This window comes from Bacillus sp. SD088, from assembly GCF_017355205.1.
Taxonomy (GTDB): domain Bacteria; phylum Bacillota; class Bacilli; order Bacillales; family Bacillaceae_C; genus Lederbergia.
The window spans coordinates 1-57,671 of the sequence record NZ_JADIJK010000020.1; the positions used below are offsets into that span (position 1 = coordinate 1).

Consider the following 57,671-nt stretch of genomic DNA (forward strand, 5'->3'; position numbering starts at 1 on the left):
TTCTTCCATGAGTTATGGGTTTCTTCCATGAGTTATGGGTTTCTTCCATGAGTTATGGGTTTCGATCGGTCAGTCCCCTCCGATCGAAACCTACTTAACTATCAAATTACTGCAATAACTGCAGTATTCCTTGTGGAAGTTGATTCGCCTGTGCCAACATCGCTTGTCCTGCTTGGTTTAAGATATTATTACGGGTAAAGTTGGTCATTTCAAGCGCCATGTCCAGGTCACGGATCCGTGATTCGGCTGCTGTTAAGTTTTCGTTGGCTGTTTGTAGGTTGGTGACTGTGTGCTCTAGGCGGTTTTGGTATGCACCGAGTTTAGCTCGCTGTTCAGATACTTTTCCTATAGCTTTATCAAGTGTTGAAATAGCTTCCTCAGCCTGTTCAGAGGTAGAAATATTAAGATTTCCCACACCTATTTCACTAGCAGTCATACTGTCTAATGTTATGTCTAATGTATCCTCCTGATTAGGACCAATTTGGAATTGGAAATCATTTTTCCCATTAAGTAATGGCATACCATTAAACTCTGTTTTTTGTGCGATTCTCTCAATCTCAGCTGTTAATTCCTTTATCTCTAGTTGAACTGATTCTCGATCCTTATCATCCAATGTCCCACTCGCCGCTTGTACGCTCAACTCTCGCATTCTCTGTAAAATCGAATGTGTTTCGTTTAAGGCGCCTTCTGCGGTTTGGATTAAAGAAACGGCGTCCAGCGCATTCCGTTCTGCCATGCCGAGGCCACGGATTTGTGAGCGCATTTTTTCAGAAATGGCTAGTCCAGCAGCGTCATCGGCTGCACGGTTGATGCGTAGTCCTGATGATAGTTTTTCTAGGCTTTTGGATGTGCTTCCCATTGTTTGTGATAGGTTGCGATAAGCGTTTAAGGCTTGGATATTATGATTAATTCTCATTGTTTTTCCCCTTCCATTTTGTTATTCCCCTTGTTGGATCACTCTGACGTTTTTCTCGTAGGCGTTGGTTTGCTTATAGCGTTCACGCTGGCCAGTTTTGATTTCCGAGTTCATGGCTTCTGTCCAGGCTGCACTCAGGTGCTCCATGATCGCCAATACTTCTTGAAGTATTTGGATATCTTTTTTCAAGTTGCCTGTGACAAGTTGATTGGCCATATAGTTATATAAGGTATCGAGCTGATTCGCGATCGTGCCTGCTTCATAGTTCAGACCAGCTCCGAGTCTTTCAATAATATCATTGACTTTTTGTAATTTCTGATTGGCTTCAGCCCATTGTTTGTTCTCGATACAGGCAATGGCTTTTTGCAATTGCTGAATGCCAGCTTCATAGAGGAAGGCTGTCAGTTGTTGTGGTGATTTTTGATAAAGCAATTCTTTTGATAGAAAGTCCAAGTGCTTAGCCTCCATTCATATAGATTATCGGATTACTTCCCGTATTATTTAGTGATTCGATCGATTTCTTCAATCATTAATAAAATTTCTGCAATCACAGAATAGAGCTGTGGTGGAACATTGTTGCCAAGATCAATGTCCATTAGCTGTCCTACCAGACTCGCATCCTCTTGCATATGGATTCCGTGTTCTTTCGCCATGTCCATCAATTTGACAGCCATCGCTCCTTTCCCTTGTGCAACAACTTGTGGAGTCTGATGGCTTTCTGACTCATCATAACGTAACACTGCCGCAGACGGACCGTTTTTTATGCGGCGCATTTTTTGATTGTAATAGTGTGGCATGATCGCACACTCACTTTCTATTAAAAATTAGACAGAATAATCATAACCATGATCGGAATAAGTTGGTCGACCTTTAACAGACGTATCCTCTTTTGCTTCTTCTGTTTTCAATGGAGAGAAGTGAATTTGTCCAACTTGGTAGCCAATCTCCTGAAGGCGTTCCTTTGTTGTTTCTACTAAGGGACTCATTTTTCGTTCAAAATCGGCTGAGTCATTTTTTAATGTCACAGATAACACGCGATCCGTTGCATTCAAGAGGATTCCGACATCCCCCACCTGCTTCGTTTCTAATAGGAAGTAGAGACTACAATTCTCCCAATCCATTTTTTGCCCAGATTGCTTTGATTGGAGGAAAACTTTTACGTTTTCTACTTGTTCCCGCAAGATAAGCGGAAGGGTAAACATCATTGTTTGCAATCCAGATGCATCAGGCTTACTTAACAATTGTTGACCCGTGACATTTTGCAAGGCTTGTTCAGCCTTCTGACCTGTCCCATGGCTCTCTGCAAGTTTCATCAACACTTGCTTAAGTGTAGAATCTACCTCACCTGATTTTCCATTTAACAAGTCAGCTTCCCGTGTTATCCCTAGTTGGCGCAGGTATTCAAGTGCATGTCTAGCCGTTGGTTCTTGCCGTAAAGCTTGCTGTGGATCTTCAATTGTACGCCAAAGTTGCCTGTCTAACGGCTCTTCCTGTAAACCAGCCCATTGCTTTGCCACAAAATGCTTGACCTTTTGATCAGATGGCTGAAAAATAATCTTATCCACGGTTGCCCTTACTTGTTGAACAATCTCACTAGCCTTCTCTCTATCGCCTTTGGCTAACCATTTCTTCGCCTCATGCAGTTGGGAACTTGCCTGCAATAACGTTTTTTCGGTCGTCATATCCGTATAGAGCATGAAATCACTTTTTAAAATTGCATTATCAAGCTGTTTGATCGCTGTTTCTATAGATGGCCTGGCAAGTACCGGAGATTGCTGCACCATTTTCTCAGCAGTATAGAGTGCATTCGAAATATCCCGTTGTACGGCTTTAAAATCAATAGCAGCTTGTGACATCTTCTTCGTGATTGTCGTGACAATCAAATCTCGTGACGAAGCAGGTATGGCCGCTACAAATTCCTCACTTAATTGATAAGCAGGATTCGTCCCGACACTCCCATGCTGATGTTCCCCGGTTTCAAAAGCTGTTAATCCTTCAGCAAGTGCCTGGCGTGCTGCTAATTCTTTTCCCGCTACCAATAGTTGCTCTGCTTTTCCAATCGTCTCTTCTAAAGCCTGTTGCTGTTGGGCTGGTAAAATATCCATTTCCTTCTGCAACGTCGCAAGAAGCTTCTCCAGTTGAGGTTGCTTTTTCACCTGAGAAAGCGCGTGTTCAACGAATTCCTGTTGCGGTGAAATCGTCGACAGCTCTTGTCCGCCCCCAGCATGTGAAATAATCACGGATGGAAAAGCTGTCTGCAATTGCGCAACCACTTTCGCCAGCTCAGGATTCGCCTTTAACTCTGTCGCAAATTCTGCTTCAATCATTTTTAGGGCCTGACTCTCACTCCCACCTGTTTGTAAAAAACGGATGATTTCTTGCGCAAAGCGCGCCTTATCTGAGGAAGCTTGTTGTTGCACACTTTTTAATACATCGACTAACCGGGCTACATCTCGTTGCACTCCACTAGTTTCGGTTGCTTTCGAGGCAAGTCCATTCAACACTTCTCCCAGTTTGGAACCATGTAAGGTTTCATGTACGGCTTTTAACTGACTTGAAGTAAAGTCCAAATTTTTATTCGCCAGCTGCTGGATGGTAGCCAACTTCTGATCGGTCGTCCCATCTCCTTTTTCCATAAATTGCTGGATCGTTTGCAGCATCTCGCGCGTGATTGGGATTTGCTGTTGATTTAGTATTTGGATTGCTTGCCTCGTGCTCTCTGGAAGAGTAGCAGTCTTTGCTGGGATTGCTTGTGGTTGATCCGGAACAACTTTCACTGTCGGAGGTTCTGTTTTCAGATCTGTCACCTGTAGTCGCACACTCCCAGAGTCTGGAAGCTTCCCCTCATATTGCACCCTCATTTCCCGGCCTTTCACCTGAACAAGGGCTCCCTTCTCTGGTAGCTTCTCTTTCACATTGCCAGAATAAATTCCGCCTTCCTTAACCGAGGCTGCTGAATCAGCTTGTGGCAAAATGGCTGTTTGGCTATCATTTTGTACTTGCATTTTTTGCACTCCTATTCCTTTCGCTGGCTAGAATGTTAAATGAACGCTATATGTAATGGTTTGTATTTTTTCAATAAAAAAGAGAATTCGCCTCATTCCGCGGATTGCGGAAATATCCATTTGACTGGTGCAAATTCCCTAACCTCTGGATGATGGCATAGTGATGCAAAGGGATACACAGAAGAACAACGATCTCCATCCTCTATATAAATCCCATTGCTATTGCTCTTCCTTGAGCCATCTTCGAATCCGTTCGGTAATTTTTATTCAACTATTTTTGGCAATTTAGTATTCAATCCCCATCCTAGAGATCAAAAAACTTAGCCATGCTTTTTGCAACTTCTTGAGGATCGACTTCATAATTTCCAGCTTGCACTTGTTTTTTCAATTCAGCAACACGCAATTCTCCTTCCTTCACAATCGATGGAGTATTTTGCATTTTTTGGGCCTCGGAGGAAATTTCAACTTTATCTGTCTTTTGGCCAGATTCTGATCCTTCTTTTTTATGGACTTGTCTTTGATATGGATTATTTTCGACATGTCTGAAAGGATTAATTTTCATTTCATCCCCTCCTTCATTTCTTCGTCTGTATCATTAATATCGGTAAACTGCCTGATTTATTTAGTTTCTTTTGATAGGTGAAATTCACCATTTTTCCCTGTTACTTTTTTCGCTGATCTTGTGAATAATAAACAGCCTTATTTAGTTCTTCATGCCGGGTTTTTTCTTTCTCAAATAAAGAGAGATCCTCCTTAAGTCCTGTTGAACAAGTTTCACATAACTTTCCTTCTTTGATCAGTTTACCACACCGGTCACAAGGATAACCAAGATTCGGAAATTGCGCAGCATGTAAACGCCCTTTCCTTACCCATTTATACAATAAGTTTTCCTCAACACCTGTCGTTTGGGCGATCGTCTCAATGGTGGCTGCACGGTTTTCTCGCTTTCGTAAGAAACGATAGACTTGGTCATAATCAGCTTCCTCTTTTCGATAACACTCATCACACACATCTCGCACGGAATGATTCAGATAGATCTTCCCACAAGTTGGACAATTTAATAAGTCCATGAAAATCCCCCGCTCTAATAAATTGATCTATTGTTTATATCGGCATAATGGAAGAGTTGTTAACATAATTTAAGGAAGTTCTCAAGCATATCCCATCGGAGGGAATGATCTTTTATCCTACATATTTATTTTATCAAAATTGAAGGTTCATGAATATGTAAGAGTTGATCATCTCTGTTTATCCCCTAGCCATCGTGATCGCTTGAATATCTTTCGCCCCTGCCGCTTTCAACACCTTCGCCGCCTGTCTTAACGTCGTCCCCGTCGTGTAAATATCGTCGAGCAATACAATGTTTCTTTCTTTGATCTCTTCACGATTTCCTTGAAACTGGAAAATTTGTTTTTGTCTTAGTCTTTCTCCACGTGATTTTTTTGATTGTTTTTCTGAATGGATTCTTTTTAAGCAATCCTTCGTTTCCTGCCCAGCCATTTGGGCAAGTGCTTCCGTCTGATTAAACCCCCTCTCCTGTAAACGTTCTGTACTCAAGGGGATCGTCACCACCCAATCGAATTGGAGCTTTTTCAACTCCTTTGCTAGGGTTTGAGCAAATATTTCAGCTATCTGATAATCTCCACGAAATTTCAATAGAGCCATAACGTCTTTTAAAAATTCATTATAATGATACATAGAGATATTTTGTTTAAGTGTATTAGCCCACTGGGGATCTTGTTCCCAACGAACACAATCCATACACACATCATTTTTTATGAACGTTTTATTTAATGTATCTAGAGAGCGGGAACATATTCGACAGCGTTCCCCTGTAATCAGTTGGAGTTTCGCTTTGCATGAGGTGCATATCGGAGAGTGTATAGTTGGAAAGATAAGGGTTGTCCATGTCAAATCCCGCTTTAAATGGGAATCACAGACCAAACAATAATTATTCATGAATCAATCAACCCCTTTCTTCTCGCTTCTTGATTCATTTGATCGATATGAGAAAGGGCCTGAATCATCGCTTTTGTCCGTCCATAATGAAAAAATGTGATATTTCCTTTTGGGAAATCAGTACTTCTTCCTACACGACCAGAAATTTGTACAAGTGCAGCCTCTGTAAACGTATCATTCTCCGAACCGAGTACAGCGACATCAATATTTGGAAATGTAACGCCTCTTTCTAAAATCGTGGTCGTTAAAAGTAGGGGAATTTCTTGATTCCTCATCTTTTCAACCTTTTGCTTACGATTAGGATCTTCAGCATGAACAGCGGCTATTTTTGGATCTAAACGTTGAAATAAGGGCAATGCTTTTTCCATTAAGTGAATATCGGGTAAGAAAACAAGGGCCTGCTTATTTCCTTCCAGTCTTGTTTCGACCCATGTTTTCACATTCGGCGGAATTTTCCCTTTGGCAAATGCTTTTGACCAATTTCCACACCACTTGAATATAGGAATGGGAAGAGAGTGACGGTGATAGCGAGCAGGTATTTTGATATAGGAGCGCTTTCCTCGTTTACACTCGCGCTGCCATTTTTCCGAGGGTGTTGCTGTTAAAAAGATGCGGGAAGATTGTGGCTTGGCTGCTTTTTGCATAGCTGCTTGCAAGCTATGATCATAAGAGAACGGAAATGCATCCACTTCATCAACAATGATGACATCAAATGCCTCTTCGAAACGATATAACTGATGAGTGGTCGAGATCGTCAAAGGGGCAAATAAATGGCGATCTTCACTACCACCATATAGTGCCGCAACACGAAGATTCGGAAAAACTTTTTGAAACCGTGGTGCTAATTCAAGGACAACATCTGTCCTTGGTGTCGCCACACATACTCTTTGCTTCCTTTTTATTGCCTCATCAATCCCTGTAAATAAAACTTCAGTTTTTCCAGCTCCACAAACCGCCCAACAAAGAAACTCGGAATGGGAGCGAACCGCTTCTACGACGGCTAATGAAGCTTCCTGTTGTCCTACAGATAAGACGCCATTCCAGTCTAGGCAGCTTTGTCCATCTTCATTTTCTAAAGCTGGTAGCAAATTCGCCCAATGTACAGGGGGACCACTCCACCTATAAAGTGAAGTACATGTAGATACCCGTCCCATCTTAATACAATTTCGGCAATAATGGCTTTCTTTCCCACAACAAGCACAGGGGAATGCCGAAAATAAATGTTGCTTGCGATTGTGACAACGTTGGCACAGAAAAGCGCCATTCTTACCAGTGATCCCTTGAGTTCTTTTCACGAATCCATGTTGGAGATGTTCTTGCATGATGTGTTTTGAGAAGGGGATTTCTTGGCGTAATAACGAGCGGCCGGAGAGGAATTGTTGGAGAGCTGGAGAATAATTTTTCAATCTATCACCTCAGAAATGTATGTTCTTGGAGACGATTTGTTGCCATATCGCCCCCTCCCTATCATTCTAGCGAAGAATGAAGATTTTTGAAAGCCCTTCTCAGAGATGCTTTTTGGAAAAAATTATTTTATCGTCCAACAAAGTCCCATTGAACCTTCCCCTAGGTGAGTGCCAATCACAGGACCAAAATAGCTAATGTTAAATTCAACTTGAGGATATTGCTTGGCTAATTCCTCTTTCCAGTCAAGGGCTTCATCCAAACGGTTCGCATGAATAATGGTAGCTTGCAGATTCTTCCCTTTTTTCACATCTTCATCTAGTAAATCGACGATCCGTTTTAATGCTTTTTTACGTGTACGAATTTTTTCAAATGGAACAATCACTTTGTCTTGGAAGTGTAGGAGTGGTTTAATACTGAGCAGACTTCCTATCATTGCTTGGGCACTGGACAATCTTCCGCCACGCTGAAGATGAGTAAGATTATCCACCATGAAATAAGCACGCATATTTTCTTTCATTTCATCTAATACAGGAAGAATTTCTTGAGGACCCTTTCCTTCCTTAGCCATCGTTGCGGCTTTAATCGCATAAAAGCCTTGCGCCATACAGCTAAGCTCAGAATCATAAGCATAAACCTTTGCACCAGCAATTAGATTACCTGCCGTAACAGCCCCTTGATACGTTCCACTTATACCACTGGAAAGATGAACACTAATAATTGCGTCAAAATCTTTCGCAAGCTCAGTAAATAATGCTTCAAATTCCCCGATCGGTGGTTGGGTTGTTGTTGGAAGCTTGTCCCCGTATCTCACCTCGTCATAGAAATCTTTCACAGTGATATCGATCTCTTCTCGGTAAGATTCTCCCTTGATTACCACACTCAGTGGGATCATATGAATATCCAATGTTTCTCGAACCTGTTTTGGTATATATGAAGTACTATCTGTCACAATAGCTGTCTTCATTTCTATCAACCTCATTTTTTTATCCCGCATTAACGGGGCAGTAATTCCCCCACCTTAAGACTCTAGAGAATACGGAGAAGCGTAGGTGGGGATACACTGTCCGAAAAAGCCCGAATCAGTAGGAGATTGAAGACCTCCGCACTGATTGAAGTTTCACTTTATGTTACTTTCGCTTTCATCATTCTATCGGATAAACATCACTTTGAAAAGTCTAAATTAATAGGAACAACTACCTCAGTACATGAAAATGGTGAATAAGGTTTTAAAATGACCCCTATTTAGAAAAATTCCTTTGATGTGGATACCTATTTTAGCTGGCAGATACCCATTCTTTAATGGAGAAACCCATTTAAGAGGATTGGTGCCCATTCTTCGGCGAAGATCCCCATTTCAGATAAATGATGCCCATTCTCGGACAGAGAAACCCATTCAAGAGGAATGATCCACATTCTCGGACAGAGAAACCCATTCAAAGGGAATGATGCCCATTCTTTAACAGAGAAACCCATTTTAATAGGGAGCTGAATCAAGCCAAAAAAAGGAATCTGTTAAAAATTCAACAGATTCCTTTTTCCGTTAACGAACTTCTACCCAGCCATTTTTAATTGCTGTAACAACAGCTTGAGTACGGTCGTTTACATTCATTTTTTGCAGGATATTACTAACATGATTTTTAACCGTCTTTTCACTTATGTAAAGTGTTTCTCCGATTGCACGGTTACTTTTTCCATCTGCAAGTAGTTGCAATACTTCACATTCTCTGCTTGTCAGCAAATGAAGTGGTATTTGTACTTCTGGTTGTTGATAACCTTGACCATCATTTTGTTGGTTCGCAAGTCTGCGGTATTCGTTGACAAGCTTATGAGTGATTTTTGGATGGATATAGGATCCTCCATCCGCTACTACTTTCACAGCCTCAATCAATTCGTCTGAATCCATTTCCTTCAGCATATAACCAGCTGCTCCAGTTTTTAGTGCATGTGTCACATAAGCTTCATCATCATGAATCGACAAAATCATCGCTTTTGTATCAGGATAGGATTCAATTAATTGACGGGTAGCTTCAATACCATTTGTATCCTTCATATTAATGTCTAGTAGAACGACATCTGGATGGTGTTCCTCTACCAAGCCAATTACATCAGATCCATCATCCCCTTCCGCTACAACTGAAAAGGATTTTTCAAATTCTAAGATTCGTTTAACTCCTTCACGAAACAATTGATGATCATCGATAATAATAATCTTTGTGGTCATTTTTTCTCCCCCTACATATCTATCGGCAATATTTCTCAACTTTTTATTCCAATACGGGAACCTTTATATGGATCATTGTCCCTTTATCTGGAGCGGATTCAATCTTTAGCTCTCCATCTAGAATGGTAACACGCTCCTTCATTCCAATTAAACCAAATGATCCATCTTTATTAATAGCAGGATCAAAGCCTTTTCCATTATCCTTTATAACGGCAGATACTTGATCATTGCAAACTTGTAATTTCACTTTAATTTCTTTTGCTTCAGCATGTTTAAGTGCATTATTAAGGGATTCTTGAATCAATCGAAACAAAGCTACCTCATACTTGGAGGGCAATCGTTTATCTTCTCCCAAATTAATAAATTGGATATAAACGGATGGATGATACTCACCCATTGACGAAATATATTTTTCAAGTGTAGGAATTAATCCTAAATCATCCAAAGCCATCGGACGTAGATCATAGATAATCCTCCGCACTTCATAAATGGCATCCCGAATCATTTCTTTCAAGCTCCGAATTTCTTTAAATGCCTCATCAGGTCCTTGTTCAATATGTACTTTTTCTGCCAAATCAGACCGGATTAATACATTCGCTAATAGCTGTGCGGGCCCGTCATGGATCTCACGTGATATTCGCTTTCGTTCTTCCTCTTGTGCTTCAATAATTCGCAACCCAAAATCTTGCTTCATTTTTGCATCTTCTAAAGCGATCCCAATATCTTTGATATCGCTAATAAGGTAATTAGAAATAACCGTAATCTGCGATACAAGTAATTCTGAACGATCAATGGTTTCCTGTAATCCTAGTAATCTTCTTTCCAAATCATCTCGTCGCTGTCTTAGTTGCTTTTCTAATTGTTCGTTAACAATATACTGGGTCTGCAAATTATTAGCAAATTCATATACCTTTCGGACCTGTTCTTCTGAATATGTTTTGAAATTGCGGCTTACCTCTGAAAGACGTTTCCTCGCAAATCTCGACTTTTCTTCAAGTTCATCACTTTCAGTAATCACTTGTCCGACTTTGGTTTTGATTTCTTTCAGTTCCGTAATAAGGGAATCATGTTCCTTTCGACACTGTTCGCCGATTCGGAATATTTCATTTTTACTTTTGTCAACTGTGTCTATCATTTGTTCTACAATAAAATCCAGTGCTTTTACATCAAGTTTTCTTAGTGGCATCTTCCCGCTGAAGGATACCCTCCTTTCTGGATAAAATTTATTTTACATGATTACGTAAATTCCAACTATTTTTAGAACGTAAATTTGCATAAAATCCATCTTAAAGGCTAATAAACGGTCACCCATTTCACGCCAAAAGACCTACATTAAAATGCTATAGACCTATAGATCAAGACATTAATTCTATCTATTTTTATTTGTAAATGGCGTCATCACTATTTCATTATTATAGCATGGAAATTTGATGTGAATATTAAGTTTAGCTTACAATTATTTCACTAAAGTGAGTACCATTGCTTCTGGCCTAGTTTATTCTACGAACAAGAAAGCGTAATTCAAAAGTCAAGAGCTTGTACCAAAGCCCCATGTTATCCTCAGTTTAACATGAAACTTGGCTAAAAAGACTGAGTGATTAGCATTGGTCATAATTGGCATAAGAAAAGCGCAAGCGCCTTGCTCAGCCCCGACAAGCAAATGTTCTGAGACAAGAAAAGTCCGGTTTTGACTTTTATTGGCTCAGGTTATTTGACCTCGAGGGGCTAGGCGCTGGAGCTAGATCAAAACACTAGCCAAAATTTTATACTTTCTTATCTTTTAAGAAAAGCGCAAGCGCCTTGGTATAGGAAGAAAGGCTAAATTCGCGACGTCCTGGCGCTTCGTCTGCATTGGTACATCCTGTACATCGCAACACTGTTCTGCCCAACATCCTATTGCCCTCCGACAAGCAAATGTTCCAAGTCAAGAAAAGTCCGGTTTTGAGTTTTATTGGCTCAGGTTATTTAGTGGAACATCGTCCTGAGGCAACGCCGATGGACTCGCATCCTGCGAGCCTCTCGGGGCTAGGCGCTGGAGCTAGATCCAAACACTAGTCAAAATCTCTTTCTAATCTTTTAAAAAGAGGCACCAGGTCCTTATGACCTGGTGCCATTATATCTATTAATCCTTCACCGCTCCCGCTGCGATCCCAGAAATAAACTGCCGGCTGACAAATAAAAACATAATGATTAATGGAAGCGTCGCTAAAAGTGTACCAGCCATCACCATTCCATAATCAGTATCATAAATTCCGTTTAATTGTGATAAGGTCACTTGTAAAGTATATTTCACGGGATCATTCAGCACAATAAGCGGCCAGAGGTAATCATTCCATACGCCAATAAAAGAGAAGATACCTAGGAAAGCTAAGGCAGGCCTTAATATCGGTAAAGCAATATTCCAGTATAGTCTGAAATAATTGCAACCATCTAATCTGCCAGCATCAAGGAGACTATCATGAATGGATTCTTGCGAAAATTGTCTGATCCAGAAAATCCCAAAAGCATTGGCAATTCCAGGTACAATGAGGGCTTTATAAGTCCCTATCCAACCGATCTTTGAAATCAAAATGTAAGATGGAATAAAAGATAATTGAGAAGGTATCATAAGAGTGATAAGTAGGAGGCCGAACAGCCAATTCTTTCCTGGAAAATCAAATTTCGCAAAAGTGAAGCCTGCTAGTGAGCAAAAGAAAAGAACACATAAGGCAGAGATCACAGTTACAAAGAGGGTGTTCAAAAAGGCTTGAAAAAAATTTACATTGTCTAGAACATTTCGTATATTTGTGATTAATTCTACTCCAAACACTAGTCTTGGTGGAAACCGTAAAATATCACTCGTTTGATTCGTTGCCATCACAGTCAACCAATAAAACGGAAAGATTGAAACGAAAACACCAATCATGAGTAAAAAGTGCAAACCCAGCGTTTTCAGGAGATTTTGCGTTTTATTCACGTCGGCACTCCTTTCTTATTTCACTTCGCTCCCGTTTTTTGAACGACCTGCCAATTAATCAGTGAAAATAAAGCAATAATGATAAACAAAGCCCAGGATACGACGGAAGCATAGCCGAATTGATGATCGACAAACCCTTGCTTATACATATATAACGTAATGGTAAGACCTGCGCCGCCAACTCCTCCAGAATTTCCAAGTAAAACCTGTGGCTCTGTAAATAATTGCATGGAACCAATCGTCGTCATTAAAACCGTAAATAAAATAATTGGTCGTAATAACGGAACCGTAATATAGAAAAATTGTTGAAAAATACTGGCTCCATCGATCTTAGCTGCTTCATAGAGATCATTTGGGATCGCTTGTAATCCCGCTAAATAAATAATGGCATTATATCCCGTCCACCTCCAGACGACCATAGATGCAATTACAAGCTTAATTAAGAAACTAGAATCCAGCCAGTTAACTGGTTCAAACCCAATTGTTGTGATTAAATAATTTAGTAAACCATAATGATTTCCAAATACCGATTTAAAAATAATCGTGACAGCCACGATAGAGGTTACATTGGTGACAAAATAGGCTGCACGATAAAAACCTTTCATTTTTATAAACGAAGCATTTAATAAAAAGGAGATCACTAATGCACCAAAAAGCATCGGGATGGTCGAAATAAACCAAATAAGGAACGTATTAGTAACCGCCTGCCAAAAAAGATGATCGGTTATCAGGTATTTGAATTGCTGTAGTCCAACAAATTGCATTTCGCCAATACCATCCCATTTTTGAAAGGATAGATATAAAGAGAATAAGATGGGAAATAGACCAAAAATAAGAAACAGTAGATAAAAAGGAGAAATGAATAAATAAAGCACCTTTTTCTCATATATTTCTGCCCAAACACTTTTCTTAGATGTTTTTTCCATGTTCTGTTCAAGGCAATCCATTTCAGCGCCTCCCTTATTCGTTAGCATAATAGCTAATGAGACAGAAGAGACGAGAACCTCATTCCCGTCTCTCATTCTTCCAAGTTAGCGAGAAAGCTCTTTTTCCACCTGATCAAGAACCTCTTGCCATGCTTTATCAGGAACTTTCCCCTGTTTGGCAATATCGGTTAACGCATCACTAAAGAGCGTATTGACACGCGAATAGTCAACCCCGAAATACATCGGTTTTACATGTTTAGCCGATTCTGAGAAAATTTGAGTGGTTTCTTGCCCTCCAAAGAATTCCTCGGTAGAAGTCATTCTTTCGTCTTCAAAAACACTTGGGGTGGAAGGGAATAAATCCATTTTCACATACGACTCTAATTGATTTTCAGGATTCATCATCCATTCAATTACCTTATAAGCCTCCTCTGGATGCTTAGAACTTTTAAGTATGCCAATAAAGGAGCCGCCTTGGTTTCCATCCCCACCAGGAGCTCTGGCTATTCTCCATTTACCAGCAGTATCAGGAGCCGCGTCTTTTAAAATATTTTTCACCCAAACTCCACCGATAAAAGAGGCTACTTGCCCATTATTCATGCTGGCGTTCCATTCTGGACCATCCACTTCTGTATTGGCACTCAAGCCTTTCTCGTTAATGCTAACCGCACGGTCCCACGCTTCCTTGATGGTTCCAGTATCACCAATAAATTGATCATTTTCATCAAAATAACTGGTATCACTTTGACTAATTGATTGTGTGAACACACGGTTAATCGTATCGAACATTTTCACACCCGTTGCCGCTTCTAACTTCTCCCCTGCGGCAATATAATCATCCCATGTAGCAATTTCAGCGGAAACCTCCTCAGGATCGGTCGGTAAACCAGCCTCTGCAAAAAGATCCTCTCGGTAATATAAGGCAGTAGGTGCTGTATCCATCGGTAAAGCAATTAGATTTTCGCCATCAGGGGTTAACGCATAATTCCATTTCCATTCCAAGTAATCGCCCTGCACTTTATCCGCATCATAGTCTAATAGGTTGACGAACTTATCATGATTCGGAAGAAACTCGGTTACCCAGTCATTCAGAGCAACGATATCGGGTGCACCTGTACTAGTAGTTAAAGAGGTTTGCAATTTCGTCTTGTATTCTCCACCATCAATTTTTTGCGCATTAATTTTTATATCGGGAAATTCCTCACTCACTCTTTTGATCAAATCATCATCAATGGAACGATTCCAATACCATACGTTTAAGGTCACTTTCTCATCCTTATCACCACCGCTGCAGCCAACCAGCATGAAGACAAATAGTCCCAATAAGATTAATAAAAATGATCCCCTTTTCATCCCATTCACCTCTTTTGTTATTTGAATTTATCCACTAGCTGCATTTCATAAATAACAGGATGCCTAACTGTGAGAGAGATTGCTTTCACTTCGAAAGTAGATCTATTTTAGAATATTGTATGAGTTTTCATTCAGAATATGTCAAAACTTGTCCATTGTTCTTGATTCAAATAAAGATAGCAAATTTTGTAGATTTTTAATCCATTAAGACATAACAAATAGAGAACTAGAAAGAGAAAACCAGCCCAATCCTCTTGCGAATCGGGCTGGTTTCTCTCATTTTATTTCGAGGCTGCTGGACGTTCCTTCGCTTTATCTGCTTCCCCTGCATTTTTATTTGCTGCTTCTCGGTCTTGTGCCATTTCCTCTACCGACTTGACTTTGATCCGAGCTGCACCCTTGTAGTCTGGATTGGTGGGTAGTAATTCCTCTGTAGCAAGGCGGTGCTTCGCGTTTGCAATCGCCTCTTTATATTGTGGCAACCATTTTTCTTGAGCTACTAGCATTTCATCGACCATTTGCCAAATTTCCTGCGGATTACAAACTGCTCCCGTAAGAGGGTCCATCATCATCGCTTGACAAAGAAGAGCATCATCCCCATGAACCGCAGCTTCTACCGCCAATCTTTGCACCGAAATGCTTACATTACAAACAGCCGCACAACCTAATGGTAAATCGCCGACTTGCGGCATATTGATGCCATTTCGATCGACATATCCCGGTGCTTCAATAATTGCATCATCTGGTAGATTGGCAATCACTCCATTATTCACAACATTAAAATGCCCTCTATACACCCGTCCTGTCTCAAGACCTTCAATAATATAAGACCCATGCTCTTCACTGCGATTTTCTTGGGTGTACTCCATTGGTTTTTCTTTTAACCAGTTCGGGAAGTCTGTTTCAAACCAATTTCTTCCTTCTGTGCAGACACGTAAGTAACCGCCTGTCTCCCCGTTAATCCAAGAACCTAAGTCAATCCACTCTTGAATCTCCTCTGGACGTTTGCGATACCATGGGACATACTCACTTAAATGACCATTTGATTCCGTGCTATAATAACCAAATCGACGTAACATATCAATTCGGACTTTTTCCGTATTTTTAAAATCAGGATGTTGTTCAAAGGCTTCCAATAATTTCCCTGTTAAATCCTTGCCTTTATGTTTGATACTGATATACCAAGTTTGGTGGTTTATTCCTGCACAAATAATGTCTACTTCTTTTTTCGGGAAACCAAAAGCCTCAGCAATCTGTGAGTGCCCACCTTGGACACCATGACAGAGACCAATCGTTCGTACTCCACCATAATGGTTACAAGCCCAAGTCATCATGGCCATTGGATTGGCGTAATTAAGCAGTAGGCAGTCCGCGGCAGCGGTTTCACGAATATCCTTACAAATATCAAGAATTTCGGCAATGCCTCGCTGTCCATACATAATCCCGCCTGCACATAATGTATCCCCAACACATTGATCGATCCCATATTTTAAAGGAATATCGATATCCGTTTGGAAAGCTTCAAGTCCACCAATTCTTACAACAGAAAAGATGTATTTCGCATCCTTAAATGCCTCGCGTCGATCAGTCGTTGGCTTGATTTTGATGTTTAAGCCGTTTGCATCGATATCGCGTTGACAAAGCTGTGTGACCATTTCTAAATTACGTTCATTAATATCGGTAAAAGCAATATCAATATCCTGAAATTCTGGTACCGCTAATAAATCGCGCAATAGCCCTCTTGTAAACCCAATACTCCCCGCTCCAATAAAAGCTACTTTAAATGACATTCAACCACTCCCTTTAAAATATCTGTCAATAAAAGTGTAACAAGCTTTATGTTTGAATGATTGTATCTTCATCACTTTATACGAAGTTTGATGTTTAAAATCCTAACTTTTATTCCACTTCTCGATTGTGCGTACTGAAGAACGCCGGTAGTCAACAGGGGTTTTACCTGTATACTTTTTAAACACCTGGCTAAAATATTGGCTGCTGTTCATCCCAACATATTGGGAAATTTCGATAATCGGAATGTCTGTATCAGCTAATAACATTTTCGCCTTTTCCATTCGAAAAGAATTGACATATTCCATGAGAGAGCTCTGCACTAATTTTTTAAAAATACGATGTAAATATCCGGGATGGAGATTTACCGCATCTGCAATATCCTTCACTTGAATATCTTGGTCATAGTGTTGATGAATATATTCCAAAGCATGATGAATATAAAGATTGGCCTGTGGGTCCTCTTCTTTACTTTTTATCGCCATTCTTGCCAGCTGTATCAAAAGCTGGGTCAAAAGAAGATGAACCATTAAGTCTTGTTTTTTATCACTCTCTAGGACGATGTTTTTAAGCGTATAGTAGATTTGGGCAGAATCCTTTAGGATCAAGTAGCCTTCATTCAAGCTTAAAAAGCGGGAGAATACCTCATTTTCGCTCACAAGATCTTGGACGCTTGGTACGCGGTCCATTTTCAGCCTAAAAGTAAACTCAATATTTAGCATTCTACACGGAGTGCCTGATCCAACAATTAAACGATGTGGCACATGCGCATCCAGTAAAATAAAGTCTCCTTTTTTTAATGAGAAAGCTTCTTTTACAAGCTCAACAGTGCATCTTCCATCTATTACATACATGATTTCCACTTCTTTATGGGCGTGAAAATCCATTTCATAACCATCCCATTGTTTAAAATAATAAGCGTTTATTTTTGGCACAAAATCTCCTTTTCTCAATTTAGGATCAAATAGACTTGTCATCTATAGCATCGCCTCCTAGTCTTAGGCTTTCATTGATATCTATGATATATTGAATATAATAAGTATCGTTTCAACTATCCTATTATTATACTTTATCATAAACTCGGAGGCTCGTATGAAAACAATTCCATCTTATTTTACAGTCAAACAGCGCGGCGAACATGAAATCGTCATTCAAAAATCAAGATTTATTGCCCATCTTGCCCGAGTAGAAACGGAGGAAGAGGCACAAAATTTTATTCAAGAAATTAAAAAGCAACATTGGAGTGCAACCCATAATTGTTCCGCCTATCTGATTGGGGAGCAAGACCAGATTCAAAAAGCGAATGATGACGGGGAACCAAGCGGAACAGCAGGCGTCCCGATGCTAGAAGTATTAAAAAAGCGAGAATTAAAAGATATCGTTGTGGTTGTAACAAGATATTTCGGTGGGATCAAACTTGGAGCAGGTGGCCTTATCCGTGCTTATGGTGGTGCTACTTCTGAAGGATTAAACGCAGTCGGCGTCGTTGAAAGAATACGAACAACACTCATGCATGTGAAGGCAGATTACACCTGGCTCGGAAAGCTGGAAAATGAATTACGGGGCTCCACCTATCCCCTAAAAGACATTCACTATACCGACTCCGTAATCTTAGACGTCTATGTGCAAGATGCAGATATCCCGGCATTTACCGACTGGATCACCGATATGACCAGCGCACAAGTCGACATTTCGGAAGGGGAAAAAGTCTATTTAGAAACGGATATTCCCCCACGATAAAGAGGAACTCCATTTATAGAATGGGGTTCTTTGCTTTCTGAATGACTTTTCCTAATCAAAATATAGTGTTCTCTTCCCTTTAGAGTCAGTTGCTTCGGCTCGGGATTTGGGTTCTCATCTGAGAAATGGGGGTCTTCTATGAGTTATGTGGTTCTCGGCACAAGAATGGGTTTCTCAAGTTATAAATGGGGGTCTTACTTCAACTATGGGGTTTTTCTTCAAGATATGAGCTTCTCCTACGAGATATGGGCTTCTTCTCCAAAATATGGGCTTCCTTGATCAAGATTGGGCTTTTTTTCATTTATGGGGTTCTCGGCACAACTATGGGTTCCTCAAGTTATAAATGGGGGTTTTATCTCATCTATGGGTTTTTCTTCTTAAGTATGGGCTTCTCCTTCAAGATATGGGCTTCTTTTCCAAGTTATGGGCCTCTTCTCCAAAATATGAGCTTCTCCTCTTAGGTATGGGTTTCTCCATCCCACCTCAATATGATTTTCTCATTTCAAAGCAAAAAAGGGATAGAACTTTAAATTCTATCCCTTTTCTATCGGGTGCAATCGTCCAAATGAGGATAACCCCGATCAGTGGGAATGAAGAACACCTAACTAATGGCAGAGTCTCGGTTTATTTTTCAATAGCTCGTTTAGCGAGCATGAGTGCACCGGTGATGCCGGCGTTATCGCCAAGTGCAGGTGGAACGATATATTCATCGATATGTTCTAAGATTTGCGGAACAGCGACATATCCATTTAGTAATTCTTGAACTTTCTTCTGAATGAGTGGGAATAATTGCTTTTGTTTCATGACCCCACCACCCATGATGATTTTCTTCGGTGAGACGATTAGGATGAATTGCATGAGGGCTTGAGCTAAATAATAAGCTTCTAGTTCCCAGACCTCTTGCTGATCTTGAAGTTCGACTCCCTTTTTGCCCCAGCGTTGCTCAATGGCTGGTCCTGCTGCCATTCCCTCTAGACAATCGCCATGATAGGGGCAGAAGCCTTCATATGTATCATCCGGATGCCTTCTCACTAAAATATGGCCCATTTCTGGATGAGAGAGTCCTTGCAATAGTTCACCTTGTATAACTGCACCAACACCCACGCCTGTACCAACCGTTATGTACATACAGCTATCCACATCTTGAGCAGCCCCTAGCATCACTTCCCCTAGAGCAGCTGCATTCACATCTGTATTAAACTCCATTGGTACTTGCAAAGCGTTCTTTAGTTCCTGGAGAAAGGGATAATTTCTCCATTTTAGTTTCGGAGTCGACGTGATATTCCCATATGTTTTACTCTTTTTATCTATATCAATTGGCCCAAAGGATCCAATCCCTAATGCATCAATTTCATGTTTTTTAAAAAACTCAATAACATGAGGAATGGTATTTTCCGGAGTCAATGTATCAAGTTGAATCCGTTCAATTAGAGTACCGTCCTCTTTCCCCACTGCACAAACAAATTTTGTACCCCCTGCTTCAATAGCTCCAAGCATATGCTAACACTCCGTCTCAATAATTTTTATATGATACGCCTATTTTACCATAAATATAGCGTTAAAGAGTTAACCCGCTACAAATTATAATCCATTATTCATTTTTTGAAAATGATAGAGAGCACCGATTAACCCAGCTTTGTTCTTTTGCTTACATTCTTCAATGTCCATTTTTGCGGCGATAGCGGTCGGTACTTTGGCAATCTGCTTTTTCACATAAGGAATTAATTCAGGGCGACTACTAATGCCTCCGCCAATCACGATCTTTTCAGGAGCAAAAATATGCATCAAATTGATGATTCCAATGGAAAGCCGATCATAAAAGGAATGAATGATCTCCATCACCACAGCGTTCTGTTGGTCATATAATTCAAACCATTCTTCTCCGGTTCTTTCTTCACCAAAATGTTTATTTAATCGGTCCACCATATTCCATGTGGAGGAATAGCGACTGAAGTTTCGTTGATCTAATAACTCAGGGATATTTGCATGTGTATCCAGCATCATTAAGCCGAATTCTCCTGCCATCCCTTCTACTCCATGGATAATTTCATTTCGGCTAAAAATTGCCCCGCCGATCCCTGTTCCAATCGTTACACAAAGGAAGTTATGACAATCTTGTGCATTCCCCTTCCACTTTTCTGCCAAGGCAGCACAATTCGCATCATTTTCAACTTCCATTGGAACCCCGAGATCAGCTAACTCCTCTTTCATTTTCACGCCAATAATATCCATCACGGAACCCGCATAGGAAACATAGCCGCTTTCAACCTCCACTGCCCCAGGAATACTCAAAGCAACCCCCGCAATATCAGGATAAAGCTCTTTTTGCTGATGGAAAATCTCTCGAATCACCCGGAAAATGCCTCCATCACCAGAGGCAGGAGTCGCCACTCTCTCCTCCGCTAAAATTTCTGCGTCTTCCTTCATCACAGCTACCTTAATAAACGTCCCACCAACATCCATAACTAAAAACTTCTTCATCATACTACACCTCATTCTTGATGCCCGGCACTACCCGAATTTTGTCGAAAAGCGCCTGGCACCGCCCGGGTTTTGTCGAATTGCTTAATCTTCAAATCCACCTTGTTCAGATACGGAGCGATACCATTCGCCGCTTTTTTTGATGGTGCGTTTGAAGTTGTTGTCAAGGTCAAGGGAGACGAGGCCATAGCGGTTTTTATAAGCATTTAGCCATGACCAGTTATCAATAAAGGTCCAGACATGATAGCCTTTGACATTGGTCCCTTCTTCAAGGGCTTTATGAACCCATTTTAAATGGCTCTTGTAAAAGTCAATCCGGTAATCATCTTGAATTTGGCCGTTTTCATCAACAAAACGCCCCTCGTCTTCCACACCCATACCATTTTCGGAAATAAAGCAGGGGATATTGCCATAATTTTCTCGTACATTCACTAAAATATCGTAAATGCCTTTTTCATAGATTTCCCAGCCACGATATTTATTGATTTTCCGACCATGCATTTCATTGAAATAATCAAAAAACCGTTCAGGAACAAATGGAGCCTTTAAGTTTGGCATATTTTCTTTTGCTTTAATGCGTCGTGGTTGGTAATAATTAATCCCTAATAGATCTACGGTGTTATCGGCAATAATCTCCAAATCACCATCCATCACTTCTGGCATAAATCCTTCCTCACGCAAAAGCTCAACAAAATCGGCAGGAAATTCACCTTTTACAAATGGGTCAAGGAAAGAACGGTTGAAGAACAAATCTGCAATATGAGCAGCCTTCAAATCTTCCGGATGTTGACTGCGTGGATAAGATGGAGTGAGATTCAAAATCACACCAATCTCTCCTTCATGCCCACCTGCACGGAAAGCTTGTACCGCTTTTGCCCCAGCTAAAATAGAATGAAAACCAGCTTGTACACCTTTTTTGAAATCAAGTTCCCCAGGATAATGGAAACCATACAAATACTGGCCTTCTATTGTTACAACAGGCTCGTTATGTGTAAACCATTTTGTGACAAGATCGCCAAATTGATCAAAACAAGTCTTTGCATAACGGACATAGGCTTCTACCACTTCACGATTAGTCCAGCCACCTTTTTCTTGCATCGCAATCGGCATGTCGAAATGATATAAATTGACGAACGGCTCAATTCCATTTTCGCGCATTGTTTGGAAAACATCGCGATAAAAGCGAACAGCCTCTTGATTCACTTCTCCATCGCCGGTTGGAATCAAACGTGACCAAGAAATCGACGGACGGAAACTATTATGTCCCGTTTCTTTCAATAATTGAATATCTTCTTTATATTGATGGTAGAAATCTGACGTATTCTCTGGTCCTACTCCATTGAAGAAGCGATTTGGTTCCTCTTGATACCAGCGATCCCAAATATTTTCTCCTCTTCCACCTTCATGAGCGCCCCCTTCCATCTGTGTTGCAGAGGAAGCAGACCCCCACCAAAAATCCTTTGGAAATTGATAAAATTGTTTTGTCATTGTACTCCATCCTTTCTTCAATTTTACTAAACGGCCGTTCCCATTATATAGTAAGCCCCTAGATATTTCTCCACTCTGTTGGTGTTGTGCCGATATGTTTTTTAAATTGTTTATAAAAATAAGCGGTGTCTGAATAGCCAACCTTCTTGCCAATTTCACCAGCGCGAAGATGAGTAGTTTTCAATAATTCCTTTGCCTTCTCTAACCGAAAATGGTTAATGTATTCCGAAAAAACAACACCGATTTCCTTTTGGAATAGTTGGCCCAGATAAATGGGATTAATATGAAAGCGTTGGCTCAATGTTTTCAAGGATAATTCCTCATTATAATGAGCATGCATATAATCTAAGACATTTTGGATGATCGGGCTTCTGGAATCTTGCTGGTGATCAATCGCTGATAGTAATTCCTGACAGTAATCCATTAAGATATGTTTGATCTGTTTTAAGTTTGTTGCATATACTAACTTTTCAATAGCGGCTGTATGATTATAATGTTTCACATCTTGAATCGAGTGGTGTATATACGCGATTAAATCAATTGCATATTTTCTTGCAACAGCTGGTGCTAGAAACTCTGTGTGCTTCGTTAAAGTTTGAAAAAATAATCCGATTCCTTCTTCTACCTTTTCATCAGCATCAAGAATTCTTTTTACTAGATCTGCTTTATAGGTTTGCTGATTCTTTAATAAGGTTTGACGATCCACATGCACTTGACTAGAGATCACTGTATTGGGCTCTAAACAGATTTGGTAAAGTGAATATTCTCGTGCTTGGAAATAACTTTCCTCTATCCTTTCCATTGAATCGACTGGGTCTCCCATCGATAAATAGAAGGAACCCATTTCAGGACAATTTGTATGCAAATATTGAGCTAACTGCTGATTTATTTGATAAAGATCTGAAGGATCTGTTCCATCCAGAATAATTAATAATTCTTGGTCAGGGCTCAACAAGCAATGCGCGGAAAATTGGCTTTCAATTATCTTTCGTAATTCTATATATATTTCCCGATTGCCCACATTGGAAAATTCTAAAGCTGAGACATTATAAAATGGCCGTAAACTACTCATTCCATATAAAGACAATCTTTGTTCCCATTCATTCTTATTGATGTCACCATTTAATAAACGCCATAATGTATTATCTTTTAAAGTGTGGAAGGCAGTAGCTTCTGCCTCTTCATGGGCAGCTGTTAACTTTTCACTTACTGCCTGTACAGTTTTTAACAGCTCATCTTCATCGACCGGCTTGACTAAGTAGTTTTCAATCCCTAATACCATGCCTTTTTTCACATAATCAAACTCTTCATAGCCTGATAATACAATACATTTTAATTGCGGACGTACTTTCTTTGCTTCCTCAAACAGCTCCAGTCCCGTACGTTTTGGCATAATAATATCTGTTACTAAGAGATCAATCGGATTTTCTTGAATATAGGCAAGAGCTTCCTCGCCATCCTCCGAAATATGCATGATCTCGAAACCATAATCCTCCCAATCAATAAGTGCTCCTAATCCTCGCGTAATAAGCGGTTCATCATCTGCTAACAAAACTTTATACATGGTCATCCCCTCCGACTGGGATATTAAAGGTAATACTCGTCCCCTGATTTTCTTTACTTTCAACTGTTAAGCCATACTCTTTACCATGCTTCAATTTTAAGCGCTGATGAACATTTTTCATACCAATTGAATGCAAGTTCTCACCTTCTTCATCATTAATATGTTCAAGGATTGTGTTCAACCTTTCTTCTTGGATCCCTTTTCCATTGTCCTTAATCAATAGTCGAATATGATTCTTTTCCTGATTTGCGATGATTTCTAGCCGGTTGTCGTTTCGATCCTTTTGAAAACCATGGACTATATAGTTCTCCACGATCGGTTGGAGCAGTAATTTTTGCACCGGTGTTTTCTCAATTTCTCTCGGGATCTCCAAATGAACCGTCAATTTATCGGGATGCTGTAGCTGAACAAGCTGTAAATACTGTTGAATATTTTCTACTTCCGCTTGTAATGGAACCATTTCTTTCGATTCAAGCGAATAACGTAATAATCTAGATAGGTGGTAGATCATTTTACTTGATGTTTTCGCTCCATCTACAACTGCTGTCATCCGAATAACCTCAAGCGTATTAAATAAAAAATGCGGGTTAATTTGCGATTGTAAGGCCTTTAATTCTGCCTGATTTTGTTTCAAGCTTAGAACATAGACCTGCTCGATATATTCATTTAATTCGTCTAACATCGCATTAAAGCTGAACGCAATCGTCGCCAATTCATCCTCGTTTTTCGATTCTGGAATACGAATTGATAAATTGCCTTTTTGCACTTCTCGAATAGAGGCGTCAATCGTTTTAATTCTTGCTGAATACTTCCGCATAAATGTATACGTTAGGCTAAGTGCAACGATTAAGACAGCAAAAATCAAAATCCACATTGTTCCTCGTACAAACGTTAATTTATTCAATTCCTCTTGGGGAGTGACAGTATAAGCACTAAATTCTCCGATATCGGTAATCGCATTGACAAAATACGTTTTATCTCCCCATTTGACTTCATTTTCATTACTTTCATCTGAAAGCTTTTGAACCATTGCCTTTGGAATCCCTTGATTATTTGAATAGACAACTTGTTCTTCTTTCCCTATTAGGAAAAAGGAAGATTTAACGTCAGCATTTTCTCTTTGAACAATATTTTGTAAGCCCTCGGTTGAATAATAAATTCGCAAATCTCCCATTTTTTTTAATGTCGTTGGATTATTGATCAAGATTGTCTTTATAAATGTATTCTCTGGTGTTTTTGCAGGGATGCCCCCTTCAAGTAATGGATTATCTGAAGAAGATGGGTTCATATTTTGATTCCAGCGACCATGGTTATAAATGAAGAGATAATAAATCTCTGGATATTCAGATGATTCTAACGTAATCGCATTGACATCAGGATCTTGACTGAAATACCCATAAAAATACGTATCCATATTACTAGGCATAAAAGAAGATTGTCCCGTGAATTTATCCAATCTATACTTTAAATAATCATTATATTCATTATGAAGGGCCACAGAAAGATCATCAATAATTTCCTCTTTTTCATAAAGGTTTCGAATCAACCCATTCCAATCGGCTTCCTTATTAACAAAGTAATCCTCGACTCTCTCTAATGTTCTTATATTTAAATCCATTTCTCTTTGAACAATCACATCGGAGTAATAATTGGTAATTAAAACGATCAAAAAAATAACGGTTATAATAATGGTTAGAGATGAAGTTAAAAGAATTCGCTTAAATACTTGATGCTTTAAACGTTTTATTGCCATGTATTCAGATCTCCTGTCTATCAATGAGATTCGCATCTAAGTAGAAATGAACGCTTATGTAATTGTAAAAAACATATGTATAAAAAAGCAAGCTGGAACTAGGGCAATGGATCGTTTTATGAGTGATTATTCATAAACTAGTTTTCGACATGCTAAAAATCAAGCTGGAGGATGATCCAGCTTGATTCTTTTATCGGTCAGATTCCTTTATTTTTGCTCGGCTTTCCATTCTTCAAACTGTGTTTGAATTTCATCCAACACTTTGTCGATACCCGCAGCTTTTAGTTTTTGATTAAACTTAGGCAGATATTCTTCAGGATTAACAGATCCTGTTGCTAAAGCTGGATAAAATTCTTTTGATACATTGGAAATCGAAGCAATTTCAGTTCTTACTGGATCACTGTTAAAGTGGAATCCAAGTGTTGGTGCTGGTTCTGCAGAATCATTAAATTCTTTGAATTTATCCCATTTATCGGAAGGATCATTTTCGTATAGATCCAAAATAAAGTGGTTCCCTAATGAGTAGGTTGGCATATTGTATTTTTCGATACGAGCCGGTAGATCTTTAATTTTCCCATCATCATTTTTTTCGTAATGAACCCCTTCAATTCCTTTGTCCACAAGGTTACGAAGATATGGATCAGTATTTAATAGGTTTAAGAATTCCATCGCTTTTTCAGGGTTTTGCGATGTAGATGAAATCGCCTGAATCGCTCCAGTTACAGAATTATTGAACGTAACAGGATCCTCCATTGGTACGGAAACAACCTCATATTTTGCAGAACGGCTCCAAAGCAAATCTGAATATGGCTGCGAATCCTCTTTACGTACAAACCAGTTTTCTACATCCATTGGCCAACTATCTTTACTGGTGGCTGCATCTGATTTAAGATAACCTGCTTTGAAATATTTATGCATTGTTTTAAATGTGTCCATCGCAATATCAGATTCGAATGGATTCACAACATGATCACGGTCACCTTCAAGAGCAAAGCCAAACGGCATTTCTTCTCCAAGGATATAGTCAAAAGGTAGATAAGCTTTAATCGTTGCCATCGGTGTAACATTTGGCTCATTTTCTTTTATCTCTTTTAACATTGGTTCAAGATCTTCTAAGTTTCTTACTTTCGATAGATCAAAATCATATTTATCCACTAAGCGTTTATTAAATGTATAAACACTTTGTCTAGCGGTTTCTTTATTGGAAGGTATACCATAAAGCTCGCCATCTACTCTAGCCCCTTCCAAAAGTGCAGGCTCTAGAATTTCTTTCAAGTCTTTTCCTTGTTCGTCTAGTAAATCATCTAGTGGAAGGAAAGCCCCTTTTTGGGCATCTTGAACATATGTGCCACCCTCAGTGAAACCAATGTCAAATGGCTCGCCTGAAGAGATGACTACTTGCATTTTTTGATCATAGTCGCCCCAATCAATTTGTGTCAATTTAACAGTGGCATTGATCTTTTCTTCCGTATATTTGTTTACTTCTTCAAATACCTTCTCAGTATCTTTTTGCGGAGTACCAATCGTATACCATTTAATTTCGTATGGTTTTTCGCCCTCTCCGCCTCGGCTTTCATTTTTAGAAGAGCCACAAGCTGCAAGCACTGTTCCTACGCTTAGAAGCAAAACTAACAATAACACTAGCTTCTTTTTCATTGTAAAACTCACCTTTTCATTTTATTCTTGGGTAATCAGAAAATAGTATGGATTTTTTTGAATGCCGCAAAATGGGATATGCTCCCTTCCGCGGGCGGCTTAATGAGCCTCCTAGTGCTACGTCTATCGAGGCCTTTACGACGTGTCGGCGTTGGTCATAGGACGTAACCGTCACTAGCCGACATCCCGCAGGACTCTCGCATATATTCTTATTTCCACACGATAATCTGAATAGCCTTATTCTTTAACGCCACCAATTGTCAATCCACTAATAAAGTATTTTTGGAAAAATGGATAAGAGACGGCAATTGGCAATGTGGCAATAACGACCATAGCCATTTTAGCTGCATCAGCTGGAATCGTATTGAACAAGCTAGACTGCTGAGAACTGATGTCAATGTTCTGCCGCATAAACTCTAGATTCGCTTCAATTTTCATTAGTAGAGATTGCAAAGGAACTAAATTAGGCTGATCTATATACAACAGGGCGTTAAACCAGTCATTCCAATATCCAAGTGTACTAAATAAAGCAATCGTGGCAATCCCTGGTAAAGACAATGGGAACACAATTTGGAAAAACGATCTCCATTCATTTGCTCCATCTATTCTTGCTGATTCCAGAATCGCTTCTGGAACAGATCTTATAAAGAAGGTTCTCATAATAATAATGTAAAATGCATTCATCGCGAGTGGTAAGATCAATGCCCATATCGTATTTTTAATGCCCAAAAATTGCGTTGCTACGATATATGTTGGAACCATTCCACCACTAAATAGCATCGTGAAAAAAGCAAAGAAAGTAAAGAACTTACGATATTTAAATTGCGGTCTAGAAATCGCATAGGAATAGAAGGTAATCATCGCCACACTGATGATCGTCCCTAAAATCGTGACAACAATCGTGATCCAATAGGATTGAAGTAATTGGTCTTTCGTCTGCCACAAATATTTATAGGCATCTAGACTCCATGTTTCTGGTATTAGTTGGAAACCATTTCGCACGATACTCTCTTCACTTGTGAAAGAAATGACAATGACATAGGCAAATGGGAATAAACAAGCAATCGTAAATATCCCTAGCAGTACTGTCATAATGCCATTCGTGACTGGGTGAAATTGATGGTAATCGCGAGCTTTCTTTCTCTTTTTATTGATAATGCCATTTGGCGTTTCGTTACCTTTTGGTTGAGAAGATTGCTCAACATTATTGTTTTTACTCATAATATCAGTCGCAGGGCGACCTTCCTCCTCTCTGTAAAGGGTAAGCTTTAGAACAAAGCACTATCCTCATCAATTTTTCTCACAATATAGTTCGTAATCATAACGAGGACAAATCCAACAGCAGATTGGTAAAGACCAGCAGCAGTACTCATTCCAATATCACCAAGCGACATCAATCCTCTATATACAAAGGTATCAATGGTGTTTGTCACGGAATAAAGGGCACCTGCATCCCTCGGTACCTGGAAGAATAACCCAAAGTCTGAGTTGAAAATTTTCCCAACATCCATAATTAAAAGAATAATAATAAGTGGCTTAAGCATTGGCAATGTTACATGTTTAACCTGTTGCCATTTTGTCGCACCATCAATCATAGCTGCTTCATAATAGGTTTTATCAATCCCAACAATAGATGCTAGATACACAATACTGCCGTATCCAATTCCCTTCCACATGCTCATAAACACAAGGAGGAACGGCCAATATTTTGGTTCACTATACCATGCGATAGCATCAACATTGAACCACCCTAAAATGTTGTTCAATAAACCACGATCTGGGCTTAAAAAGGTAAAGACGAAATAACTCACTATAACCCAGGAAAGGAAATGTGGAAATAACATCCCTGTTTGGAAAAACTTCGCTAATTTTTTATTCGCTAATTCACTGAGTAGGATAGCTGTGGTAACCGCTGTTACCATCCCTAACACAATAAAAATCAGATTATACCCAATTGTATTTCTTGTAATAATATAGGCACTGTCTGTACTAAATAGGTATTTAAAGTTATCCCAACCAATCCACTCACTGTTGATAATACTGGCGAAAAAACCACCTGGATCGATTCGGAACTTTTTAAAGGCGATTACGTTTCCCGCCATTGGCAAATAAGCAAAAAGTAGAAACCAAATGGTTCCTGGCAAAACCATCAAAAGCCATATACGGTTTTTATAAATATCTTTAAAAAACTTCATTCTGCACTATCCTCCCTTACCATGGCCTGAAACCACTTTCATGTATTTATTATAAAATTTACTATAGTAGAATAGTAGTTAAGAAATTTGAGATTCACTAGATAAATTAAATAATCATGTAAAGACTTTCATTTTAATTTGTACAGGGTGTATTGACTTCCATGTTGGGCTGAAAATCGCCCGCCGCAAGCATTGCTTCAGCCTCCTCACTTCGCTTCGGGGTCTTCAGCTGATGCTATTCCTGCAGGCGTGTCGCCGTTTTGGGCGATTTTCTTTGCGTTTGAAAAAGCAGAGGCTGAGCGTTAATCTCCAAGGACGGAAAATACATTTCCGTAGCGGGGTTTGTGAACCCTAGTTGTTCGTTTTTTTGGTAAAAATATTTATGCCCTAGCTTTTTTGCTCGTCTCCGAGGATTCTTTGTACAGCCTCGATTTTAGCGGGAGCCCATTTATCTCGCAGTATCATTTTTACCAGACTTTTTAAACTTCCTCTTAAAGTAAAACATCAATCAGCCAGAAATTTTCATTCCTACTGATTGATGTTTAATAGCTTATTTTTGTTCCGCCTTCCATGCGTCAAATTGTGTTTGAATTTCATCTAACACTTTGTCGATACCAGCATCTTTTAGTTTTTGGTTAAACTTAGGTAGATATTCTTCAGGATCAACAGAGCCTGTTGATAAAGCTGGATAGAATTCTTTTGACACATTGGAAATCGAAGCAATTTCGGTTCTCACTGGATCACTGTTAAAATGAAATCCAAGTGTTGGTGATGGTTGTGCAGATTCATTAAATTCTTTGAATTTATCCCATTTATCAGAAGGATCATCTTCGTATAGATCTAAGATAAAGTGGTTTCCTAGAGAGTAAGTTGGCATATTATAATCTTCGATACGTGCTGGAAGATCTGTAATTTTTCCATCATCATTCTTTTCATAATGAACCCCTTCAATTCCTTTGTCCACAAGGTTACGAAGATATGGATCCGTATTTAAGAGATTCAAGAATTCCATTGCTTTTTCAGGGTTTTGTGATGTAGATGAAATCGCCTGAATCGCTCCCGTAACCGATGTATTAAAGGTAGTTGGCTCTTCTGCTGGGACAGAGACTACTTCATACTTTGCTGAACGAGACCAAAGTAGGTCTGCATATGGTTGAGAATCTCCCATACGAACAAACCAGTTTTCTACATCCATTGGCCAGCTATCTTTACTGGTAGCTGCATCTGATTTAAGATAGCCTGCTTTGAAATACTTATGCATTGTTTTAAATGTCTCCATCGCAATATCAGATTCAAATGGATTCACAACATGATCACGATCTCCTTCAAGAGCAAAGCCAAAAGGCATGTCTCCTTCAAAGATATAATCGAATGGAAGATAAGCTTTAAATGTTGCCACTGGTGTAATATTTGACTCATTTTCTTTAATCGTTTTCAACATTGGTTCAAGGTCTTCTAATGTTTTTACTGTGGAAATATCGAAATTATATTCATCCACTAAGCGTTTGTTAAAAGTATAAACACTTTGTCTAGCGGCTTCTTTATTGGAAGGAATGCCATAAAGCTCTCCATCTACTCTAGCCCCTTCTAAAAGAGCTGGGTCCAAAGTTTCTTTTAACTCTTTCCCATGTTCATCTAATAAATCATCTAGCGGGAGATAAGCGCCTTTTTGGGCATCTTGAACATACGTTCCACCATTTGTAAAACCAATGTCAAATGGTTCACCTGAAGAGATGATCACCTGCATTTTTTGTTCAAAATCGCCCCAATCAATTTGTGTTAGCTTGACAGTCGCATTGATCTTTTCTTTTGTATATTTGTTTACTTCTTCAAATACCTTATTTGTATCTTTTTGTGGTGTACCAATTGTGTACCATTTAATTTCATATGGTTTTTCACCATCTCCACCCTTGCTTGATTCAGTCTTATTATTGCCACAAGCAGCAAGAACTGTACCAAGACTTAGAAGAAGCACAAGCATTAATAGTAGCGTTTTCTTCATTTTAAATCCCCCTTTTTATTCTTACAAATTAACATTACCCTAGTTGTTTTGTACTATTCCTTTCAAACGCTTTCATGTATTTATCATAAGATATACCCGAATAAAATAGTAGTTCATTTTTCTTACATTTACTGCACAAATCATAGATTTAATCGTTTTCATATTAATAGAAAATGTTCAATATTCAAAAAAATAAGAACTATTCCGTCTTAAAGTGCTAAGCGCTTTAAAACGGAACAGCTCTATCTTTTAAACTATTCAGCCAAAATCCAGTCAACATTTTTTTTATCTAATTCGGACTCCCATGAAGAGGGTGGCTTCTTATCACATATCATCACATCTACCTGTTCTAAAGTCGTAATCTTGGTAAAGGATTGTACACCTATTTTACTATAATCCGCTAAAACGATTACTTCCTTGGCATTTGTAGCTGCTAATTTTGAAATGGAGGATTCGTTAAAATCATAATCACTTATTCCTGTTTTAAGTGATACACCACCGACCGACAAGAAAGCTTTATCAACATAAAAGTTTTTCAGCATTTCTTCACATAGATAGCCAGATACGGACTGCTGATCTGGGGAGAGTTCTCCACCTAAAAGAATGACCTTTCCGCGAAACAACCCCTGTGCTAAGGCATCCTTTAAAACATTGGCGACAGGTAAAGAATTTGTAAGAATCATAAGACGATTGAGGTTTTTTATAAATTTAGCTAGGTTTAATATCGTAGTTCCCGTATCCAAAAAGATCGTGTCCCCATCTTTTATTAAAGAAGCTGCCTTTTTCCCAATAAGCTTTTTTTCAGTCCCCTGAATAATTTGCCGCTGTTGGTAGGGAGGCTCTCCATCTTCGTAGGATATTTTCACTGCTCCTCCGTAAACCCTTTTCAATTTCTTTACTTTTTCCAATGCTTCTAAATCTCGGCGGATTGTCTCATTCGATACCTCTAATTTCTGTGCCAAGTCAGAAACTCGAACTTTCCCATGAGTATCCAACTCATCGATTAACAATCTTTTTCTTTCCTCAGATAGAAGAGACAAATTTTGCACCTTCTCTCTATTTCCTTTTCAAACGAAATTACTTATATCGTACCCCTTTACTATAGCATTTTCAAATTATATTTTTATTGTTTATCATACCTCTCATAGGCATCATTATAAATTTCCATATATTTCTCAAGTTTCATTTTATCAAATTGGGCAACATAGTCATCCCATTCATCTAATGATCTCGCTCCCGTAATGAATTTCGCATTCATCTCATTAATGTACGTTTCAATATCATTTCTCAAGGCATTCATTTCTTCAAGCTCTTCAATTGTATAATTAAACGGTGGCCATATTTCCTCAGGGATAAATGGATCTACCTTTTCAGATGCTTCAATAGAACTTGGCTTTCCTTCAGAACCCTTGAAATAATCTTGCTTTAAGATTCCTGGGTATCCGACACCAGGCCAAACAAGATACTCTCCAACAGCCTGGTCTTGTGTTAAGCCGTCCGGATGATTCTTGATTTCATCTGTATAATCTAAGGTACCATCTTCATTTTCAACATAGGTCTCGTCTTCAAAGCCCATAAAAAACATCTTACTGCCTTCATCACTATAAAGGTAATCTACCCAACGCACCGTTGCTTCAGGATTTGGGTTATCCTTTGTAATAACGAATTGACCTACAGAACCGATAGGGGAACCAATATGAGCATATAGCTGATCACCATGTGGGCCTTTTAATGCCTTCCCGCCAATATACCCCGTTAAATTACTATATACAGCTTCTGGGTTATAATCTGGTAGGACACCATATATTCCTTGAGAACCTTTGGCAATGACTTGATCCGCATTTGCTGTAAAAAAGTCTTTATCAATTAATCCGTCCTCATAAATCTTGTTTAAATACTCCAACATCTCCTTATAACGAGGAGCGGTCGGGATAAATCGTAGTTCATTTGTTTCAGGATCAACATCAACATAAGGATGTGAAGCTCCTCTATTGCCTAGCCCCCAAGCGCCCTTAAAGAAAGGGATTAAATATGCGTCTATTCCAGGTCCTCCTCCCATCGGAATGGCATCTGGGTAGTTTTCTTTAATCGCCTTCAATAATTGATACATTTCTTCCGTTGTTTCTGGTTCCTCAAGATCTAGCTCCTTTAACCACTCCTCTTTTAGCCACATGAAGGATCCTTCCAACATCGCCTTAAATTCAGGATCCGTAATCGTTGGAAAAGAATAAATGTTTCCATCTGGCATCGTAATGGCCTTTTCTACTTCCGGATATTGTTCAAGCAATGCCTTAAAATTAGGCGCATACTGATCAATTAAATCATTTAACGCCATAAAGTCTTCCTGTTTTCCATATTTCATTAAATCATTTACCGTTAAACCGTTTCCAAAAAGTACATCTGGATAATCACCGCCTGCTAGTAAAATATTACGTTTCTCTGCTAAATTATCCCGATCAACATTCTCCCATTTCACTTTGATATTAGTCATATTTTCGTACTCATTCCATATCTTAATATCATTCCAGTTTTGTGAAGCGAAGCGTTTAGGAGCAAACATCTTAAGTTCAATTTCTTCTTTCACTATTGGCATTCCATCCAAATTAAGATTATCTAAATTGGCTTCTGCTTTTTTATCCGTTTTTTCATTACAGGCAGCAAGAAAAGAAACAGACATGATTACAAATAAGGCAAGCATAAAAATTTTCTTCATCTCTATAAACCTCCTAATTTTTCTATCCTTTTATAGCCCCAACCATTATTCCTTGTACAAAGTATTTTTGTAAAAATGGGTAGAGTAAAAGAACAGGTAAATTCGCTACGATCACAACTGCATATTTGATTGATTGTGCATACATCACTTGTTGAGCCATCGATTCCCCACTGCCAGCCATTTCATCCATCGAATTCTGGATAAGGATTTCTCGTAATATTAATTGTAAAGGGAATTTCTCCCGATCCGTTAAATAGATTAATGCATCAAAATAGGCATTCCAATGACCAACACTATAAAACAAAATCATGACAGCAATAATCGGTGTTGATAAAGGCAGCACAACTCTTCTTAAAATTTGGAAATCGGAACAGCCATCAATCTCTGCTGCCTCTTCAATCTCTCTGGGAATATTTGATTGAAAAAAGGAACGCATAATAATTAAATTAAATACGGCCACTGCATTTGGAATCACAAGTGCCCAAAACGTATTCAACATGTCTAAATTTTTAATGACTAAATAAGTTGGGATTAAACCACCACTAAAGAACATTGTAAAAACTAAAAAGAACATAATGAGATTTTTCCCATAAAAATCTCTACGTGAAAGTGGATAGGCACCTAATGTGGTTAAAAAGAGATTAATCAGTGTCCCCACAGTAGTGTACAGGATGGTATTAAGGTACCCGCTTAAAATATCGCGATTCTGAAAAACCTTTTGATAACCAATTAAAGTGAGTTCCTTAGGAAATAGCCATAATTCTCCATTTGCCACTAACAGTGGATTACTTATGGATGCACTCACTACAAAAATAAGCGGATACAGAACAAGGAGCAGAAGAATAAACAACAACGTATTATTTATTGCACCAAATATTTTATCTCCAATGGTTTGATTCATCCGCAAACGACACCTCCATTTTTACCATAGACTCGTTTGTCCTACTTTCTTAGCAATCGAATTTACTGTAATAAGTAGAATAAAATTAATAATGGTACTAAATAGTCCAACTGCTGAAGCAAAACTAAATTCTGCGTCTAAAATACCGCTCCGATAAACATATGTGGCGATCACGTCAGAAGCTTCTAAATTCAAATCATTTTGCATTAAGAAAACCTTTTCAAAACCAACACTTACAATAGATCCGGTATTAAGGATTAATAGAATGATAATTGTTGGTAGAATACCTGGAATATTAATATTCCAAATCCGCTGCCATCTATTTGCCCCATCCATAATTGCCGATTCATGTAACTGCGGGTCAATCCCTGCTAAGGCCGCTAAATAAATAATCGAACTCCAACCCATTGACTGCCAAACACCAGAAAAGACATAGACCGTTTTAAACCATTGGGGTTCTGTAAGGAATGAAATTTCCTTGCCGCCAAATAGTTGGATCAATTGATTCACAACCCCGCTATCAGGAGATAAAAAGATAATGATCATCCCTACTAATACAACGGTTGATAGAAAATGCGGCGCGTAAGTAACCGTTTGCACAGTTCTCTTAAAAAACTTTAAACGAACTTCATTGATCATTAATGCCAATATGATCGGTACAGGAAATCCTACTAACAGCTCGTACACACCAATTCCTAATGTATTTTTCATTAACCGCCAAAAATGATAGCTATCAAAGAATCGTATAAAATGCTTGAACCCTACCCATTCGCTCCCAGTTATGCCCTTTGAGGCAATAAAATCTTTAAAGGCAATCTGGACTCCATACATAGGAACATAATGAAAAATGACAAAATAAGCGATGACTGGCAGAATCATAATATATAATTGCCATCTCTTTTTAATACTTTTTTTGAGATTGGCACCGCGACTTTTTAAAGATGGAGTAGTATTAGTCTGAACAGTTGTTGCAACTTTGTTTGTTTGCTGAACCAATTCTAAGAGCCCCCTTTCAAAATACTTTTTTTGATCGCGTTTGTTTCACAAAACTACATAATCTTATTTAATTAAATACTGCATCCGACTCACCTCCCTTGTTTGCTTACTAAAGCCATAAAGTATTTACTATTGGCAAAATAATAAATAAATAGAAAACTAGTCAGATAAAAGATATGAATATAAGTCATCTAGGTTCTATAAGCTGGGACTAACTAAAATACCAAACTCCAAGGACGAACTTCTCTTAGCGGAGGAAATATACATAGAAGTAAGAAGTTCGGCAAGTCCCCGGAAGGCAAAGCCTGATGAGGCTTGTCACTCGCCTGCGGAAAGCGAAATATATTTCCGAACCGGGGAATATGCACTTTTCTGTGGTGATATCACCTTTGTCTCAGCATTGAATATGTTCTAAGTAAAGACTTTCTCAATCTGATGCTTGATCTTTTCGCCATTTTCAAATGTGACCACTTCATGAATGCCCGCATTTTGTAATGCCTCCAATTGCATCTCAACAAATCTCCCAAGATCATCTGGATAATGAGCATCTGAGGAAACGGTCAGTGGTACCTGATAGTCTGCTAGTACCTTTAGAAAAGTGGGACTTGGGCACATTTCCTTAATTGGATAGCGGTAATAGAGCCCTGCATTGATCTCAGTAGCTGTATTTGATTCTACTAATCTCTCGGCTATTCGACGATAAGCTGGCATAAGCTGTTCTTCATCAGGTCGATAGCCAAAAACTTTTAGGTTATCCAGATGTGCGACAAAATCGAATAACTTTGAGGAAATTGCCTTCTCTACTAATTGGAAAAACTCATCATAAAGCTTAATTAAATCATAGTTTAGGAACAGATCCTGGGTTTTCGGGTTATCAAAGCCCCAGCCATTAAAAAAATGCACAGAACCAATCACATAATCATACGGATGATCTTCGAGAATTTCTCGCAATTCCTCTTCCCCATCGAGGAAATAATCTGTTTCTATGCCTAAATGGAGTTTCACACCATTTTCTTCCCATTTTTGTTTGGCATCTTCAATAAGTGCGATAAATTCATCCCTTGATTCCACGCAAACCTGGTCGAGCCATTTTCTCTGTAGCTTTCCAAGCTCATCATCCTCTAGATGAATATGTTTTTCATAATACGGTTTATATTCCTTAAAGCGATATAAGTGGTCCACGATCCCAACTTCTTGGATACCTAAATGCTTCGCTTGTTGTAAATATAAATCCAACCATTCCATCGAAAAAGGGCCACCCATTAGCCGCTTATGTAATTTTTCTGTTTGCTCAAGCATCCATTCTCGTGTGTGCGAAGATTGGGAGTTATTATCTAGATGATTGATTGCTTCAAATGTCCGATTCAACCAATTGGGTGAATAAGGTCCTTCCTCCAAATGTAAATGATAATCAATTTTCAAGTTTTTCACTCCTTTTCTTTGATGCATCCTTGACCCGGAGCTAGTTGTTCAAAAAGCCCTATGCTAGTCATTAATTTTATGCTCATGTGTGTAAGGAGCGATAACCTTCCCATCATCCAGCCTGATCCATGTATCAAATTTATGTTGCCCTTCATACAATTGGATAACCCTTGCGCCCCGCTGTAATGATCCGTAGACATTATATCCACTTATCCGCCCATAACATAAGGAAATACCATGAAGTTCGCCACAGTAATCATTGTCATGATCATGCCCCACAAACGTACCCATGACATTACCTGATTCTAGTAAAGCTGTGAATAAACCACTATTAATCACAGGGGCACAAACTTGTTCCAATTTATTTCCAGACACTTTGCCAATGTTTAGGACATCACGATATTCAGGTAGTGGAATATGGAAAAAGGCTAATGCGGGAATTGTTTCTTTTCCGTTTGCATACTTTTTCGATTCTTCTAGAAACCAGCTTACTTGATCTGGATGAACCCATGCATAGCCGCCAACAGATTTTGGTGCATAATCACCTGAATCTAAAAAATATAAAACGGATTCATTTTTCTCTTTATTTGAAGATTGAATCGTAAGCGAATAATTGCCAACACCATGAATATCTTCAGGTCCAGCCATTCCTAAAAAATGTTTATACTCAGTATTAATAGCAAATAACTGCTCTCGTGTGACATTTGCTTCTGCATCATGATTGCCGAAGACAGTGGTAAATGGAATCCCCCATTGGGAAATTTGGTCCAATACCCTGCGATAGGATTGTTCAGGCTGTTCCACCCCTTCACTCCAAATCAGATCACCTGTCACAACAATTAAATCAGGTTTTTCGTGCTGAATGGTTTCGCTGATCACACGAAACGTCTTTTGATCAGGCAAATGGTTCTCTTCTCCTCCAATATGTAAGTCAGTAAATTGAATAATTTTAAACGATTGATCCGTTCGAAATCTTAAAGTTCCTTCCACGACTTCTCCCCTCCTATTTTTAACACCTCAAAAACTATCACAAAACTCCAATTAAAATCACAAAGAACTTAATGAATACACAAACACAATATACAACAATTGTCGAAACTCGTCAATATAATTTTTACAAAATTTCAACTAGATTGATATTACACTCATTTGGGTGTTTTCTAGAAACAAAAAAAGAGCCTGGGACAAAAGTATTTTCTCCAAAGAAAAAACCGAACTAGTTTGATGCATATCTCCCGCTACGGAAACATACTTCGCTTTCCGCGGGCGGCTGGTGATCTTCCTCGTGCTATCGCACTCCGTGATCTCACCGATGCCTTTTCTCCCGCTGGAGTCTACGTATATTTCCTCCGATAGGTAATGCATTGTTCGGTTTTAGAGCTTAACTTTCTTTGTAGTTTTGTCCCCGTCTCTTCATTTACGTTATAGACTTCTATAGGTAAGACTTTGAAGTTATCTCTAGCATGCCAAATTCCGACTACTTTTTCTGAATTTCTTTCATCAATTTGTATTTACCACTTATTTCTTCTGTTTTTCGCATCTAGCAGCCTTTTAAGGCGCTCACTGTTATCATTATTTGGCTGTTCCGCGTCTTTCTTCCGTTCTGTTTTGGGTTGTTTATCCACTTTTCTTATTACATCTGTTTGCACCTTTTTAATTTCCCCTTTAGGTTTAGCTGATACTTTTGAAGTGGATTTTTTAAGTCGTGAATATTTTTGCTTTATTTCCTTTTCTTTTTTCTCCTTTTTATCAGCCCTTTGACTATTAAAGGAACGGATTTTCTCAACTGCTAATGTTACGCCAAATCTTCTTATAGCGATTTCGATAAAGAACAACAGAAAAGCAATTAAGAGAAGCTGCATCGTAATCGGTTGTTTTTTAGATTTTTCTATATCAATTGGCCGGAAAGCTTCTTCTGGATCTGTTAAAATTTTCCCATTTCCGAGCTCTATTACGTCATTTAAAAGTGTATTATTTTGATTTTGGAGTTTAAATTCCTTGGAATATGGAACAACAATACCTGTTTGGAAAGTTGAAGTAATATCTTCGCCATCAAATTTAGCAAGCTGCAAAGAATAAATACCCGATCCTGCAGTAAAATTCACCTCATGCTCACCAGGGGATTTTATTCTGTAATCTGCTTCAATTTGCTTGCCCTTTTCATCCACTACAGTAGCTTCAATTGGTAGCATATCCTGATTTATGGAGGTGATATCCAGTTTAATATTTTTCCCGTCTATCGTTTGCTCTATATCATATAATTCATTTTCATATGTTGGAAAGCTCCATGTAATGATTTCATTCCATAATGATGGCCAGTTTGACCAGGCTGGCCACTCGCCTGCCCATTCACCACTGGTGTCAGATGTCCATGCAACAGTATTTCCCAGTCCGTATTGCCATCTTGTTAGAACAGGATCATTTTTTTCACTCATTAAAATCGTTTCTGCTCTTGATTTTGGTTCTGTGGCTACATATGCATTCATTACTGGAACACCTTTTTCAAATACCGAACCCCAGTTATTTCCTTCTGTGTACATTGGATAGAAAGGATTATCTTCAATATACGTTCTTGTTGTTAGAACTGTTTCTCTTGATAGAATACTTGGTATGGTGGAAGCATCCTGGACATCATAGAATCTTCCTGTTCCCTCTGTTGCTAATTGCTCGAGTAGAAAGCGATCAGCATCACCGCCGATTGCAACCGTCGATAATGTCACATTGTTTTCGAGTCCTGTTGAAATTAGTTCCGAATAATCCCCATTCGTTGCTGACTGTCCATCTGTTAATAATATAATATGTTTTCGCTGCAATTTTAAATCTTTTAGTTCATTATAGGCCTGTTCAAGTGGTGTGAAGATCTCCGTTCCCCCACCTTCTGTTATGGAACGGATTTTTTCGGCAGCTTCTACTTTGTCATCAAGTGGTCCTGTTTCAATTATTGTCCATGGTTTATCATCAAAAGCAATAAAGCCTAATGTATCTTTATTACGGAGTAATTCAATGGAACGTGCCGCTGCCTCCTTTGCCAAATCCAGTTTATAGCCACTCATACTACCAGATCGATCCAGTACGATAACCATTCCGAGTGATGGCAGTTCTTTCTTTCCTTTTAAATCCATTTCAACTGGCAATAATTTTTCGATCGGTGTTTTGAAATAACCACCTAGACCATAACTCTTATTTCCCCCAGCCATGACAAACCCTTTGCCAAAATCACGGACAGCACTTTCAATCATTTCCATTTGTTCCTGAGTCACATCAGTAGCGGAAATATTATTGAAAATAATCATTTCATACTCTAAAAAACCAGATAGAGATGTTGGCAATAATTCTGGTTTTGTTTTGGTCACTGTGAGATCGGATGCTTCCAGTGCCTGCAGTAAATTATCCCCTTCCGTTTCATCATCCACCATTAGGATTTGTGGAGGTCCTTTTGCTTCAGCAACAGCAAATGACTGATTGTTTTGTGAAACGCCATCATCATCAGAAATGATTTCAGCCTTATAATTATGAACACCTGAGGATTTTATGAAATCAATGAAATTATAGGAATTCTCCCCTTTTTTCACTTGAACCTCTTCATCAATCACTGTTTCATTATTTTTTGTAATTCTTACTCTAGCTTTTGTATCCATCGTACTTGATAGATTGACAGTTAACTTTGCATTTTCTCCCTGATACAAAGTTGATGGGCTACTAAAACTTTCAATTGCGACATCTTTTTGAATAGAAGGATTAAATGGAAGTACATCAATGAGGATTTCCTGACCATGCAAAAGTTCTACTTGCTGTCTAGCGTCACCCATATTTTCATTTCCATCTGTCATTAAAACAATCCGCCCTTTTTTATCGCTAGACAATAAACTGGAAGCAAGCTGCAGCCCCTCTTCCAAATTTGTATAAGATTTATTTTCTATATTGACGTTCGTGATCAACCCTTGTTCACTGTTTGATGGTGACTGGATTATTTGTGCATTTTCTGCTGTTGAAATAACCGCATAGCTGTCTTCTGGCTCCATTCCACTAATCGCTTGTTCAATTGCAGCAAACATTTCCTCTTCCTGGTTTTTAACACTTTCAGATTGATCAATAACAAAAACGGTTGTTATACCTTTAACTGGGTATAAAATATTCGGAACAGATAAAGATAAAATCAAGATAGCAAATATGAGGAATCGAATCGTTAGGATGATATTTTTTTCAATAAGGGGGGTAACCTTATTCTTTTTCCAGTAAAGATATAAGACAATGAATGCCGGTATTAGTAATAATAGAAATAGGGGTTTTTCAACCTGTAATCCCACGGCGATATACCTCCCATTCCAAAAATAAAATGAATAATGCAAGGGTTGCAAAAACAGTCCAAATCTCATTTGGGTGTTTCTGATTATCTCCACCAGTCTCCTCATTTTCAGTTTCAATTGTAAAACTGTCCTCTGGTGAAATGTATTTCTCCTCTTCATCCACAATAACTGCGAAAAGCCGCTCTTTTAAGCCAAATTCTGTTTCTTCTGCAACCTTGTATAGGCCAGGGCGTTCTGGAGCAATTAAAATGGAATTATCTATATTCATGTCAGCTATTGTCTCATTCTCTTCATTTAAAATAGTACTACTAGTCACTCCAGTGGAATAAGCAATTTCTTTTCTTTCATTCGACTGTAAATATCCAAGCAGCTGGTTTTGATCTGTGAGATAATCAATCGCATTATATAAAAAGATTGGAAAACTGGAATGCATTGGCCAATCAGTATCCTCCATATCAAACCCGAGCAATATGATCGGACTACCCTGATAATTCCCTTTACTGATTATGGAAGTTTCCCCACTCGATACAATTGCTTGGAGCTCCGGCATAGTAAATGGATAGCTTTTTTGAATATAGACCTCCTCTATATCTACAAACTGTAGAAGGGAATCATCGCTAACCGCTTTTAATCTTGTCTGTAACATCTGCTCATTTTTGATATTAAATGGTTCACCCACCGTTGGTGAAATTATAAGCTTTGGTCCATTTGGCCAGTTTTCAGCTGGAACGTTACTAAGCACATAGATTGCGTTTTCTGTTTGTGGAACTTCATTCAGTTCTTCAATTTGGATTATATCAGTGCTTAAATGCGATAAAGCTTTTGTGAGAAATGAATTCATCTTGCCCACCAAATAAAAAGTTGGCTGTCTGTCCTCTCCAAGAAATGCAAAACTGGCATTGTCTGCCTGAAAATGATCCTTATTAACAATCATAGCTTTATAATAAGGCTTTTCTGGTAAGTCCTGGATATGAATCTGGGTCGGTTTTTCTGGATCAACTGTTTCTTCAATTTCGGCAAGTTTTTCATCTTCAAAAACGATTTGAATGGTAACCTGCTGTTGTTCGTCCATTTCATTCGCGATTGACAATACCCCATTCACAGTGTCTTCTTGTTTAGCCGCGCCGAATGCATGAATGGATAAATTATTTGTCGTTGTTCCAATATTATGTACTTCAGTCTTATGGCTCAAATGGGTAGTCGTTATTTCCTCTTGCCTTGTGCGATCAGAAAAAACATGTATTTCTCCACTTGAATCTGATAAGAGCTGATTGGCTAATTGAACAGATTTATCTATATCTTCACTTTGAAAAGAAGGAGATATATTCTCAATAGCACGCCGCATTTCACTTTTATTTGTTTCATTCGAAAATAATATTTCTGGTGTTTGTTTAGCAAGAATGGCTGTCAGCCTCTGAGTATCCAATTGATCAATAAGCTCATTCATCTCTTCTTTTGCCAATTCTAATCTATTATTCTCACCTTCTAGTGCTGTCATTGATGCAGACGTATCGATAACGACTACAATTTGTTCCCCTGAAAGATCACTAACGCCAATATAAGGACGAACTAAAGCGAACATTAATAATGTAAGGATGAGTAATTGCAGGTATAAGAGCAAGTGTTGCTGTATTTTCCTCCACCATTTCGTCGCTTGCCACTCCCGCATTACCTGCTGCCAAAAAAATGTTGATGATACAATTTGTTTTTCATATTGTTTTCTAAATAAATAAAACAGGATAACCCCTAGTAAAAAGACTGATAATCCTAAAAATCCGGGTGTTAAAAACCGCATAGACTCACCTCACACAATCCAGCCTTTTGATAATAGTTCTTTGAATAAAATATCTTCCAGGGAGCTACTGGCATTACATTGAATAAAACCAATTCCCCGCATATGACAAAACTTCTGGATTGCTTCGGTATGTCCCAGAAGTCTGGTTTGATATTGTTTTTTTATTGAACTGCTCATAGAAACATTCATAAAGTTTTGTGTCTCACTGTCAATCAACTCGAGATCTCCTTGAAAGACGGGGTTGATCTCTTCTTCAGTCAAAATCTGAATCACAAATAACTCCTGTTTGTAGCCCTGCATTTTTTTTAGAGCGGTCTCGATTTTTTCAGGTGCTTCCATTAGATCACTTATCAAGATCGATACACTGGACTTTGGCTGAATCACCTTTTGAATCGATTCTGAAAAGGTAATCGGCCGCTCATTTGAATTGACATTCTTTACATAATGAATAAGCCGATTTGAAAAGGCTCGCCCTTTTTTGTACATAAAAGGATGATTGTCTGAACCAATTGGAAAAACCCCCACACGATCATCACTTGCAAGAGACATGAATCCAAGAGCAGCAGTGAGTCCTTTGGCAAACTCCCACTTCCTTGAAAGAAGTGTCATTGATTTGGAGCAGTCAATATAAAGAGAAATGACTAATTCCTGTTCATCAAGATACCTTTTGATATAATGCTTGTTTGTCCTTGCATATACATTCCAGTCGATCAGCCGTAAATCATCACCAGGCTGATAAAAACGGTAATCGGAAAACTCCAATGAAGTACCAGATCTCATCGAACGTCTCCCACCTTTTTGATGTCCACGCCTCATTCGTTTCGATTGCAATTGATGCTTAGAGAGCCTGTACATGAGTGTGCTTGACAGAAATTCTTTCATGACTGATCAGAACCAATTGTTTCGATGATCTCTTTAATTATTTCATCACTGCTGATCCCTGTCGCTTCCCCTTCAAAATTCAAGAAAAGCCGGTGCCTTAGGACAGGCAATGCAGCATGTTTGATATCTCCTCTTGAAACATGGTACCTTCCACTCGCAAGTGCTCTGACTTTTGCAATTTTAACCAAACTTTGCAACCCGCGTGGTCCAGCTCCATAGCGTACAAATTTCTTTACAGATTCCGGAGAGTTTTCCGTCTCGGGATGTGTTGCCATGACCATATTTACCGCATAATCCAGTATATCCTCGGAAACAAGTAATTCTAAAGCTAACTGCTGGATTTCGATGATCTCAGCGGCATTCATAACCCTTGATAAGCTGTTTGTCTTTGTTCCGGTAGTATTTACAATGATCTGTTTCAAATCCTCTTTTGATGGATACTCAATATTAATTTTTAGCAAAAATCGGTCCATTTGCGCTTCTGGTAATGGATATGTACCTTCTAAATCCAACGGATTCTGTGTTGCCAATACAAAAAAGGGCTCCTTTAGTTGTTTTGTATCGCCCATCACAGTTACCGTTTTTTCCCCCATTGCTTCAAGCAGTGAGCTTTGCGTTTTTGGAGTTGCCCTGTTTATCTCATCCGCTAATACAATATTGGCAAACACTGGACCTTCGTGAAAAACAAATGACTGCCGCTTCCCATCCTCGGAAGGTTCAATCATCATTGTTCCGGTAATATCTGAAGGCATCAGATCAGGTGTAAATTGTATTCTGGAAAAACTTAAGTCCAAGCATTCGGAAACAGTACGGACAAGCATTGTTTTCCCAAGTCCAGGCAAGCCTTCCAAAAGCGCATGTCCTCCAGCAAATATCGCCCATAACACTTGATCGATAATTTCATCTTGTCCAACAATAAATGATGCTATTTCAGCTTTTGCTGCTGCTATTTTGTCCATTACTTCCTGATGCTGCTTTTCTTTCATTTGAATATCAGGCAAATCCTTATTCCCCTTCCGGATTAAGTTCACTAAAATACTCTTTCACTGCATCTTCCAAATATGCAGGTAAGTCCATTCTTTCAACACTTTCCCGATAAGTACGCTCATAATTGCCATAGACTTCTTCATATGAACGTACATTTCCTTTTAATACAGGAGCTTCAGGTGCCAATTGCTGTTCACCACTGCCTTCTCCCAATGCTCCCAAATCATTTTCTATTGATTCTTCTCCGTCAATTTTTTCAGGAATCATCAATTCACGGGAGCCTTGCCCGAACCCGGCACCGGACCCCGATCCCGCTCCACTTCCGCCATTTCCGCTACCAGAGCCGGAACCACTACCAGAGCCATTTCCTGCCCCTGAGCCGTTTCCTGAGCCAGACCCACTGCCATTTCCTGAGCCTTGTCCCTGTCCATCTTGGCCCTCTCCATCCTGCCCCTCTTCATCTTGTTCCTGACCGTTTGAATTGTTGTTATTTCCACTAGAGGTTTGCCCATTGTCCCCTTGATTATTGGCTGTTTGTGAAGCAAATGAAAGCTTACCTGAATTCGATATGCCAGTATTTGTTATGCTTTGATTCAATGAAGTAGCTAGCTGCTGCAACTGCTCCTGAGAGATTGCCAATTGATTTAGTGAGCCAGCATTTTCGATTAAAGTACCAAGCTGCTCCTCTAAAGCTCCCAGCAGTTCCTCCCTTTCTTCTTCAGTCATCTCAGCAAAGCCACTTGCTTTTTCCCCAGTAACATCAGATAACAACTTTTCCAAATCCTGCTGTTGCTGTTTAGAAAGTGCTGGCAGCTCTTCACTCAATTGTTTCAGTGCTTGTTTCATCTTTTCGGAATCAACTTCATTTAATGCAGCCTGAAGCTCATCAAATTCATCTAAACCGTCAGCTAATTTCTGTAATCGCTGTTCATCTGTTCGTGCATCCTGCTTCATTTCTTCAAGACCAGCTTCTTTTTCCAAAAGCTTTGCCAGCAATTCTTTACTTTTGTCTATATCAGCTGTTTCTTTCTTCAATTCTTCTATTTGCTCACTTACTGTTTCATCATCAACTAACTTTTCTATTTCCTTTTTCGCCTCTTCCGCTATTTTCTTATCTGTTTCCTTCTGTTTAGCAGTCTCCATGACATCATTCGGAAAAATCAGCGATAATCCTGCAAGGGCAAACAGCAATAAGGAAATCAGCAATTTCTTCCAATAAAATAGCTTCAGCTGGCTTTTCTCAATTTCTGGCAAAGATTCTTTCATATGTGATAAGGCGTCGCGCCTCTGTAACTGACTAAAAGAAGATTCGTCTTTTAAATAGGACAATGCTGTTTTTACCCTGTCTTCAGCCACGTAATGATCAAATACAACCGCCGCATTTGTATTGTTAGGCTTTTTAAAATAGGCGACAATGATTGTAAAAAGCATGATACTTCCTGCAAGGATCAAAATCGATTGATAGAAATACATAATTGGTGTTACTCGTGCGATTGTGGCTGTGAGTACTGTTGCAACACCGACAAGTAATAAACCCATATGAAAATAGCTGCTAAAGTGTTCGATAAGAAGCCTGCGTTTGCACACTGTCAACAATTTTAAAAATTGTTTTATCTCATTCATTTTTAGGCGGCTCCTTTTTTCACTTTCTTATCTGGACGAAGTTTCTTAATACTGATAAACAGGCAGAGAAAACTGATCAGTAAAAATGAAATGATGAAAGCTGCAGTCATGGGAAACTCAATCCCCGAGATTCTATTAATCTCATTTGCCATTCCTTCCTCAAATGTATTAAATAAAATAATAAATGGATTAAGCATGGACGTGATATATGGAAAAACCGAAGTCTGGTTTGCACTTTGATAGCTGATAAGCTGTACGACAAATAGGGTTATAAACGCAGTTCCTGCTGTTATAAACAAAGTGATTCCATATGTAATAATGGTGGCAACAATTGTTTTTCTAATGATTGTTGAAAAAAGCACCCCGATACTGCCAACTGTCAGCATTGTCACAAGATACAGAGCGAATGTCATAAGAAGTAAGCTTGGTGAAACACCACCAAAAAGAAATACAATACTATAGAGCGGAAGCGATGCAATCATCATCAATAGCAAATAGGCAATCGACGAAAAAAGCTTGCTTAAGATGATGCTTGTTGATGATTGCGGTGTTGTTAGCAAAATATTCAGCGTTTGCCGCTCCCTCTCCCCACTAATAACACCTGAAGTTAGACCTGGTGTCATGAAAAGGACTAACGCCATTTGCACAAATGATAACACCATAAACATTGTTCTGCTTTGTTCTGGACGAAATATGACTGTGGAAGAATAGGAAAAAATCGTATTCATAAGGATAAAACCAATAGCAATACCCCCTATAGCCAATAGATAAAAGAATACACCTAAAGAACTTTTAAAGGAACGAAAACGGAGCTTGATTTCTTTATTTAGCACAGGGTTTATCCAAATTGACTTCATGAGAAATCCACTCCTTTCGTGATTTCCAGGAATACATCTTCTAAATTCGATTCTTCTTGACTGAAGCCTAAAATAGCAAGACCACTATCCAGTGCTTTCTTGAGCAATTCTATCTGTTCTGCATCATTACCTGTAAATGCGAATGACAGCATATCTGTATACTTCTCATTTTTCGTAATTGTTGAAACCCTAGGATCATCTTCAAAAAACGAAACAGCTTTTTCTACATCGGAGGCAAGCTTGACATTGATAACCTTGTTTGCCTGCAGCTGATTCTGAATGGAAGCTACAGATCCAGATGCGACTAGCTCACCATTTGTGATGACACCTAATTCATCACACATTTGGGCAAGCTCCGGGAGGATATGTGATGAAATGAGAATGGTTTTCCCCATATTTTTCAGTTCTTTTAAAACTTCTCTCATCTCGATCCGGGCACGTGGGTCCAGTCCGGAAGCTGGCTCATCCAATATAAGCACCTCTGGATCATGAATAAGGGACCTAGCAAGACAAAGACGCTGCTTCATACCACGTGACAGTACATCAACATATACATCACTTTTATTCGAAAGATTCACAAGCTCTAATAATTGCGGTATCAGCAATCTTCGCTCTGCTGCACTGATCCCATAGCTCGCTCCATAGAAATCCAGGTATTCGACTGTTTTAAATTGATCATATACACCAAAGAAATCTGGCATATAGCCAATATGATTCCGAACTTTCTTCGGCTCTGTTGTCACATCATATCCGTTAACGTATGCTGCTCCAGAAGTTGGGGCAAGCAATGTCGCCAATATTGAAAAGGTTGTTGATTTACCTGCACCATTATGGCCGACAAATCCAAAAACTGTTCCTTTTTCAATTTTGAGATTTAGCTCATTTAATGCTGTAAAGCTACCGTATTTTTTCGTCAAATTTATTGTTTCAATCATTTTTTATACTCTCCCTCCAGGCTGACAGCTGGAACACGTACCTCAGGATTACTCATACCGCTTTTCTCAAAGGTCAAAACAATGGAGCCGTCTTCAGTTAAAAATTCATGTGCGTTTTCTTCAAATTCCATTGAACGGTCCTCAAGCGGAAGAAACTCTCCTTTTTCAACATTGAAAATAGAAAAAGCTGTATCTTCCTGGGAAAGCTTAACTTGAAGCTTATGAATCGATGCATTATTTATTTTCATTTGTTCAGGCAATTGGTAGGTTATCTGATACTTACCTGGCTCTACCACAAGTAAATTTTCCCCTTCAGGTAGACCATTATGAATAATGTCTGCATTGACTCCTTCCAATATGGAAATAGCTGTCTGAAGTTTTTCCTCAGTTAGCGTAAAATCACCCTCAAAAGAGGAAGTAATATCTACTGCCTGAGTGATCAATGTCTGTGACCCGGAATTCGACTGCTTTTTATCCATTTCAATTGAGATTATGGAATCCGTTGAAAAGCCGACAATTAATGGCCGATTTAGATTTTGCTGATGTATTTCATATGCCAGCATCATTCGCAGCAGTTCCTGCTTTTTCCACTCATCTAAACTTTCCTTATTATCTGGTGCACTCTGGCCGTACATCCCAATGGCAGCACCCTGGTATATCGAATTAGCGACATTACTCCTCGGTGCACTAAGCGGTATATCTGATTTCTCCGTATCGACTGAAACTTCAGTAGTCGCCCCAGCTTTAATCTCACCTAGTGAATAAGCGTTTGATCCTGATAATAAAAAGGCTTCCTCTATATCCATTGAAAGGGCACTATTAATCGTACCAACAAGCTTTTGATTTTCAATTTTTAAATCTGCCATCAATTTCCCTGTATCGATAGAAGGGATAGCCCCTATGGCAGATCGAATTGACCAATATTCAACATTATTAAATGTTATTTTTGTCTGCTCCTGCCCTTTTTCCACCATCGCATGATTCAAATTCAGCTCATCATAATTGTAGTCATTAGTTAAAGGAAATGGATTAAATCCCCTGGGACTTATATTTAATGGATATTCGCCACCACTATTTGTCAGGATTGATACTGCCCCATATCCGCTGGCAATGCCAGTATCGTCGATAGAGAGAATACTCACATCGCTCGTTTGTGAGCCAGCAATCCGGTTCTTTGCTCCTACAAGGAAAATAACCACCGAAACTATGATCGCGACACTAGGAATAATCCACCATGAGTTTTCCCGTTTATCTAACCTTTTCAGAAGAAAGTAAAGACCAGGTATCAATAGAATCAGATAAACGATGAATAACACAATCAGTGCAGTTACTGGCAAAAATGAAGACGGAAAGGAATTGACAATATTTCCAAATTGATCGGACAATTCCTCCATCATGTACTGCTGGCCATTGGTAAATTTATCAACCGTTTTTTGCAGGACATCTTCCCACCAGGCAGGATATAATTCCCATGTGGCAAGCGTCTCACTTCCCACGTTAAATGCAAACTGAGTGACCTCACCAAGTCCAAAGCTTTTATTCATTACCATTGGAAGCGAATGATCCGCATAAACAACCTTCGTATGCTCAGACACCTCTCCCGTCATAATTTCAACTTGGCTAAAAGAGGGGGTGTTTTCATTTTCTGCTGTCGCAAAAAAATTCAGATCATCAAAAGATGTTTGATCATCAATATGTAATAAAGAAAGATTTTGCAGCTCCCCTAGCTGTTGAGATAACCCTGGGGTACTCCCCAGCATTAAATGCCCACCAGAACGAACCCAGTTTTTCAGAGCATGTTGCTTTTCAGTAGAAACAGTTGATAGATTAAAATCATTGATCAACAGAACATCAAACATCTCTAATCCTGTGGCATCATTTGGTATATCATCTTCTTTCAATGTGATAAGTTCAATTGACTCAGCATTGTATTTCGAGAGTTTTAAATAATTTAATGAATCGGGTGAATCACTTAAAACACCTAAAACAAGCCGATGTTCCGGAAAAAAACCTGGATTTACTTTTTTCCCCAGTGCTCCTTTTATTTCTTCTCCATCTTTCCAACCACCTTTATAAAAGCGAATGAGCGAATTCTGGCTTGACTGCGGATTAGAATAATTTTCGACTTGCCCCGGGATTGAGACATTCACAACCTTCTCTTCCCCTGTTGGAAGCTCAATAGGAACAACGATATTTCCCTCTGATCGGTAATTTGGATTAGAATAAATAACGAGATCTCCTGAAAGATCTTCCCCTTTATTTATAAGTGTGATCTCCATAGGAAATCCTTTGCCTATTTGTACTTTTCCATCAATTCCATATTGAACTGAAATGTCTATCTCTTCCTTTGCAGCAACAGACTGTGGAAACACAAAAGCAATAAAAAATAGGATAAAAACCGCGATTTTTATAAATGATTTCACCATACTCCCCCTACTGTAATGAGCCTCTATTAATTTTCTAAATATATAAACAATATAACACATAATGGTTTAAAAAATATACAGAAGTTCTAAATATAGGAATATACAAAAAAGAATTATACCAATATGTACGGCCTATCAAAAACAAAAAACCAGCCCCCTCTGGAGCTGGTTTCACATACGTTATAGATGCGTGTTCAAAAAGGAGGATAAAAAGTACCAAGAAGTTCGAGGCGGCGCAGCTTCGAGCAGCGGAATGTATGCATTTAAATACATGAGCAGCAAAGAAGCAAGCCAACGAAGAAATTCGCAGCGTCATTTTTACCGGACTTTTTGAACATCCTCTATAGGCTTAGTTTAAAAGTTTTAATCTCATACGGTTTAATACTAAATTCAAGAGACGAACTAGATTGCTCTTCGCCGATTGTTTCTTCTATTAGATTGGTTTCTACCCATTTTTTGATTGGTTTGTGTACTTCCAATGCCGCTTTTCCTCTACGTCCTTCATACTCATGTACGCGAATGATCACACCATTTCCATCTTGGGCAGGCTTCACTGCATCAACCCAAATATGGTCGGAATGTAAATCAAAGAAGGATTCATTATCTTTCCATTCTCCTTGCAGTGTCAAAACAGGATCATTTAGATCCCACGCTTTTTCTACTGTTTTCGCTTCACGCCAATCACCAGTATGTGGATAAAGGGCATACGTAAAGGTATGCTGTCCTTGGTCCGCATGGGGATCTGGATGTGTCGCAGCTTTTAGTAGAGACAAGCGCATGCGATTTTCTTTAATATCATACCCATATTTGGAGTCATTCAATAAGCTAACTCCGAAGCCTGCTTCAGATAAATCGGCCCATTGATGACCAACAGATTCAAAGCGTGCCATATCCCAGCTTGTATTCCAGTGATTCGGACGTTTCACATTTCCATATTGGACATCATACGTCGCTTCTGTCGCACGAATATCGACAGGGAACGCAGTTTTTAATAACTTATTTTTCTCATGCCAATCAACATTCGTTTTGAAATCAATCCGGCGTTCATTCGCATAAAAGACAATATTTTGCGTGAATTCGGATTTATGATAGTGCCATTTTGCTTGAATTTCTATTGCTAGTGGGCCATTTTCTTTGACTTCAAATGCGACCAATTCACGGATTTCTTCCATCTTTTCCTGATAGAAAATATCAATATCCCATGCATCATGGGCAAGTGGCTTGTCTTCAAAAATTTGTAAGACATTGCCATTTTCACCTTCAGCAAGGATGGAGCGTTCAGCCTCTTTATCATACAGCTTGGAAATTTGTCCATATTGGTTGAATGCTACTGAATAGAAAGGCGTTTCGAGCTTCTGATCAGCATAATGGAATGGGGTGTCTTCTTCCGATCTTGCAGCGACTTCAAAGTATAGAGTTTTCGCGCCAAAAGCTGGAAGAGATTCCACTTCTACAAGCCAACCATTCACTTGTTTTTGAGCCGGTAATATAACCCCATCTGCTGTTTTCCAAACACCATCTTCCCCTATGTGCTCAGGAACCCACACATTTCTTGCCTTCTTTATATGTGAAGCATTATAAAGCGTAACTGCTTGATCAGCATTTTCTAATGGGGTAGATAAAATCTCTGCTTCCACCTGATCGACAATCTTAAATGCTTCTTCGTATTCCTTTCTCGCATCCTCATAAACCTCAGTAATAGAGGAGCCTGGAATAATATCATGGAATTGATTGCGTAAGATGATCTTCCAGCCTTCTTTTAACGCATCATTACCTTGCCAGTCGCCAGTTTGTGATAACCAACTAGTCAGGATTTCAGCCCGCCGATATTGTAGCTCCAATTGACGGTTCATCCTTTTCATAAAGGCTTGACTTGTATACGTGCCGCGATGATATTCAAGATATAATTCGCCATCCCATTTATGAATATAACCATCCGATCCCTTCACATTTTCATGGAGTTTCTCGAAAAATTCTCCTGCTGTAGAAGTTTTGACGTTTGGCATCCCTGGAAGCTGATCGAGACGGCGTCTCATCTCAAGCATATGACGGTTTACTCCGCCACCACCATCACCATACCCATAAGAGACAAGCAAATCCTTTGTCAATTCTTTATCTCGGTAGCCATCCCATGAGCCTTTGACTGTTTTTGCCGTAATAAAGCCATTGTACGTATAGAACCAAGAATCCGGTCCATTCCAAGGTTCAGGTGTTGTAATGAAATGTGTCAATATCTCCGACCCATCAATCCCTTTCCAATAGAAAGTATCATGTGGCATCCGGTTATATTGGTTCCAACTAATTTTCGTTGTCATCATCGTGTTAATCCCTGATTTTTTCAAAATCTGTGGAAGGGCCCAACTATAGCCGAATACATCTGGAAGCCAGAGATAGGTACTATCGGCATTAAATTCCTTTTTGAAAAATTCCTTCCCATAAAGGATTTGACGCACAAGTGACTCACCACTTGGGATATTACAGTCAGCCTCAAGCCACATCGCCCCAGCTGCTTCCCATTTCCCTTCCGAAATCTTCGCTTTGATTTGTTCATACATTTCTGGATAATCGGATTTAATATAATCATACAATTGTGGTTGTGTTTGTAAAAATAAATATTCTGGGAATCGCTTCATCAAATTCAAAACAGTTGAAAAAGAACGAGCTGATTTTTCCCGAGTATTTCTCAATCGCCATAACCAAGCAACATCGATATGTGTATGACCAACAGTATGGATCGTAATTTCAGATGTAGGGTCGATCGCATCAACAGCCTTCATTAACTCGGCTTCAGCCTCATAACAAGATTGATAAAATTCCTCACTACCTGGCTCTGTCCAATTGATCAGCCTAAGGGCCTCTCCAATCAGCTTACTCAATGTTAAATGAGCCGGATCAGCCTCTGTCGTTTCTTTTAAGATTTCGAAGGCGGCATACAATGTATAAAATAAATTATCCACCTTTGAATCAAGCCAAGCGATCTCGGCTTTTTCTAGCTTATACTCTTGTTCCCTCGGGGCGCCTCCCCCTTCCATACCTGACCAAAGCCGGAAGTCAAGACGTAAAGGACCTTGCGTATATTCGTCATCAAATAAAACTTCCTCATGATTAGAATCCACCCCTTGATAAGGTTTTCCGTTCACAAATAACAAAGATTCAAATCCTGAGTTATTTCCTCCACCTGTTCGGCCGAATGAGAAAAGGCCAACTACTTGTTTCCCTGATAATTTTTTCTGCTCCTCCACTTTCGCATGAAGCCATAAATAGCGATCTCGACCTTTCCAATGATCACCTAGACTCATTTTTTGTTGTGAATCATACTGGGCAGGTGGATAGGCGCCGATTTCTCCAGTATCCTCTTGAATAATAAATTCTTTGATTGAAACACCATCACGATAACGATAATTGGCTAATTCACGAATACGATTTTCATATTTATTTTCTGTTAAAAACAACTTCATCACTCCTTGATTACTGTGTTTTTTTCCATTTTACGGAATCGTTTCATACAAATCGTCATAATCCAATAACTTGGGAGAACTCCTCCTAAAAAAGGAATAAGCCCTGGAACTTTTGTTAGTAAAAAGCCAATAAGGGTAAGCCCAAGTAAAAGGATAATAATATCTTTTATGCTCGCAATCGCGTGGAACAGTGATTGTTTTACATATTCTTTGATTGAGAACGTATATTGCACATAAAGCGGGAAAAAGAACGCTAATGTTAGGAAATAAATGATCGATAGAACAAGAAAGAAGACATATAGAAATAACGAGAAAAATCCTGTCATTTGTTCAGAAAAGCTAAGATCAAGAAATAGAAAAATCCCAATCAAAGCAAAGATCACACCAACCATATTACTCTTTTTCCATTCTTTAAAATATGTAGTTTTAAATGTTGACCAAATCGGTGCGTCGAAATCCTTCATTGTCCATCTACGAACAATCGTGAACATAGCCACAGTTGCTGGCATAATCCCGAAAACACCTAATCCAAGCAGTGTAAATCCAATCCATAAGAGGTTGGTCCATATCAAACGGAGTAGCCACTCACTTACTATTTGAAACAATTTCATTCTTGACCAACCTCCAAAGTGTAATCTTTATTTCAGCTCAACATGTTTTTGGTAATATAAAAGGATCTCCGGTCTCTTCAATCCATTTTTGCAAGCGCTCCTGTAATTGTCGCTTTTTTTCAAGATAAAATGGATTATGGGCAAGATTTATCTGTTCAAATGGATCCTCATTCAGATTAAATAAAAGCCATGGAGTACCTTCAAAGCAAACATATTTCCAACCGTCCTTTGTGACAATCCCTCGCCATGGTTTATCAACACTGTCACCATGTCCAGTCGGGATAACCGATTGTAAAAAGGCGGAATCCGGCTCCGCATCACCCGGTCGATCGGTTAAACGATGGGAAGAGAAGTCCGTTCCCTCCATCCACTCGGGTTTGTCAATCTCACAAAGCCCCAATGTCGTTGGTGCGATATCGACAAGATTGAAAGGAAGCGAACAATTTCCAGTTTTTCTTCCTTCATAAAAAGGTTGCTCACCGCCAATTATAAACGGAATCCGGATCGATTCCTCATATGGACTCAGTTTCTTAAATTGTCCGTGTGATCCATGTAGATCCCCATGGTCACTAAAGAAGATGATGTGAGTATCGAAAGCTAAATCTACCGCTTGAAGGGCCTGTTGAATTCTGCCAAGATTCCAATCTAAATTTTCGATCATCGCATAGTATCCCGATAAGTCTTTCCTAGCTTGCTCCTCAACTCGGGAAACATTCGGAACATTGGTCCTTAATTGGATGTTGGCAGGTGTGTGCCCTTTCCGATAATCTTCAGGAGCGATATACGGATCATGAGGGGGTTGGACAGATAAGACAGCAAAAAATGGATCTTCCTTCCCTTGCTGTTTTTCCATTCCCTTTTCCTCAATATAATCGATAAAAAGATTCGTCATCTCATCTGTTTCGAAACCTGGCAAGCGATAATGAAACGCTTCCTCTCCTTCACCACCATGAACCCAACAATCCCATTGACTATTGTTGTTCTCGTAACCAAGCCATTTTTTAAATCCGCCTCTTCTTTCAGGTGGAATAATATGATGTGCCGCTCTACCTGCTTCCTCATGATATCCATCAATATGCCATTTGCCAAAATAAGCGGTATCATACCCTGCTTCATTGAATACATGGGCGATCGTCGGTTGATCTTCTGGCAGCCGATGTTCATGTCCGGGAACACATTTATGCGGATAGCGACTTGTTAAAATTGAGCCTCTCGCTGGAGAGCATAAAGGTGAACCAGAAACAGCGTTGGAAAAATGGACACCTGCTGCCGCAAGATTATCAATATTAGGTGTATGTACATTCGGATCGCCATTCAAACCAAGAGCTTGAGCACGATGCTGATCGCCAAAAACCCAAATGACATTTTTCTTTGTCCTCTTCATCCTTCTCAACTCCAACTTATGTATGACATATATTGCTTGCCTGCGTCTAATCATCAAGGCAATTAGACGCAGGAAGACATAGTTATTTTTTAAAATTTACTGTTGCTTTTGCTGTAGTGGACTACCTTTGACGGTTTTTCCAATATAGCTAAGGACAAATTCACTAAACATTGTGTTCGACCATGCAAACCACTCGCGTGTAAATGCTTCTGGGTTGGATGCATTAAAGCCTTCATGCATAAAGCCTGTTCCACCATCTGTATTCAACAGCGTACGCAAGAGCGATTCTTTTTCTTTCTGGTCAATACTTGTCATACCTTGTACAGAAAGAGCGATATGCCAAATATAATGATCTGGTGTATGCGGACTCCCAATACCACTAGCTACTTTTCCTTCATAATAATAAGGATTGTCTCGGCTTAGAATAAAATTTCGTGTGTTTTGATAGATTTCATCATCAAAATCACAATAGCCTAGATACGGAGCTGACATTAGACTCGGCACATTGGCATCATCCATTAGTTGATAGCCGCCTGCTCCATCTACCTCAAAGGCATAGATTTTTCCGTACATTGGATGTTCGATTACCGCGTGATTTTCAATACCTTCACGGATTTCTTGTCCTAAGTTAGCACACTCTTTGCCTAGCTCTGCATCTTGTAAAACTGTTTCGCAGATTTCTGCGGCATAGCCCATCACAACAGATGCAAACATGTTGGCAGGTACTAAATAACCGTATGTGCAAGCATCATCACTTGGACGGAATGCACTCCATGTCATCCCAGTTGGTACAACCTTTGAACCTTTTCCATCCCGAATTAATGTATCCTGTGGTCTGTCTTCTGTTCGTTCAAAACGATATGGAGAGTTTTGCTCATGATCTTGCTCTGTTTTCCATACCTTGACAATCGTGCGGACTGCTTCATGGAAATCTGCGTTTAGATGGCTTGTTTCCTCTGTCGAT

The 57,671-nt window shown here is 39.1% G+C and carries 44 protein-coding genes (1 of these 44 running past the window's edge); 1 reads left to right on the plus strand and 43 read right to left on the minus strand.

The window, feature by feature from the left end; translation table 11 throughout:
* Window positions 1–106: 106 nt before the first annotated feature.
* The 16 genes from IPU53_RS16850 to IPU53_RS16925 all read right to left on the minus strand — a co-directional run bounded on the left by IPU53_RS16850 (window position 107) and on the right by IPU53_RS16925 (window position 17,508).
* Complete coding sequence (locus IPU53_RS16850) at window positions 107–916, minus strand: flagellin N-terminal helical domain-containing protein (protein WP_207452179.1); 810 nt, start codon at window positions 914–916, stop codon at window positions 107–109.
* A gap of 21 nt (window positions 917–937) precedes the next feature.
* Window positions 938–1,369 carry a flagellar export chaperone FliS gene (gene fliS, locus IPU53_RS16855; RefSeq protein ID WP_207452180.1) on the minus strand — a complete coding sequence of 144 codons (432 nt, stop codon included), beginning with the start codon at window positions 1,367–1,369 and terminating at the stop codon, window positions 938–940.
* Between the two features lie 44 nt (window positions 1,370–1,413).
* Window positions 1,414–1,716, minus strand: a complete 303-nt coding sequence (locus IPU53_RS16860) for an EscU/YscU/HrcU family type III secretion system export apparatus switch protein (RefSeq protein ID WP_207452246.1) — start codon at window positions 1,714–1,716, stop codon at window positions 1,414–1,416.
* A 24-nt stretch (window positions 1,717–1,740) separates the two neighbouring features.
* A complete protein-coding gene (locus IPU53_RS16865) occupies window positions 1,741–3,921 on the minus strand; it encodes a hypothetical protein (protein WP_207452181.1) in 2,181 nt (726 codons plus the stop codon).
* Window positions 3,922–4,225: 304 nt separating this feature from the next.
* Window positions 4,226–4,483 (minus strand): flagellar biosynthesis anti-sigma factor FlgM, encoded by a 258-nt coding sequence (gene flgM / locus IPU53_RS16870; RefSeq protein ID WP_207452182.1) that lies wholly within the window; start codon window positions 4,481–4,483, stop codon window positions 4,226–4,228.
* Window positions 4,484–4,583: 100 nt separating this feature from the next.
* Window positions 4,584–4,991, minus strand: coding sequence for a TIGR03826 family flagellar region protein (locus IPU53_RS16875; protein ID WP_207452183.1), 408 nt, complete (start codon window positions 4,989–4,991; stop codon window positions 4,584–4,586).
* A 178-nt stretch (window positions 4,992–5,169) separates the two neighbouring features.
* On the minus strand, window positions 5,170–5,682 hold the full coding sequence (locus IPU53_RS16880; protein WP_242698372.1) for a ComF family protein: 513 nt from the start codon (window positions 5,680–5,682) through the stop codon (window positions 5,170–5,172).
* A gap of 194 nt (window positions 5,683–5,876) precedes the next feature.
* Complete coding sequence (locus IPU53_RS16885) at window positions 5,877–7,286, minus strand: DEAD/DEAH box helicase (RefSeq protein ID WP_278253306.1); 1,410 nt, start codon at window positions 7,284–7,286, stop codon at window positions 5,877–5,879.
* Window positions 7,287–7,408: 122 nt separating this feature from the next.
* The gene (locus IPU53_RS16890; RefSeq protein WP_207452185.1) at window positions 7,409–8,251 is read right to left on the minus strand and encodes a DegV family protein; all 843 of its coding nucleotides are present in this window, start codon (window positions 8,249–8,251) and stop codon (window positions 7,409–7,411) included.
* Window positions 8,252–8,827: 576 nt separating this feature from the next.
* A complete protein-coding gene (locus tag IPU53_RS16895) occupies window positions 8,828–9,508 on the minus strand; it encodes a response regulator (RefSeq protein ID WP_207452186.1) in 681 nt (226 codons plus the stop codon).
* 43 nt (window positions 9,509–9,551) lie between these two features.
* A complete protein-coding gene (locus tag IPU53_RS16900) occupies window positions 9,552–10,694 on the minus strand; it encodes a sensor histidine kinase (protein ID WP_207452187.1) in 1,143 nt (380 codons plus the stop codon).
* A gap of 936 nt (window positions 10,695–11,630) precedes the next feature.
* Entirely contained in the window at window positions 11,631–12,413 is a 783-nt protein-coding gene (locus IPU53_RS16905) for a carbohydrate ABC transporter permease (RefSeq protein ID WP_207452248.1), read from the minus strand.
* Window positions 12,414–12,484: 71 nt separating this feature from the next.
* On the minus strand, window positions 12,485–13,411 hold the full coding sequence (locus IPU53_RS16910; protein ID WP_207452188.1) for a carbohydrate ABC transporter permease: 927 nt from the start codon (window positions 13,409–13,411) through the stop codon (window positions 12,485–12,487).
* A gap of 84 nt (window positions 13,412–13,495) precedes the next feature.
* Complete coding sequence (locus IPU53_RS16915; protein ID WP_207452189.1) at window positions 13,496–14,743, minus strand: ABC transporter substrate-binding protein; 1,248 nt, start codon at window positions 14,741–14,743, stop codon at window positions 13,496–13,498.
* A 281-nt stretch (window positions 14,744–15,024) separates the two neighbouring features.
* Window positions 15,025–16,533, minus strand: a complete 1,509-nt coding sequence (locus IPU53_RS16920; RefSeq protein WP_207452190.1) for an alpha-glucosidase/alpha-galactosidase — start codon at window positions 16,531–16,533, stop codon at window positions 15,025–15,027.
* Between the two features lie 102 nt (window positions 16,534–16,635).
* Window positions 16,636–17,508, minus strand: coding sequence for an AraC family transcriptional regulator (locus tag IPU53_RS16925; RefSeq protein WP_207452191.1), 873 nt, complete (start codon window positions 17,506–17,508; stop codon window positions 16,636–16,638).
* Between the two features lie 115 nt (window positions 17,509–17,623).
* Between IPU53_RS16925 and IPU53_RS16930 the strand changes: the two genes are divergently transcribed.
* A complete protein-coding gene (locus IPU53_RS16930) occupies window positions 17,624–18,271 on the plus strand; it encodes a YigZ family protein (protein WP_207452192.1) in 648 nt (215 codons plus the stop codon).
* A gap of 624 nt (window positions 18,272–18,895) precedes the next feature.
* Here IPU53_RS16930 and IPU53_RS16935 read toward each other — a convergent pair.
* The 27 genes from IPU53_RS16935 to IPU53_RS17065 all read right to left on the minus strand — a co-directional run.
* Window positions 18,896–19,768 carry an ROK family protein gene (locus tag IPU53_RS16935; RefSeq protein ID WP_207452193.1) on the minus strand — a complete coding sequence of 291 codons (873 nt, stop codon included), beginning with the start codon at window positions 19,766–19,768 and terminating at the stop codon, window positions 18,896–18,898.
* An 84-nt stretch (window positions 19,769–19,852) separates the two neighbouring features.
* A complete protein-coding gene (locus IPU53_RS16940; RefSeq protein ID WP_207452194.1) occupies window positions 19,853–20,755 on the minus strand; it encodes an ROK family protein in 903 nt (300 codons plus the stop codon).
* An 81-nt stretch (window positions 20,756–20,836) separates the two neighbouring features.
* Window positions 20,837–22,240: a glycoside hydrolase family 1 protein gene (locus IPU53_RS16945; RefSeq protein ID WP_207452195.1), complete on the minus strand. Its 1,404-nt coding sequence runs from the start codon at window positions 22,238–22,240 to the stop codon at window positions 20,837–20,839.
* Window positions 22,241–22,298: 58 nt separating this feature from the next.
* A complete protein-coding gene (locus tag IPU53_RS16950) occupies window positions 22,299–23,804 on the minus strand; it encodes a response regulator transcription factor (protein WP_207452196.1) in 1,506 nt (501 codons plus the stop codon).
* Window positions 23,797–25,557, minus strand: coding sequence for a sensor histidine kinase (locus IPU53_RS16955; RefSeq protein WP_207452197.1), 1,761 nt, complete (start codon window positions 25,555–25,557; stop codon window positions 23,797–23,799). The genes IPU53_RS16950 and IPU53_RS16955 overlap by 8 nt, the downstream gene beginning before the upstream one ends.
* A 207-nt stretch (window positions 25,558–25,764) precedes the next feature.
* Window positions 25,765–27,213 carry an ABC transporter substrate-binding protein gene (locus IPU53_RS16960; RefSeq protein WP_207452198.1) on the minus strand — a complete coding sequence of 483 codons (1,449 nt, stop codon included), beginning with the start codon at window positions 27,211–27,213 and terminating at the stop codon, window positions 25,765–25,767.
* Between the two features lie 237 nt (window positions 27,214–27,450).
* The gene (locus IPU53_RS16965) at window positions 27,451–28,434 is read right to left on the minus strand and encodes a carbohydrate ABC transporter permease (protein ID WP_242698373.1); all 984 of its coding nucleotides are present in this window, start codon (window positions 28,432–28,434) and stop codon (window positions 27,451–27,453) included.
* 47 nt (window positions 28,435–28,481) lie between these two features.
* Window positions 28,482–29,408, minus strand: coding sequence for an ABC transporter permease (locus IPU53_RS16970; protein ID WP_207452199.1), 927 nt, complete (start codon window positions 29,406–29,408; stop codon window positions 28,482–28,484).
* Window positions 29,409–29,958: 550 nt separating this feature from the next.
* On the minus strand, window positions 29,959–31,410 hold the full coding sequence (locus tag IPU53_RS16975) for an ABC transporter substrate-binding protein (RefSeq protein WP_207452200.1): 1,452 nt from the start codon (window positions 31,408–31,410) through the stop codon (window positions 29,959–29,961).
* 254 nt (window positions 31,411–31,664) lie between these two features.
* Window positions 31,665–32,459, minus strand: coding sequence for a DeoR/GlpR family DNA-binding transcription regulator (locus IPU53_RS16980; RefSeq protein WP_313886513.1), 795 nt, complete (start codon window positions 32,457–32,459; stop codon window positions 31,665–31,667).
* Window positions 32,460–32,533: 74 nt separating this feature from the next.
* The gene (locus IPU53_RS16985; RefSeq protein WP_207452202.1) at window positions 32,534–34,123 is read right to left on the minus strand and encodes an extracellular solute-binding protein; all 1,590 of its coding nucleotides are present in this window, start codon (window positions 34,121–34,123) and stop codon (window positions 32,534–32,536) included.
* Between the two features lie 22 nt (window positions 34,124–34,145).
* Window positions 34,146–35,024, minus strand: a complete 879-nt coding sequence (locus tag IPU53_RS16990; protein ID WP_207452203.1) for a carbohydrate ABC transporter permease — start codon at window positions 35,022–35,024, stop codon at window positions 34,146–34,148.
* Window positions 35,025–35,045: 21 nt separating this feature from the next.
* On the minus strand, window positions 35,046–35,903 hold the full coding sequence (locus tag IPU53_RS16995; protein ID WP_207452250.1) for an ABC transporter permease: 858 nt from the start codon (window positions 35,901–35,903) through the stop codon (window positions 35,046–35,048).
* A 528-nt stretch (window positions 35,904–36,431) separates the two neighbouring features.
* Window positions 36,432–37,442 carry a histidinol phosphate phosphatase domain-containing protein gene (locus tag IPU53_RS17000; RefSeq protein WP_207452204.1) on the minus strand — a complete coding sequence of 337 codons (1,011 nt, stop codon included), beginning with the start codon at window positions 37,440–37,442 and terminating at the stop codon, window positions 36,432–36,434.
* Window positions 37,443–37,505: 63 nt separating this feature from the next.
* Window positions 37,506–38,432 carry a metallophosphoesterase family protein gene (locus IPU53_RS17005; RefSeq protein ID WP_207452205.1) on the minus strand — a complete coding sequence of 309 codons (927 nt, stop codon included), beginning with the start codon at window positions 38,430–38,432 and terminating at the stop codon, window positions 37,506–37,508.
* A gap of 521 nt (window positions 38,433–38,953) precedes the next feature.
* A complete protein-coding gene (locus tag IPU53_RS17010) occupies window positions 38,954–41,749 on the minus strand; it encodes a VWA domain-containing protein (protein WP_207452206.1) in 2,796 nt (931 codons plus the stop codon).
* Complete coding sequence (locus tag IPU53_RS17015) at window positions 41,733–43,544, minus strand: vWA domain-containing protein (RefSeq protein WP_207452207.1); 1,812 nt, start codon at window positions 43,542–43,544, stop codon at window positions 41,733–41,735. The genes IPU53_RS17010 and IPU53_RS17015 overlap by 17 nt, the downstream gene beginning before the upstream one ends.
* 9 nt (window positions 43,545–43,553) lie before the next feature.
* Entirely contained in the window at window positions 43,554–44,324 is a 771-nt protein-coding gene (locus IPU53_RS17020) for a DUF58 domain-containing protein (RefSeq protein WP_242698374.1), read from the minus strand.
* 98 nt (window positions 44,325–44,422) lie between these two features.
* Entirely contained in the window at window positions 44,423–45,412 is a 990-nt protein-coding gene (locus tag IPU53_RS17025; protein ID WP_207452251.1) for an AAA family ATPase, read from the minus strand.
* Between the two features lie 19 nt (window positions 45,413–45,431).
* On the minus strand, window positions 45,432–47,036 hold the full coding sequence (locus tag IPU53_RS17030; RefSeq protein WP_207452209.1) for a hypothetical protein: 1,605 nt from the start codon (window positions 47,034–47,036) through the stop codon (window positions 45,432–45,434).
* 2 nt (window positions 47,037–47,038) lie between these two features.
* Complete coding sequence (locus IPU53_RS17035) at window positions 47,039–47,893, minus strand: ABC transporter permease (protein ID WP_207452210.1); 855 nt, start codon at window positions 47,891–47,893, stop codon at window positions 47,039–47,041.
* Window positions 47,890–48,828, minus strand: a complete 939-nt coding sequence (locus tag IPU53_RS17040) for an ABC transporter ATP-binding protein (RefSeq protein ID WP_207452211.1) — start codon at window positions 48,826–48,828, stop codon at window positions 47,890–47,892. Before IPU53_RS17040 ends, IPU53_RS17035 begins: the two co-directional genes overlap by 4 nt.
* Entirely contained in the window at window positions 48,825–51,251 is a 2,427-nt protein-coding gene (locus IPU53_RS17045; protein WP_207452212.1) for a hypothetical protein, read from the minus strand. Before IPU53_RS17045 ends, IPU53_RS17040 begins: the two co-directional genes overlap by 4 nt.
* A gap of 344 nt (window positions 51,252–51,595) precedes the next feature.
* Complete coding sequence (locus IPU53_RS17050; RefSeq protein ID WP_207452213.1) at window positions 51,596–54,706, minus strand: alpha-mannosidase; 3,111 nt, start codon at window positions 54,704–54,706, stop codon at window positions 51,596–51,598.
* A gap of 5 nt (window positions 54,707–54,711) precedes the next feature.
* On the minus strand, window positions 54,712–55,323 hold the full coding sequence (locus tag IPU53_RS17055) for a YesL family protein (protein WP_207452214.1): 612 nt from the start codon (window positions 55,321–55,323) through the stop codon (window positions 54,712–54,714).
* A 37-nt stretch (window positions 55,324–55,360) separates the two neighbouring features.
* On the minus strand, window positions 55,361–56,707 hold the full coding sequence (locus IPU53_RS17060) for a sulfatase family protein (protein ID WP_207452215.1): 1,347 nt from the start codon (window positions 56,705–56,707) through the stop codon (window positions 55,361–55,363).
* Window positions 56,708–56,803: 96 nt separating this feature from the next.
* Window positions 56,804–57,671, minus strand: the 3' portion of a protein-coding gene (locus IPU53_RS17065; protein ID WP_207452216.1) for a glycoside hydrolase family 125 protein. It continues 440 nt past the right edge of the window; only the last 868 of its 1,308 coding nucleotides appear in the window; the start codon falls outside the window, past its right edge; its stop codon occupies window positions 56,804–56,806.

Excerpts from the sequence above, each read along its gene's own strand:
- IPU53_RS16850 (WP_207452179.1), bottom strand. The coding sequence starts at position 916 with ATGAGAATTAATCATAATATCCAAGCCTTAAACGCTTATCGCAACCTA.
- IPU53_RS16865 (WP_207452181.1), bottom strand. The coding sequence starts at position 3,921 with ATGCAAGTACAAAATGATAGCCAAACAGCCATTTTGCCACAAGCTGAT.
- flgM (WP_207452182.1), bottom strand. The coding sequence starts at position 4,483 with ATGAAAATTAATCCTTTCAGACATGTCGAAAATAATCCATATCAAAGA.
- IPU53_RS16875 (WP_207452183.1), bottom strand. The coding sequence starts at position 4,991 with ATGGACTTATTAAATTGTCCAACTTGTGGGAAGATCTATCTGAATCAT.
- IPU53_RS16880 (WP_242698372.1), bottom strand. The coding sequence starts at position 5,682 with ATGGATTGTGTTCGTTGGGAACAAGATCCCCAGTGGGCTAATACACTT.
- IPU53_RS16890 (WP_207452185.1), bottom strand. The coding sequence starts at position 8,251 with ATGAAGACAGCTATTGTGACAGATAGTACTTCATATATACCAAAACAG.
- IPU53_RS16895 (WP_207452186.1), bottom strand. The coding sequence starts at position 9,508 with ATGACCACAAAGATTATTATTATCGATGATCATCAATTGTTTCGTGAA.
- IPU53_RS16900 (WP_207452187.1), bottom strand. The coding sequence starts at position 10,694 with ATGCCACTAAGAAAACTTGATGTAAAAGCACTGGATTTTATTGTAGAA.
- IPU53_RS16905 (WP_207452248.1), bottom strand. The coding sequence starts at position 12,413 with ATGATTGGTGTTTTCGTTTCAATCTTTCCGTTTTATTGGTTGACTGTG.
- IPU53_RS16910 (WP_207452188.1), bottom strand. The coding sequence starts at position 13,411 with ATGGATTGCCTTGAACAGAACATGGAAAAAACATCTAAGAAAAGTGTT.
- IPU53_RS16915 (WP_207452189.1), bottom strand. The coding sequence starts at position 14,743 with ATGAAAAGGGGATCATTTTTATTAATCTTATTGGGACTATTTGTCTTC.
- IPU53_RS16920 (WP_207452190.1), bottom strand. The coding sequence starts at position 16,533 with ATGTCATTTAAAGTAGCTTTTATTGGAGCGGGGAGTATTGGGTTTACA.
- IPU53_RS16925 (WP_207452191.1), bottom strand. The coding sequence starts at position 17,508 with ATGACAAGTCTATTTGATCCTAAATTGAGAAAAGGAGATTTTGTGCCA.
- IPU53_RS16930 (WP_207452192.1), top strand. The coding sequence starts at position 17,624 with ATGAAAACAATTCCATCTTATTTTACAGTCAAACAGCGCGGCGAACAT.
- IPU53_RS16935 (WP_207452193.1), bottom strand. The coding sequence starts at position 19,768 with ATGCTTGGAGCTATTGAAGCAGGGGGTACAAAATTTGTTTGTGCAGTG.
- IPU53_RS16940 (WP_207452194.1), bottom strand. The coding sequence starts at position 20,755 with ATGATGAAGAAGTTTTTAGTTATGGATGTTGGTGGGACGTTTATTAAG.
- IPU53_RS16945 (WP_207452195.1), bottom strand. The coding sequence starts at position 22,240 with ATGACAAAACAATTTTATCAATTTCCAAAGGATTTTTGGTGGGGGTCT.
- IPU53_RS16950 (WP_207452196.1), bottom strand. The coding sequence starts at position 23,804 with ATGTATAAAGTTTTGTTAGCAGATGATGAACCGCTTATTACGCGAGGA.
- IPU53_RS16955 (WP_207452197.1), bottom strand. The coding sequence starts at position 25,557 with ATGGCAATAAAACGTTTAAAGCATCAAGTATTTAAGCGAATTCTTTTA.
- IPU53_RS16960 (WP_207452198.1), bottom strand. The coding sequence starts at position 27,213 with ATGAAAAAGAAGCTAGTGTTATTGTTAGTTTTGCTTCTAAGCGTAGGA.
- IPU53_RS16965 (WP_242698373.1), bottom strand. The coding sequence starts at position 28,434 with ATGAGTAAAAACAATAATGTTGAGCAATCTTCTCAACCAAAAGGTAAC.
- IPU53_RS16970 (WP_207452199.1), bottom strand. The coding sequence starts at position 29,408 with ATGAAGTTTTTTAAAGATATTTATAAAAACCGTATATGGCTTTTGATG.
- IPU53_RS16975 (WP_207452200.1), bottom strand. The coding sequence starts at position 31,410 with ATGAAGAAAACGCTACTATTAATGCTTGTGCTTCTTCTAAGTCTTGGT.
- IPU53_RS16985 (WP_207452202.1), bottom strand. The coding sequence starts at position 34,123 with ATGAAGAAAATTTTTATGCTTGCCTTATTTGTAATCATGTCTGTTTCT.
- IPU53_RS16990 (WP_207452203.1), bottom strand. The coding sequence starts at position 35,024 with ATGAATCAAACCATTGGAGATAAAATATTTGGTGCAATAAATAATACG.
- IPU53_RS16995 (WP_207452250.1), bottom strand. The coding sequence starts at position 35,903 with ATGATTCTGCCAGTCATCGCTTATTTTGTCATTTTTCATTATGTTCCT.
- IPU53_RS17015 (WP_207452207.1), bottom strand. The coding sequence starts at position 43,544 with ATGCGGTTTTTAACACCCGGATTTTTAGGATTATCAGTCTTTTTACTA.
- IPU53_RS17020 (WP_242698374.1), bottom strand. The coding sequence starts at position 44,324 with ATGAGATCTGGTACTTCATTGGAGTTTTCCGATTACCGTTTTTATCAG.
- IPU53_RS17025 (WP_207452251.1), bottom strand. The coding sequence starts at position 45,412 with ATGAAAGAAAAGCAGCATCAGGAAGTAATGGACAAAATAGCAGCAGCA.
- IPU53_RS17030 (WP_207452209.1), bottom strand. The coding sequence starts at position 47,036 with ATGAATGAGATAAAACAATTTTTAAAATTGTTGACAGTGTGCAAACGC.
- IPU53_RS17035 (WP_207452210.1), bottom strand. The coding sequence starts at position 47,893 with ATGAAGTCAATTTGGATAAACCCTGTGCTAAATAAAGAAATCAAGCTC.
- IPU53_RS17040 (WP_207452211.1), bottom strand. The coding sequence starts at position 48,828 with ATGATTGAAACAATAAATTTGACGAAAAAATACGGTAGCTTTACAGCA.
- IPU53_RS17055 (WP_207452214.1), bottom strand. The coding sequence starts at position 55,323 with ATGAAATTGTTTCAAATAGTAAGTGAGTGGCTACTCCGTTTGATATGG.
- IPU53_RS17060 (WP_207452215.1), bottom strand. The coding sequence starts at position 56,707 with ATGAAGAGGACAAAGAAAAATGTCATTTGGGTTTTTGGCGATCAGCAT.